Here is a 56,825-nt window from a genome sequence, read left to right on the forward strand (position 1 = left end):
GTCGGTGGCCTGGGGCTGCGTCGGCATCCTGCGGGCTTGTCTGGCCGCGGCGAGCGGGCACGCCGCGTCGCGACGGCAGTTCGGCAAACCGCTGGCGGAGCACCAGCTGGTCGCCCGGCACCTCGCCGAGCTGCTGGTGGCCGAGCAGGTCGCGACGAGGGCGTGCGAACACGCGAGTCGCTGCTGGGATTCCGGTTCTCCGGACGCGGTCGTGTCCACAGTGCTCGCCAAGCACGTGAGCTCCGGCCAGGCCGTTGCGGGCGCCGCGTCGGCGGTGCAGGTCCTGGCCTCGGCGGGCGCGCGCGACGGGCACGTCGTGGCCCGCGCCTACCGCGACGCGAAGCTGATGGAGGTCATCGAAGGCAGCAGCGAGATCTGCCAGCTCATCTTGGCGCAGCACGCGCTGACCGCAGCACGATGAACGTTTCGGGAGTACCGATGGACGACAAGCAGACGCTGGTGAAATGCCTGGTCTGGGACCTGGACGAAACCCTGTGGCGGGGCACCCTGGTCGAGGACGGAAACGTGCGCTTGGCCGACGGGATCACCGCCGTCATCGAGGAGCTCGACTCCCGCGGCGTCCTGCAGGCGGTGGCCAGCAAGAACGATCACGACCTGGCGTGGACGCGGCTGGTGGAGCTGGGCGTGGCCGACTACTTCGTGCTTCCCCAGATCGGTTGGGGGCGCAAGTCGGATTCGGTTCGCCGCATCGCTGAGCGATTGAACTTCGCGCCCGGCACGATCGCCTTCATCGACGACCAGCCGGCCGAACGCGCGGAGGTCGCCTTCCACCTCCCCGAGGTCCGCTGCTACCCGGCCGACCAGGCGCTGGCCCTGCCGGGGCTGCCCGAGTTCAGCCCGCGGGCGGTGACGGTCGATTCCCGGCGGCGCAGGCAGCTGTACCAGGCGAACTTCCAGCGGGAGTCCGAACGGGAGTCCTTCGCCGGGCCCGACGAGGAGTTCCTGCGCACGCTGGGCCTCGAACTGCGCGTCGGCCGGGCGGACGACGAGGAGCTGTCGCGGGTCGAAGAGCTGACGCTGCGCACCAGCCAGATGAACGCCACCGGGGTGCACTACCCGGACGCCGTGCTGCGCGAGCTCTGCGCCGACCCGGCCCACGAGGTCCTGGTGGCCACGCTCACCGACCGCTTCGGCCCGCACGGCGCCATCGGCGTGCTGCTGCTGGAAACCCGCCCCGACCACTGGCACCTCAAGCTGCTGGCCACCTCGTGCCGGGTGGTCTCCTTCGGGGTGGGCACGGTTGTCCTGAACTGGTTGGTGGACCAGGCATTCCGGGCCGGCGTGCACCTCGTCGCCGACTTCCGGGCCACCGACCGGAACCGGATGATGGACATCGCCTACCGCTTCGCGGGCTTCACCGACGAGCGCTGCGAATGCAGCGCCGAACGGCCGGCGGAAGCCGGGGTCCAGCGGCTGCACCTGGTTCCGGAACCGCGAGCCTTGCCCGACACCATGCGCCTCGACGCCCCGGCCATCGGCCGCCCCCGCGTCCCGTAGCGAAGTGCCGCAATTTCCATTGAAATCGAAGGTCCGATTTCAATGGAAATTGCGGAGGACGGAGTCTGGACGGCTTCTGAGGTTCCGCTACTCCGTCACGCAGAACGAGTTCTCGAACAGGTTCTCATCCCAAGGATGACGGAGGTTCCACGATGTCCGGTCAGCAGTCCCGGGCCGACCAGAGCACGTTCGCCGAGCTCGGGCTCCGGGCGAGGCTGTTCGCCCAAGGGGCGCTGGCCTACCTGTTCGCCAAGGGCGGTGATTCCTTCGCCCGCCTGCTGCACTCCCCGTGGCGCGACGACCCGTACCCGATCTACGCGGCGATGCGGGCGCGGGGACCGCTGATCCGCAGCAAGCTCGGGCTGCTGATCTGCACCACCCACGAACTCTGCGAGGAAGTGCTGCGGGACCGGCGATTCGGCGTGCTCCGCAGCGACGGGTCCTACGGCGACCCCACCGCGGCCGCCGTCGACCTCCAGCTCTCGCTGCTCGAACTCGACCCGCCGGACCACACCCGGATCCGGCGCCTGGCCGCGCCGGAGCTGCGGCCGCGCCGCATGGAGAAGTACCGCCAGCGGATCGAGGACATCGCCAACGAACTGCTGGACGAGGCGATCGCGCGCGGCAGCTTCGACCTGGTCCGCGACTACGCCAGTCTGCTGCCGATCCGGGTGATCTGCGACCTGCTCGGGCTGTCCCAAGTGGACGCCGACCGGCTGGGGCACCACGGCCTGGTGGTGTCCGGCTCGTTGGACGGGGTCCGTTCGACCAAGCAGCTCCGGCAGATGCGGGAATCCCTGAACGAGCTGGACGCGATGTTCGCCAGGCTCATCGAGCAGCGCCGCGCGGACCCTGGCGACGACGTCGTGAGCAACCTGGTGACCGCGCTCGACGATGACAAGATCACCAGCACGGAGCTGGTGCAGCTGTGCAACCTGCTGCTGGTCGCCGGTTTCGAGACGACCGTCAGCATGGTCGGCAACGGCGCGAACGCGCTGCTGAACCACCCGGAGCAGTGGGACCTCCTGCGCGCCGACCCGAGCCTGGCACCGGCCGTGGTGGAGGAGGCGCTGCGCTGGGACCCGCCGGTGCAGATGACCGGCCGGATCGCGCACGAGCCGCTCGAGCTCGCCGGCCGCCGGCTGCGCAAGGACACGCCGGTGCTGGTGCTGCTGGCCTCGGCCGGCCGGGACCCGGCGAAGCACGAGGATCCCGACCGCTTCGACATCACCCGGGAGGTCCAGGGCGAGCACCTGGCCTTCTCCTCGGGCAGCCACTACTGCCTCGGCGCCCCGCTGGCGCGGATCGAGGGGGAGGTCGCGTTCCGCTGCCTGGCCACCCGGGTGCCCGATCTGCGCCGCGCCGGACCCGCGGTGCGCCGCCCGACGTCGGTCGTCCGCGGCCTGGCGTCCTTCCCGGCGTTCCCGGGCAAGACCGCTCAGCGCGCCTGAACCGCCCCGCCAGGCATCCGAGCGGTGCCCTCCGAGCTGGTCCAGCGGCTGTGCACATGGCATGCCGTACCCATCGCCGGGACCTCCCCGTTGAACCATGACAGGCTGGCACAGCGCTCAACTCCTCACCGGGCCAGCGCTGCGTCGGGACATGATCCTTCTGGAGAGGTCTCAGGCCCCAGTGCTAAGAGGTCGTTTCAGGATGGCTCCGCCCGGCTGATGCCGAAGGCGCCGGTGCCTGGCGCCGGATGGTGATTTCGCGCGAAATCACCATCCGGCCCTCACGAGGAACGGCGATTTCGCGCGAAATCACCGCCCTGCACCCCAGCCGGCCGCATGCCTACGCACCATGCTGAAACGACCTAAGTGCGTTCTTCTGCAGGCGAGTGGCGAGTTCTTCCCGGCCGAGCGCGGGTCGTGGGTTTCTGCGGCCGGCGAGCTCTGACGGTCGTGGGTCGGGGGCGGGGCGCGGGTGGGCCGCGCCCCGCCTCGGGGCTCAGCGTTGGAAGAAGCGGCGGTACTGGTGGGCTATCGCGTCTGGTTCTGCCGCCGTGTTCAGGAACATCAGCGAGTCCATCCGGCAGTTGCAGGGGTTTCGCTCCGCCGTGTTCTGCGGGAAGCTGCCGCCGATCTTGATCCCTCGCGGGTTCGTCTTCGTCGTTCCCGACCCGTCGAGCTGCCACGGATCGCCCGGGACCGTGTAGAAGCCCGGGAGCGGCTCGCCGTTGCGGTAGAGGGCGATTTCGCCCGTCGTGTAGTCGAACGTCGCCGCCAGGTGCACCCATTCGCCGGGCGGGAGCAGCTCGCGCCAGTCCTGCTCGGCGGCGAACGTCTGGGAGCTGCCGCCGTCGATGCGGCGACCCAGCCCCACCAGCCGCAGTTCACCGTCGACCTGGATCAGCTCCAGCAGCGCCCGGACGTCGTGGCCGTCGGAGTCGCCACTGAGTATCCCAGCGAGACCGACGGCGTTGTACCGGTCGCCCGGGTCCGGTGTGTTCGAGTCGGGGCTGGGGTTCTCGCCGGTCATCTTGAACCAGCCCATCACGGTCGCGCCCTCGACGCCGTTGAACGCGCTGAGCGACGAGACCCCGTTGCCGTCCCAGACACCGGCTTTCCAGTCGTCGTTGCCGGCCACTTCGGGGTTGACCTGCTGCGCTTGGAGGGCGTTGTTGCTGCCGGGGAACGCGCCGTCGGCCACCCGCATGTCCTCGCCGCCGCCCAGCAGGCTCAGCAGGGTGCGGGACGAGCCGCGGTCTAGCTCGCGGGAATCGTCGGCGGCGAAGGGGCGCTCGAAGTCGTAGTAGGCGACCAGGTTCCGCTGCACCTGCTCGGTGACCTCCGAGCCGGGGGCCGCGCGGGTTCCGACCACCTTCCAGATCTTGCCGTTGGCCTTGGCGAGCAGGTACAGGTTGCGCTGCGCGTCCGTGCCGAAGCGCAGGTCCACCCGGCCGTCGCCGACGAAGTCCGTCATCCGCATCTGCTTGCCCGCGGTGTCGAACAGCTGCAACTCGTGCAGGGGCGCGCGTTCCGCGCCGCGCTTCATCCGGTTGACGTCGGTGTAGAAAACGCGTCCGTCCACCAGATCGCCGAAGACGTACTTGCCCCGCAGCAGCGGGAATTGCGTTCCCCGGTACACCTGACCGCCGGAGATCGCGTGGCCGCTGTCGGAGTTGCACGGCCAGCCCTGCGGCGGATCGTGGTCGTAGGCCGCGACCGGGTAGACGTAGCCGTACTTCTCGTCGTCCGCCGGCAGCGGGTACAGGTAGCATTGGTTCTCCGGGCGGAAGGTGAAGTCGCCCTCGCGCTCGCTCCACCCGAAGTTGTCCCCGGCGCGGACCTCGTACACCGCCTCGATCGCGTGCTGGCCGATGTGGCCGAGGTACATCGCGTGCCGCCCCCCGGGATCCCAGCTGAACCGGTGCGGGTCGCGCATGCCGACTGCGTAGATCTCGCCCAGCGCGCCGGGTGTGCCGACGAACGGATTTGACGCCGGAATGCCGTACTGGCCGCTTGGGCCATCGTTGCCCGCCGGGTCGATCCGCAGGATCTTGCCCGCCGGGGTGCTCATGTCCTGCGGCACGTCGGAGTCCAGACCGATGCCGCCGTCACCGACTCCCAGGTACAGCAGGCCGTAGTCGGGGTCGCCCGGCCTGGCGGTGGGGTTGAAGTCGATCTGCTGGATCGCGTGGATCTGGGTGGTGAACCCGAAGCGGAAGATCTCCCGCTGGGAACCCGAGAACACGTCGGCGGCCGGATCGTCGGCGGTCCACTCGGTCACCACGCTCTGCACGGACGCGTTCGGCTGGTTCGGATAGGTCGGCTCCTCGGAGTCGATGGCCGCCTTGTCCTCGCTGTGCACCGTGTAGAACTTGCCGTTGCGCGCGAAGTCGGGGTGGAAGGCGACGAATCCGAAGCCGCTGCCCATCCCGCGCCCGGAGAAGAAGTGCTCGAAGCGCGCCTTGAAGTCCAGGTACACGTGCTGCTGACCGCCGTCCAGCAGGTACAGCGGACCGTTGAGGTCGGGTACGAACATCCGGCCGGAGCCGTCGGGCACCTCGCCGACGTAGTTGATCCGGTTGTGCCGGATCAGCCGCGGGTCGGTCGCCGGTGGCGTCGCCTCGGACGCGGGCAGCTGCGCGACCTCCTGGAGCACCAGGCCGAGCCGGGACTGCTGCGGCTCTTCGGGGATCGGATCGATGATCGGTTCGTCGGCGGCACCGGCCGCCGGTGGTGCTAACAGGGTCGCTGCGGCCACCACTGCGGTGACCGCGGCGCACCAAGATCTGCGCACGCGCATGGTAGGACTCCATCCCTCGCCGTTGTGGGTCGGTCATGGGGCGCAGGCCACCGGCGGAAAGCGGCGGACTGCGGGAGAAATTCCGGAAAGTCAGGAAGCGGGAGTGCCGATGATGGTGACGCCGCGGACGCGCCCGTAGTTGTCGAACGAGCCGAAACCGACCCGGCCACCGGAGAAGGTGGTGTCGGTCGCGGTCATCAGCGGCTCGTCGGCGCCGTCGACGTACACCGCGACCTCACCCCTCTGGGCGCGGTAGTCGAGGCGGACGTCGTGCCAGTCGGTGTCGCCTATGGCGGGCGGTGCGCCTGTGGTGCCGTCCCACTGGTCGTCGATGCGGACCCGGTCAGCGTTGTCGACGACGAAGATCCCGTTGTGCGGGTAGATCGTGTTGTCCTGCGACAGGTGCGCGTAGTAGAAGCGGGTGGGGGACTGGTAGTTGAAGATCAGCACGACATCGCGGTCGTTGCGGGTCACCGGTTCGTCGATGCGGACCTCGCCGGTCAGGCTCAGCGAGCCGAACTCCGGTCCTTTTCGGACGATGGCGTACTCGAACGGGCGGCGCGGGCCTTCCGGCGGCACTCCGCGATCGGTCATGACCACCTGACCGGCGGTGAACTCCCACTTCTCCGGCGTCAGCGGGGCCCAATGCCGGTCCGTGGCAGCGGGTCGGACCACCACGAGCCCCGGGGCGGCGGAGGCGGGCGGGATGGCCGTTGCGCACAGACCGATGACCAACCCGGTGAGCAATGTTCTTCGTCTCATGTGGACTTCCTCCTGGTGGCTAGAGGTGCGGCTCCACGAACTCGACGTATCGGCGGGTCAGGGTGGCGAGGACGTCGGAGCCGGGCGCGGCCCAGACGTCGGCGTTGAAGATCTCGACCTCGACGTCCCCGCGGTACCCGGCAGCTGAGACCGCGCGCGTGAGCGCTGCGAAGTCGATGTGGCCGTCGCCCACCATCCCGCGGCTGAGCAGTGTGTCCGCGGGTAGCGGGGTGATCCAGTCGCAGATCTGGTAGCCGACGATCCGCTGCCCGGCGCGCGCGATCTGCTCCAGCACGCCCGGCTCCCACCACACGTGGAACGTGTCGACCACGACGCCGACCACGTCCGGTGGGTGCTGCTCGGCGATGTCCAGGGCCTGGGCCAGGGTCGAGATCACCCCGCGGTCGGCGGCGAAGATCGGGTGCATCGGTTCGATGCCGAGTCGCACACCGCGTTCGCGGGCGTGCGGGACCAATGCTGCGACGGCATCGGCCACGCGCCGGCGGGCGCCGGCGAGATCGCGGTCGCCCGAGGGCAGCCCGCCGGGCACGAGCACCAGCGCGTCGCAACCGAGCGCTGCGGCCTCGTCGAGGGCGGTGATGTTGTCGCCGATCGGATCGCCGGAGGTGAAGAAACCGCCGCGGCACAGCGAGGACACCCGCAGCCCGGCATCGCGGACCATCCGCGCGGCGACCTCCAGCCCGACCTCCGCAACCGGTTCGCGCCAGACCCCGATGCTGCCGAGCCCGGCGGCCACGCAGCCCGCCACCGCCTCGCGCAGCGACCAGTTGGCGGTGGTGCGCTGGTTCAGCGAGAGCCGGGCCAGCCGCGGGTCACCGGGCTGCGGAGTCGGCACCCTGGCCGGTGCGTTCGTCGGCACGTCGCGCGCGCTCATGCAGCGGCCCCCGCAGCGTCGAGCCACAACCGCATCCGCTGCGCGGCGAACTCCGGATCGACCAGCAACTGCGCGTCGTTGGCCAGCGCGAAGATCCGCGCCAGATGCACGATGCTGCGCGCGGAGTGCAACCCGCCGAGCATCGTGAAGCCCGGCTGGTGGCCGTTGAGCCAGCTCAGGAAGGCGATCCCGGTCTTGTAGTAGAAGGTCGGTGCGCTGAACACGTGCCGCGACAGCGGGAGCGTCGCATCCATTTCCGCGTCGTAGGTCGCGAGGTCGCCATCGTCGAGCGCGGCCAGCGCCGCCGACGCGGCCGGGGCGATCGCGGCGAACGCGCCGAGCAGCGCGTCCGAGTGGTGTTGCGAGTCGCCGCGGATCAGCTCCGGGTAGTTGAAGTCGTCACCGGTGTAGAGGCGCACGCCGGTCGGCAGCGCGGCGCGCAGACCACGCTCGTGCTCGGCCGACAGCAGGGACACCTTCACGCCGTCGACCTTCGCGGCGTGGTCGCGGACGAGGTCGAGGAAGGACTCGGTGGCTGTGGGCAGGTCGGTCGAGCCCCAGTAACCGGCCAGGTGCGGGTCGAAGACCTCGCCGAGCCAGTGCAGGATCACCGGCTCGGCGACCTGCCGCAGCACCGCGTCGTACACCCGCCGGTAGTCGTCGGCGGCGCGGGCGATGGCGGCCAGCTGACGGGAGGCCATCACGATCACCTGCGAACCGGTCGACTCCACGAAGCCGACTTGCTCCTCGTAGGCCGCGACGACCTCGTCGAGGGTAGTGGCCCCGGCCCGGTGGTCGGTGCCCGCCCCGGAGGCGATCCGAGCGCCGGAGGAGCGGGCCTGATCGGCGCTGCGGCGGACGAGTTCCTGCACCGCGGGCCAGTCCAGGCCCATGTTGCGCTGCGCGGTGTCCATCGCTTCCGCCACCCCGAGCCCGTAGCGGAACAGCTCACGGCGGAAGGCCAATGTGGACTCCCAGTCCACTGCCGCCGGCGCCCCCGGGGTGTTGTCGCCGAGCGGGTCGGCGACGACGTGCGCGGCGGCGAACGCGACCCGCGAGCCGTACGGCTGCGGATGTTCCTTCCACCGCCTGGGTTCGCGCAGCACGACTCGCGCCCAGGTGCCCTGGCCGGTGGGCAGTTCGATCGCGGTCATGCCGCGCCGCCGGTGGGCAGCTCGATGCGGCGGCCCTCTGCCGACGAGGTGAGACCGGCGGCGGCGAGCCGGAGGCCGCGCACCCCGGCCGCCAGGTCGTAGGGGTGCGGCCTGCCGTGGTGCACGTCCAGCAGGAACCGCTCCCACTGCGCGCGGAAACCGTTGTGGAACTCCGCGTTGTCGGGGATTTCGTCCCACTGGCCGCGGAAGTCCTCGGTGGTGGGCACGTCGGGGTTCCACGACGGCCGCGGGGTGCGCACCCGCGGCTGGATCCGGCAGCCGAACAGGCCCGCGACCGCCGACCCGTGCGTGCCGTCGACCTGGAACTCCAGCAGTTCCTTGCGTTCCACCCGCACCGCCCACGACGAGTTGATCTGCGCGATGACCCCGCCGTCGAGCTCGAAGATCGCGTAAGCCGCGTCGTCGGCGGTGGCGTCGTAGCGCTGCCCGTCCTCGTCCCAGCGCTCCGGGATGTGCGTGACGGCCTTCGCGGTGACCGCGCGGACCCGGCCGAAAATGTTCTCCAGCACGTAGTTCCAGTGGCAGAACATGTCCAGCACCACGCCGCCGCCATCCTCGGCCCGGTAGTTCCAGCTCGGCCGCTGCGCGGGAAGCAGGTCGCCCTCGAATACCCAGTAGCCGAACTCCCCGCGCACGGAGAGGATCCGGCCGAAGAAGCCCGCGTCCACCAGCCGCTTGAGCTTCTGCAAGCCCGGCAGGAAGATCTTGTCGTGCACGACGCCGTTGACGACCCCGGCGTCTTCGGCCGCCTTCACCAGTTCCTCGCCTTCGGCCACGGTCTCGGCCACAGGCTTCTCGGCGTAGACGTGCTTGCCCGCGGCCACGGCCTTCAGCACGGCCTTGCGGCGCTCGCTGGTGACCTGGGTGTCGAAGTAGATCTCCGCGGCGTCCTCGGCCAGCAGCGCGTCGAGATCGGTGCTCCACTCGGCGATGTCGTGCTGGGCGGCGATGCGGGCCAGCTTCTCGGCGTTGCGGCCGACCAGGACCGGCTCGACCTGGATGCGGCTACCGTCGGCGAGCGGCACGCCGCCGTCGTCGCGGATCGCCAGCACCGAACGCAGCAGGTGCTGGCGGTAGCCCATCCGGCCGGTGACGCCGTTCATCAGGATGCGGTAGGTGCGATCGGTCATCGTCACTGGCTCCCTGTCTTCAACGTCTTCGACGATGTGGTGCTGGAGCGTCGATTGCCGAGGTAGAGCTCGCCGAGTTTCGGGTCGGCGAGCAGGTCGGATGCCGGGCCGGAGATGTGCACCCGGCCGAGGTCGAGTACGCAGCCCAGGTCGGCGACCTCCAATGCGCGGCGGGCGTTCTGCTCCACCAGCAGCACCGCCGTCCCCGCATCGCGCATCCGCGCCACCTGGGCGAACACGGTCTCGGTCGCCTTGGGGTCCAGGCCCATCGACGGCTCGTCGAGCAGCACGACCTTCGGGCTGACCATCAGCGACCGGGCGAACTCCACCTGCTTCTGCTGGCCGCCGGAAAGCGCCCCGGCCAGCGCGTCCCACCGCTCGGCCACGACCGGGAACAGCTCCTTGACGAAGGCCACGCGGTCGGCGATCTTGGACCTGTCCCGCAGCGTGTACGCGCCGAGCAGCACGTTCTCCGCGACCGTCATCTCCTTGAACACGCTGTGCCCCTGGAGCACGTGGGACAGGCCGGCTTCGAGCATCTGCTGCGGGCGGCGGCTCGTGACGTCCTTCCCGCACACCAGAATCCGGCCGGATCGCGGCGTGAGCATGCCGCTGGCGACCTTGAGCACTGTGGACTTCCCGGCGCCGTTGGGCCCCACGAGGCAGACCACGCTGGCCGACGGCACCCGCACTGTCAGCCCGCGCAGCACTAGCGCCGCGCGCCCGTACCCGGCCTCGACGTCGACGAGTTCGAGCAGGTGCTCGCCCGAACCCCGCTGCTCAGATCCCAAGGTAGGCCTCCAGGACTCGTGGGTCGTTGCGGACCTCGTCGGGCGTGCCCGCGGCGATCGGCCGCCCGCGGTCGAAGACGACCACGTGGTCGGACAGGCTCATCACCAGGTCCATGTTGTGCTCCACGATCAGGAAGGTCCGGCCCTCGGCGTTGAGCGCGCGCACCAGCTCCCCGATCCGCTCGATCAGCGCCGGGTTCACCCCGCCCGCGGGCTCGTCGAGCAGGACCGTCTCGGGATCGGCCATCAGCACCCCGGCGAGTTCGAGCAGCTTCTGCTGGCCGTAGGACAGGTCGCGGGCTTGCACGTCGGCCAGGTGCTCGATGCCGACGCGGGTGAGCAGTTCGCGCGCCCGGTCCAGGTCGGCGCGCTGGCGCGCGGAGACCAGCTGGCCGAGCAGGGTTCGGGAGCGGACCGGGACCAGCAGGTTCTCCAGCGCCGTCATCCGCGGGAAGATCCGGCACAGCTGGAAGCTGCGGCCGATGCCCGCGCGGGCGATCCGGTGCGGCGGACGGCCGGTGATGTCCCGGCCGTGGTAGCTCGCGGTGCCCGAATCGGGTTTGATCATCCCGGTGACGCAGTTGAAGAACGTGGTCTTACCCGATCCGTTGGGGCCGATCAGCGCGTTGACCTTGCCGTGCCGGAAGGCGACGGTGGCCCCGTCGACGGCGCGCACTCCGCCGAAGGACTTGGTCAGGCCGGTGGTTTCCAGTCCCGTGCTCACAGGCGCGCCTCCTCGACGGTCCCGGCCCGGCGCTGCTCGGCGAGCTCGGCCTGGCTGACTTCCCGGATCGACGCCGTCCGCGGGCGGAACCGGTGCAGCAGGTCGCGCAGCGCCGGGATGATCCCGTCCGGCATGAACAGCACGACTGCGGCGAGCAGCACGCCCAGCGCGACCAGGTGCAGCTGGGTGTCGCCGTACTGGGCCTTGAAGTACTCCACGGCGTAGCCGACGATCACCGCGCCGAGCACCGGCCCGAACAGGCTGCGCACGCCGCCGAGCAGGCTCATCAGCACCAGGTAGGAACCGGTCAGCACGGAGAACTGGAAGATCGGGTCCAGGAACCCGAACCACAGCGCGTAGAGCCCGCCGCCCAGGGCGGTGAAGAACGCCGAGACGACGAACGCGACGAGCTTGTAGGTGAAGGTCGGCACCCCGAGCGCTTCGGCCTTGTCCTCGTCTTCCCGGATCGCCTTCAGCCCGGAGCCGAACCGGGAGCGGTCGATCGCCCACCAGCACAGCAGGGCGACGGCCAGCAGCGCGGCGTGCAGGTAGAAGAACCGCTCGTGCTGCTCGGGGCGGAGCACGTCCGGGCCGAACGGGCGCGGTACGCGCAAACCGTTCGAGCCGCCGGTGAAGTCTCCCCAGCTCTGGAAGACCAGCAGCGTGATCAGCACCAGCGCGATCGAGACGATGACGAACGACGCACCGCGCACCCGCAGGCTGGCGATGCCGATCGGCACCGCGAGCACCGCGACGACCACGCCGCCGAGGACGAGCGCGAGCCACGGGTTCAGATCCGCGCGCACGACCAGCAGCGCGGTGGCGTAGCCGCCGAGCCCGGAGTACGCCGCGTGGCCCAGCGAGACGTAGCCGGTGAACCCGCCTACGAAGTTCCACGACGTGGCCAGCACGGCATAGCTCATGATCACCACGCCGACCGACAGGATGAACGGATCCGGTGCCAGCGCGGGGAAAGCGACCACCAGCGCGGCCAGCGCGAGAAGGCCGACGAGCTTCGCGGCGCGGGCGGGATCAGAAACGCTGCGCAAGGCGGCCTCCGAAGAATCCCTGGGGGTGCAGCAGCAAGGTGGCGAACAGCGCGACGTAGAAAACCGTTTGCGCCCAAGTCGTTCCGAGCGGCAGCTGGAGCAGGCTCTGGCCGAGCCCCAGCACCATGGCGGCGATCGCCGCCCCCGGGATGCTGCCCAGCCCACCCACCACGATGATCGCCATCAGCGGGCCGATCCAGTGCCAATGCAGCGAGGGGTAGATCGTGGAGTCCAGGGCCAGCGCAGTCCCGCCGATCGCCGCGGTGGCCAGGCCCAACCCGAACCCGTAGCCGGCGATCCGGCCGGTGTTGATGCCGACCAGCTGCGCGGCCTCCCGGTGCTGGATCGTGGCGCGCAGCGCCTGGCCGAACCGGGTCTTCTTCAGCAGCAGGTAGAGCCCGGCCAGCGACGCCGCGGCGAGGCCGAACGCGATCAGCTTCACCACCGGGATGCTGGCGCCGAAGAACTGGATGTCCGCGCCGGAGTAGGGCAGCTGGATGCGCCGGTGGGTGCCGCTGAAGACGAGCCCGAGCGCGCCCTCGATCACCAGCGCGACGGCGAACGTCAGCAGCACCGACATCATGGTCAGCGTCGCCGGGCGGAGCCGCGAGATCAGCAGCCGCTGCATGAGCACGCCCACCGCGAAGAACAGCGGGACGGTCACCAGCAGCGACAGCAGCGGGTCCAAACCGGTCTGGAGGTTGAAGAACCAGGCCAGGTACGCCGCCAGGATCAGGAAGGCCGAGTGCGCCAGCATCACCACGCGCATCACGCCGAAGTACAGCGTCAGGCCCGCGGAGAGGAGGGCGTAGAGCCCGCCGAGCAGCCCCCCGAGCACCAAGCTCTGCAACAGAAGCGATCCGGTCATTTAGAGCCTCTTTCCAGACTCGTTTTGCGTTGGCGGTGCGGGTAGCGGCCCCCCTGCGGGAATTACGGTCGCCTTCTCGCTGTGGGATCCCCGACTCATGAATGCCAATTCACCACGTCGGGGCTGTCCTCGCGAGAAGACCCCTGAGAACCCGCGGCGGTGCCGGTTGGGAGGGTGGGCTAAGCGGCTGCGCCGCTTCAAAGACAAAGACCAGTCTCTTGTGCATCACCACGCCGGCTTGGGGTGGACCAGGTCGGCTTCCTTGGTCTCCGCGGGCAGCACGATGCGGATCCGGCCGCCGACGTACTGCTGGATCAGGTGCGCGCCGCGCGGTTTTCCGGTGGCGTCCCAGCTGAGCTTGCCGACCACGGTGTCGACCTCGTTCTGGTGCAGCCAGTCGATGAGCCTGCGCTGGCAGTCGGGGTCCGGATCGGCGCAGCCGACGGCCTGCACGGCGGCGGCCACGACCTGCCCGGTGGTCCACGCGTTCGCCTCGTCCTCGTTGGGCTGGGAGTTGAACATCCGGGTGTAGTGCTCGACGAACTCCTTGTTGGACGGGAAGTTCGCTTCCGGCGTGTACCCGGTGGGGGAGAGGATTCCCTCGGTCTGCTCGCCGATGGCCTTGGCGAACTCCGGGTTGGTCGGTGCGGTGGAGAAGGCCGCCATCGAGGGCTGGTAGCCGAGTTGGCGCAACGCCAGGATGAGGTTGACCGCGTCCTGGTACTGCGTTCCGCCGACGACGAGGTCCGCCCGTGAATCGGCGATCTTGGCCGCGATGGAACCGAAATCCGTGGTGTTGGGCGGGTAGACCTCATCGACCACCGTGCGGATTCCCGCCGCTTCGAGCTTGCCCTTCAAACCGTAGGCGGTGCCCTGCGCGAACGGGTCGTCCATGGCCGCGTACGCGGCGGTTTTCGGGCGTTGATCGGCGGGCATCGCCAGGATCGCCGCGGCCAAGTGGTTGTAGTGGTCCTCGGCGACCGCGGGCGCGGCGTAGAAGAGGTTGTCGAAGCCCTGGTTGAACACTTCCTCGGCGGCGCCGGCCGGTTCGACGAACAGGAAGCCGTAGTCCTTGGCGACCTGCGCCGCCGGGATCACCAGACGGGTGGAGAAGGGTCCGAAGACCAGGTCGGCGCCGTCCTGGTTGATCAGCTTCTCGTAGTCGGCCGCGACGCGGTCGGCGCTGGACTGGTCGTCGAGGATGGTCAGCTCGACCTTGCGGCCCAGCAACCCGCCGCGGGCGTTGACGTAGTCGGCCCACGCTTCGTAACCGCGGCGGACGCCCTTGCCAGGCTCGGAGAAGTCGCCGGTGAGGGGCAGGGAGATGCCGATCTGGATGCTGTCGTCGTTGCCTCCGGCGCCCGAGCTGAGGCAGCCGGTCAGCGCGAGGCTCGCGCTGGTCACGAGTACACCTAGTCGAAGACGTTGTGAAATTTTCATGGTCCACCCGTCGTTGGGGGCATCCGCAAGCGCTTTCGTAAGCGCTTACGGCAGAATAGGAACCATCGGACGAAGTGGCAAGGTCACGGATCATGATGGTGGGCGCGGACCGCAGGGCGGACCGGAGCGGAAGGGGTCACGGATGCCACAGCAACGCGCGAGGCTCAGGCTCATCGACGTCGCCGAGCGGGCCGGGGTGTCGATCGCTGCGGCGTCGCGGGCGCTGTCCGGGTCCGCGGGCGTCAGCGACGCCATCGCCGAGCGGGTGCGCGAAGTCGCCGCGCAGATGGGCTACGTCGCCAACGTGCACGCCCGCACGCTGGCCGGCGGCGCGAGCACGAGCGTCGGACTGCTCGTGCACGAGATCGGCGACCCCTACTTCACCGAGATCGCCAGCGGGGTGCTGCGCGTCGGCGCGCAGCAGGGCCTGACCGTGCAGATCTGCCACACGGGGCGCGACCCGGAGAACGAGCTCGTCCAGGTCCGCACGCTGATCGCCAACCGGGTCCGGGCGATCATCATTGCCGGCTCGGGTTTCGTGGATGCGCGGAAGCAGGCGCCGGTGAAGCAGGACCTCCAGGCGTTCCAGGAAGCAGGGGGCCGCGTCGCGGTGATCGGGCGCCACCACCTCGGCACCGACGCGGTGCTGCCGGACAACACCGCGGGTGGCCGGTCGATCACCGAGCACGTGCTTTCCCTGGGGCACCGGCGGATCGCCTTCGTCGCCGGCCCCCGGGCCCTGACTACAGTGGCCGATCGCCTCGCGGGCGCCGCGCAGGCATTGGAAGCGGCCGGACTGTCAATTGAGGACATTCCTGTCATCGAGGAAGCGTTCACGCGCGACGGAGGCACGCTGGCCATGCGGCGCGTCCTCGACGAGCACCCCGACGTGACCGCGGTGATCGCGCTCAACGATGACATGGCGATCGGTGTCCTCGCCGCCCTGCGAGCGCGCGGAATGACTGTGCCGAAGGACATTTCGGTGGCGGGCTTCGATGACGTGGCCGTCGCGGAGCACCTGTCGCCGGCGCTGACGACGGTCCGGTTGCCAATGGCGGAAATGGGAGAGCAGGCGTTGCTCCTCGCCTTGAAGGAACCGCCGGCCCGCCCCCGTCGCCGCACCACGGCGCACTCCCTGGTGGTGCGCGAGTCCACCGCCCCGCCCCCGCGCCGCAAGCGGTGACTCCGCACCGCCACCGTGATCACGAGGGCTCAACGGCGCTATCGGTGTCGGACCGGTTTGCCGGGCAGTGCGTCGGTGCACAGCTCTCCGTCGCGCACGACGAACGTTCCCGAGACCAGCACGTGGCGGAATCCGGTGGACGGCCGCGCGGTGTCGGCGTAGGTCGACTCGTCGGTCACCGCTTCCGGGTCGAAGACGACGATGTCGGCGTCGCTGCCCGGTTGGATCCGGCCCTTGCGCCGCATCGCGGGTACCGCGGAGCCGAGCACGTCGGCAGGCACCAGGCTGCAGCGGCGCACTGCCTCCGGCAGGCTCAACTCGCCGGATTCGCGGACCAGGAGTCGCAAGCTGCGGGCGAAAGTGCCGGCGGTGCGGGGGTGGGTGACCACGTCGGGCGCCAGGGGCCACTGCAGCGGATCGCGTGGCGAGGACCGCCAGAGCAGCGGTGCTGCGTCGCTGGCGACCGCCGCGTCGGTGAAGGTGAGCGCACGCTTCAGGTAGGCGAGGTCCGCCGGGTCGTTCTCGTCGAAGAAGTGCACGAACGCCGCGCCGCCCGGGTCCTGCTCGCGCACCTTCCGCAGCGTCGCCTCGTCCGGGATGCGTTCGCCGGTGGCCAGGTAGCCGATGGAGTGGGGCGTCAAACCCCGTCGGTGCAGCAGTTCTGGCGCGAGGAACGCCGCGCCGATGCCGGTCATGCCTGCGCCGTACGGGTAGGCCTCGGTCGTGACCCGGGAGCCTTCCGAACGCACCTTCTGCACCAGCCCCAGCACGCGATCCACCTGCCGCAGCGAGGTGCTGTTGACGTGGCAGTAGTGCATGTGTGCGCCGGTTTCCGCCGCAGCCCGCACGATCTCCTCTGCGCCGTCGATCGGGGTCTGCGGGTCCATCTCGACCAACTCGCGCGCGTGCGTGTACGTCGGGAGCCCGGCTCTGGCGGCGAGCCCGGCGACGGCGAGGTATTCGGACGGGTCGATCCACGGTGCGTAGCCGACGAGGATGCCGATGCCCAGCGCGCCGTCGGCCAGATCGGCCTCCAGCACGCCGAGCACCCGCTGCACATCGGCTGGTGATGCGGGCCGTTGCCAGGGTTCTCGCCCGATGTTGGCGAAGAAGTCGTCGAGCGTGCCGGTGGGTTTGATGCCGAGCACGACGTGCATCCGCGCCACCGCCCACGACGTGGAGAAGCCGTAGTTGATCGGGCGCCCCTCAAGCGCTGCTTGGCGGTAGGCCGGTGCCACCGGGTACACCCCGGCTTCCAGTTCGAGCGCGGTGGTCACGCCGTCCATGGCCTGCAGGCGTTGCGTGGCGATGTCCGGGCTGTGGCTGTGCAGGTCGATGAAACCGGGGCTGACGACGTGCCCGGTGACGTCCACCACGGACCTCCCGGTCAACGGGCCGGACCTGATCTCCCGGACCGCGCCGCCGGAGATCCCGACGTCGCGGACCGCATCCAGTCCGGTTTCGGGGTCGATCACCCGCCCGCCGCGAAGCACCAGGTCGTAGTCCGTCATGCCTTGCTCCTTCCAGCGTGGATGTCAAAATCGGCCGGGCGCTTCGGCACGATCAGGGCGAGCAAGGCGCCGAGCACCGTGCTGCCGATCAGGAAACCGAACGCTGCGGTGTAGGAGAAGTGGTCCACCAGCCAACCCATCGCCACCGGTGCGATCACCCCGGCGAGTTGTCCGCCGGCGTTGACCACCCCCATGCCGGACCCGACCACAGCCGGCGGCAGCGCTCGCACCGGCATGCCGAGGATGCTCATGTAGGCGAATCCGGCGATGCCCATCGCGATCGTCTGGTAGAACGTGAACTCACCAGCGGTGTCGGCGTTGAGCATCAGGGCCAGCATCGCGGCGGCGGCCAGCAGCACCGGGATGACGAACCAGCGCGCCCGCTCGGTGAAGAACCGGTCGAACAGCCAACCGCCGAGGAACGTGCACACGCACATCACCAGCAGCGGGATCGCGGCGAGCACGCCGGTGTTCAGCAGCGAAATGCCGCGTTCCTCCAGCAGGTAGCTCGGAACCCAGGTGATCATCCCGTAGCCGAGCATGTTCGTCGCGCAGAACAAGGCGGCGAACTTCCACACCGCCGCGGACCGCAGGACGTGGCGCATGGACACGGTCGTCCGGTTCGGGAGCGGAACCTCGGTCAGCCGGGTGGGCAGCGGCTTCGGCAGCATCGCCCACAGCAGGATGCCGATCACCACGCCCACCAGCGCGGTGACCCAGAACGTGTGCCGCCAGCCGAGCGCGAACACCACCGGCGCGGCGATCAGCGGGGCCAACCCGGCGCCCAGGTTGTTGGAGGCCAGCATGGCGCCGGCCGCGGTGGCCCGGTGGCTCGGGGGCGTGCGCTCGGCGATCGCCTTGAACGACGCGCCGGGGAACAGCCCTTGGCCCACCCCGAAGAGGGCACGGACCACCAGCAGGGAGACGAAGCCCCACATGGCTCCGGTGAGAGCGGTGAAGGCCGACCACAGCAGCAGCGAGATGATCAGCAGCCGTCGCGCCCCGAACCGGTCGGCGAGGACGCCGCCGGGAATCTGGCAGACCAGGTACACCAACGAGAAGGCGGTGATCAGCCAGCCCTGCGAGGTCTTGCTGAGGTCGAACTCCGCCCCGATGAACGGCAGCGCGACCGCCATCATGACCCGGTCGACGTAGTCGATGACCCAAACGCCCATGAGCAGCGCGATGGTGACGGTGGCGGTGCGGCGAATGTGGGACGGGGTCACGGCCGGTTGCTCGGTCGTGTTGGTCGCGGTGGAATCCATCTTTCCTCCACGGCTGTTCGGCGTTCGCTGATTGTTGTGTCGAGCCGGCCCGGTTGGCTTCGTCGGGTCAGACGAAACTGGGCGGCCCCCGCTCTGGTGATCGCACGAAGCGCCCAGGCCGCGGATCGGTGAGGCTGTGGTCATGTGCCCAGCCGCGGAACCGCTCGTCGACGGGGTCGAGGTGGGCCCGCCGCTGAGGCAGTATCGGCGGATGAACGCTCGGCCGAGGGCCAGCTTGGCCCGCATTCTGGAAGATCTCGGCAGCACCGTGCTCGACGTCGCGGTGTGCCCGGATCCGCCGCCGTCGGAGGTCACCACCGTCGCCGTGCACGACCCCGACGAGCACCTGAAACCACCGGCCGGTGCCCTGGTGCTCGGCGTCGGGGTGGCAGATCCGGGGGATCTGCTGCTGCAACTGGGGCGACATGCCGCGTCGGCCCTGGTGGTCCGCGGGCCGCTGGTCGTCGACGAACCGCTGCGCGAGGCCGTCCGATCCTCCGGAGTGGCGCTGCTGAGCGCGAGCGGCGCTGCGTCCTGGACCCAGATCTTGTTGCTGGTGCGCACTGTTCTGCTGGACGGTGAGCTCGACGAGCGGCAGGCGGAGCTGACCGGCAACCACATCGGCGAACTGTTCGCCCTGGCCAACGCGGTCGGAGCGGCGCTCGACACGCCGGTGACCATCGAGGACCGCTCGGCGCGGGTGGTGGCCTTCTCAGCGGATCAGGCCGCCGCCGACGCACCGAGGGCGGCGACCGTGCTCGCCCGGCAGGTGCCACCGGAATGGCAGAAAAGGCTCGCCGACAACGGGGTTTTCGAGCGGCTCTACCGCACCAGCGAACCGGTGTGGGTCGACTTGGGCGGTGCGGATGTGCTTCCCCGCGTGGCGGTGGCGGTGCGCGCTGGCGAGGAAATCCTGGGCGCGATGTGGGCGGCGGTGCGTCGGCCGTTCACCGCGGACGAGGAGCGTGCGTTCGTCGCTGCCGCGAAGACGGCGGCATTGCACTTGCTGCAACAACGCGCGGCCGAGAACGCGGGGAAGTGGCGTCGATCGGAGCTGGTCCGACGCGTGTTGACCGGCGGCAGCGGCGCGGAGCTCGCGGCGCGGCGGCTGGAGCTGGCGGAGGTCCCGCTGTGCGTCGTGGCCGCCGAGCCGTCCGACCGGCACGAGGACGGCGCCGAGCGCGAGCTGGCAGCAGAGCGCTTATGCGAACTGCTGAGCTTGCACCTCGCGGTGCGGCAATCCAAAGTCGCGACGGCGTCGGCACTGGGGACCGCCTACGCGATCTTGCCGCTGACAACGGCGGATCCGGATGCCGAGTCCAGGAACGCATTGGGCTTGTTGCAAGGTTTCGCGACTCGCCGCGACGCTGCAGCGATCGTCGGGATGGGGCGCGTCGCGTGGTCGCCGGGGGAGGCGCCGCGTTCTCGCGCGGACGCGGATGCGGTGCTGGACGTGCTGCGCAGCGGTGACCGGCGGACTGCGCGGGTGGACGAGGTGTGGGAGCGGCTGTTCCTGGCACGGCTGTGGGATCTGGTGGTCGACGACGAGGAACTGCGCGATGGGCCGGTCCAGGCCCTGACCGCCTACGACGCCGACCACCACAGCCAGCTCGTCGCGACCCTCTCCGCTTACCTCGACGCGTTCGGTGATGTGGCGAGGACCGCGCAAGTGATGCACGTGCACCCCAACACCCTGCGCTACCGGCTGCGACGGATCACCGAGGTCAGCGGCCTGGACCTGAGCAATCCGGATGCCCGTCTCGCGGTGGGCTTGCAACTGCGCGTTCAAGGAGGGTGACAGGTGGTTTCTCATGTACCCGCGCCTCGCCGGGTCGTGGTGGTCGGTGCCGGCGTGGTGGGCCTTTCCACCGCCTGGTTCCTGCAGGAACGCGGCGTGGAGGTCGTGGTGCTGGACCGCAGCGGCGTCGCCGCGGGCGCCTCGTGGGGCAATGCGGGCTGGCTGACCCCGAGCCTCGCCACCCCGCTGGGAGAGCCCAGCGTGCTGGTGTCGGCGCTGCGGTCGCTGGGGGATCCGAACGCCGCGTTGCACATTCCGCTGCGTCCGGACCCGGCGGTGCTGGCGTTCCTCGCCCGTTTCGCCGCCCGCTGCACGCCCCGGGCTTGGCGGCGTTCGATGGCGGCATTGGTGCCGGTGAACCGACTGGCGTTGCAGACCTTCGACGAGCTGACCACCGGTGGTGTGCGGGCCAGCACCCACAGCGGCCCCATCCTGGTCGGGTTCGCGGATCCGGCCCACAGCGCCGCGCTGCGTCACGAGCTCGAACAGGTCAGCCGCGCCGGTTTGGACGTCCGCTGGCAGCCGGCGAATCCGGCGATTCCCCAGCTGTCCGACCAGATCGTCGAGGTCCTGGAACTCGACGGCCAGCGATACCTGGAGCCCGGCCCGTTCGTGCAGGCCCTCGCCGAATCGGTCCGCGAACGCGGCGGACGCATCGTCGCAGGCGCACGAGTGCGAGCGATGCGGCACGGTCCGGGCGGTATCGCGGTGGAAACGTACACCGGCCCGCCGGAACTCGGCGACGCAGTGGTCGTCGCGACCGGCTCGTGGCTCCCGGAATTGGCCAGGAAGCTGGGTGTGCGCACCCAGGTGCAGGCCGGTCGCGGCTACTCTTTCAGCGTCCCGACGGACGAACCGGCCGAGACGCCGGTCTACTTCCCGGCCGCGAAGGTGGCGTGCACCCCGTACCAGGGCCGGCTGCGCATCGCGGGCACGATGGAGTTCCGCGGCCCGGACGACCCGCTGCAGCCCGGCCGCGTCGATGCGATCGTCCGCTCGGTGAAGCCGCTGCTGTCCGGTGTGGACTGGTCGGGTGCCCAGGACATCTGGGTCGGTCCGCGGCCGATGACTCCGGACGGGCTCCCGCTGCTCGGAGCGACCAGGGCACCGGGCATCTTCGTCGCAGGAGGCCACGGGATGTGGGGAGTGACGTTGGGGCCGATCAGCGGCAAGCTGCTCGCCGAACGCATCGTGACCGGCACGACGGCTCCAGAACTCCGCCCGTTCGACCCACTGCGCTGATCGCCCTGCGTTGACGTCCGACCGATGCCTGGCTCACTTGGCGGCCGGGCTGCCGCTGTGAAGCGGATTTTCGCTCACGACGGCCCGGAATCGGCCCGGCGCGGGGTGAAACGAGCGGTGAATCCCTGTGGCTGCAGGAGTTCCTGGAACCTCGGCGGGCAGGAACTTTCCTCTGTGGTCACCTCGTACTCGCGCACCAGCCAGAAGGCCGCCAGCGCCATCTGGATCATGCCGAGCTGGGTGCCGACGCAGACGCGGGGTCCGGCGCCGAACGGGATGTAGGTGTGGCGGTGCGGGGACGCCTGCGCGTCGAGCCACCGCTCCGGCACCAGCTGGTCCGGATCGGACCACCAGCGCGGGTCCCGGTGGATCAGGTACGGGCTGAACATCACCTGGTCGTTCGGCCGCAGCCGCCACTCGCCGAGCGCGGTCTCCCGCCGGGCGGTCCGCCCGATCAGCCAGGTGGGCGGCCACAGCCGCAGGACTTCCTTGATCACCGCCTCGGTCTGCGGCAAGGCGGAGAGCGGCGGTGCCTCCTCGTGCGGCCACGACTCGGCCTCCTCGGACACCCGGCGCCGCAGTTCGGGTTCGGTCGCCAGCACCCGCACCAGCCACGTCAGCGCCGAAGCCGGCACCCCGTACGCGGCCAGCATGATGCCGCGGAGCAACCGCTGGACCTGGAGCTCGCTGAGCTCGGGATCTCGCGCGGCGAGCAGCACGTCGAGCAGGTCCTGCGGCTGCTCGGGCCGTGCCGGCGAACTCGCCTGGCGCTTCCGGATCTTCTCGGTGATGACGACCAGCGTGCTCTCCCGCGCCTTGAGGAAGCGCCGGATGCGCTTGGACGGCCACCAGGCCGGGAACAGCTGCGAGCTGCCGCCGAGCGGCTCGATCGCCTTGACGTTCTCGGTGAGGACCTCCGGCACGCCGCCGGAATCGGCGCCCAGGCAGAAGTCCGCCGTGGCGCGGCCGGCGAACTGCTCCATCACGTGGAGGACTTCGACCTGGCGGCCACCAGTCTCGTCGAGCGTCCGCTGGAACAGCGGGTGCAGCCGGGCGGAATGGGCGTGGGAGACCGCGCGGCTGAGCCCGTGCCAGCCCTTCCGCCTGGCGGTCATCCACACCTGCGCGTCCGTCGCCGCGCGCTCCGGATCGATCCGCGTCGCGATCGGCGTGCTCTCGCTGTGGAAGTCCTCGTTGGTCCGGGCGAGCATGTCGTGCACCAGATCCGGCGCGAGCACCACGATCGTGCGGTCGTCGAAGGAGAAGACGTCGCCGTATTCCTGGTGGCAGCGGCGGAGGAACGCCATCCGGTCGCGGTCGTAGTCGAGCGTGTTCCCGACCAGTAGGCGACCCTTCGGGCCGGGCGGCCGAGCCGTGCTGGTTCTGGTGCTGGTCAACGGTTTCCCTCCGGAATGCGGGGTGGAGGCGAGGAGCGGCCGCCACCCCGCCGCGGTGTTAGTTGGCGATGATCCAGTAGGTGTAGAAGCCGCCCATCCGGGTCTTGCCGACCAGTCGTGCCGCGATGTGCCGGACGTAGCTCGTCATTTCGCCTCCTTGATCAGGGGTTACCTGTTGACGAAGTTTGCGCAATCAAACGTTGAAATCCAACGACTGAACGGGCTAACCTGCGTGCGGCCGAAAGTCCGTGCATAGCAGGGAATCCGGGACGAGCGCACCGCGATCGATCCAGGAGGGAGGTCTGTCCGAAGACGACAGTGCGTCGAATTCCGGGCTCGCACGGGCTGTTGGTGGACCGAGCACTCCGGCCGAACCGGTGCGGCCGCCGTGGACTGTCCGCTGGTGGCACCATGGCTCCATGCCCGAGAAGGAGTTCGATGCGATCCTCTGCGACCTCGACGGAGTCATTCGGTGGTGGGACCCGGAAATCATGTCCGGGCTGGACCGCGCGAACGGCCTGCCGCGGGGGACGCTGGCGAAGACGGCGTTCGCGCCGGACCGGCTGAACCCCGCGATCACCGGTGCCCGGACGGACGAGCAATGGCGCGCGGCGATCGCCGCCGACCTCGCCGAAGCCTGCGGAAGCCCGGAGGCGGCGCGTGCGCTCGTCGCCGAGTGGGCCGCCCACGCGGGCGAAGTCGTCGAAGAAGTCGCGGAACTGCTCGCGGCGGCGCGGGAACACGTCCCGGTGGTCCTGGTGTCGAACGCGACCACCAGGCTGGAATCGGACCTGGCCCGGCTCGGGATAGCGGATCTCCTGGACGAAGTGGTCAACAGCGCCCGGGTGGGAATCGCCAAACCGGACCCGGGCATCTTCCGGTTCGCGGCGACCCGAGCAGGTGTCCCGGAAGCCCGCTGCCTGTTCGTCGACGACACCCTCCAGAACGTCGAAGCGGCCCGGGGTCTGGGCATGAGAGCACTGCACCACCAAAACCCGGCCCAACTGCGCGAAATCCTCGCGCCACTGCTGAGCCGGGCTCGCGAATGAGGGAGGGCCGCGGTTTCCTCGCGGCTAGCGGAAATCCAGCCGTACCGGCGTGTGCGGAGGAAACCGGCGGGAAGATCAATGAAATCGCCTAGAATCGGCGAATGGGAAGGACTGACCACGCCAGCCGGGTGATCGCGGCGTCACCGGCGACCGTTTACGGCGCTCTCCTCGACCGGGAGTCCCTCGAGACCTGGCTGCCGCCGGACGGCATGCGCGGCCGGATCGAGCGGTGGGATCCCAGGCCCGGTGGCGGGTTCCGGATGATCCTCACCTACCTCGATCCCGAGGGTAGCCCCGGCAAGACCTCGGATGCGACGGACGTCGTCGACGTCGGGTTCGCCGACTTGGTGCCGAACGAGCGCGTGGTGCAGCGGGCGGTGTTCGAGGCCGAGGATCCGTCGCTCGCGGGCACCTTGACGATGACCTGGCACCTCGCCGCCGCCGGCGACGGGACCGAGGTGACCGTCACCGCCGCGGACGTGCCGCCCGGTATCGATCAAGCGGCCCACGAGGAGGGGATCGCCTCCTCGCTCGCCAACCTGGCGGCGTACGTCGAAGCGGCCGGCTGACGACCGAAAGCGGTGCGCTAGAGGGGGCCGTCGATCCAGTTCTGCAGCAGCGGCGCCGTGATCGCGATCAGGTCTTCCTTCGGTTCGGCGCTGATCGCCTTGGTCTTCAGGACCAGCCGGGCCGCGCCCAGGCCCATCAGGTGGCTGCAGACCAGCTCCGCCCGGAGGCGGGCCTTCGGGCCGGTCAGACGCTTGGCCAGCCGGCTCACCAGCTGGCGTTCGAAGTTCGCGCGGAACTGGGCCCCGGCCGGTCGCGACGACGTGAAGACCGCCCGCACCAGCGGATCGCCCTGCGTACGGTCGTGGTAGTCCAGCAGCGTCCGGACCAGGTGCTCGCCGAGCCGGGGGAGCTCGCAGTCGAGCAGCCGCTCCGCGTCCTGCTCGAAGCCCGAGGCCTCCGCGAACAGGCTTTCCTTGCTTCCGAAGTACTTCATCACCAGCGCCGCGCTGACCTCGGCATCCGCCGCGATGTCGCGCAGCGTCACGTCGGCGTAGCCGCACGACGAGAAGCGGCGCCGCGCCGCCTTGAGGATCGCTTCACGGGTGGCGTACGCGTCGCGCCGCTGGTCCTCGCCGACCGCTGGGGCCGGAGCCGTGCTGGACATGCCGTTCAGGCTAGCGCGACCGCCCCGCCGCGGTCGCCACCTGCGCGGTAACAGGCGTGTACCGGCGGGTTCCCGGCGTCGCTGCGGCGATCAGCGCGGCCAGCAGCGCCGCCGCGCCCGCCACCAGGAACACCCACGAGTACGAGAGCGTCGACGGGTAGGTCACGCCGGCGATCTGCACCACCGACCCGGTCGTCAGCGCGACGACGATGGCGCTGCAACTGGACGTGCCGATCGAACGGGCCAGGCTGTTCAGACTGTTCGCGGCGGCCGTTTCGGTCTGCGGGACCGCCTGCATGATCAACGTGGGCAGGGCGCCGTAGGACAACGCGCCGCCGATCGCGCCCACGGTCAGGTTGAACACCACCAGCGGCAGCGGCGAGTGCAGGAAGGACCCCGCGAGGTTGCCCACCATCAGCACCGTGCCGCCCAGGATCAGCGTGGTGCGCGGGCCGCGCCGCCGGGAGATCCGAGCGGACACCGGCGAGAACACGCCCATCGCGGCGCCGATGGGCAGCAGCACCAGGCCGGTCAGCACCAGCGACATGCCGAAGCCGTAGCCGGTGTCCTCCGGGGCCTGCAGGATCTGCGAGCCCACCAGGAACCCGGCGAACATCGCCATGCCGACCAGCACCGAGGCGATGTTGGTCAGCAGCACCGCGGGCCGGGCCGACACCCGCAGGTCCACCAGCGGTGAATCGACGCGCAGTTCGTACACGCCCCACACCAGGAACGACACCGCCGCCGCGACGAGCAGGCCGACGACGACCCCGCTGGTCCAGCCCCATTCGTTGCCCTTGGAGATCGCCAGCAGCAGGCACGTCAGCGCCGCTGACAGCCCCACCGCGCCGAGGAAGTCGAACCGGCCGCCGGTGCGCAGCGGTGACTCCGGAACGATCCAGAGGATCAGCGCGATCTCGGCGATCGCGAACACGGCCGCGCCCGCGAACAGCCAGTGCCAGTTGAGGTTCTCGGCGACCACGCCGGTCACCGGCAGCCCCACGGCGCCGCCGATGCCCAGCGTCGCGCTCATGAACGCCACCCCGGAGCCGACCCGGTCCTCCGGTAACTCGTCGCGCATGATGCTGATCCCCAGCGGCACCACGCCGACCGCCGCGCCCTGCAGCACCCGCCCGACGAGCACGGCGGTGAAGTCGTCGCTGACCGCGCCGATCGCGCTGCCCACCGCCATCGTGGCCAGCGAGATCAGCAGCATCCGGCGCTTGCCGTACATGTCGCCGAGCCGGCCGAGGACGGGCGCGCACACCGCGCCCGCCACCAGCGGCGCGGTGACCAGCCAGCCCGCGTTGGACCGCGACGTGTCGAGGAGCCTGGGGAATTCCGGGAGCAGCGGTACGACCAGGGTCTGCATCAACGACACCGCGATACCGCACGAGGCGAGGACTCCGATGACGAGCCTCGAACTGCGTCGTGCGGTGGGCGTGGCCAGGCTCATCGGGCTCCTCGCTATCGGCGTGAACTTGTGTTCACCACGCAAGTAAACTCGTGTTCACCTCGTGCCGCAAGGCGCTGCCGGTGTCGATTCAGCTCGATTCGGGATGTTTCGCCCACGATTTCGTCCATTGTGGATAGACCTGGGTGGGGGATTGCGGCACCGTCGGCGAAATGCGTTCTGGTGCTCGGCGGCCGCAGTAGGCATCATGCGGCTGTCCGGCGCAATGTCGCCCCGGCGATGGGAAGGAGCGCGCATGCGCACCGCGTTGACCGAACTGCTGGGCATCGAAAATCCACTGGTGGGATTCAACCGGTCACCCGGTGTGGTCGCGGCCGTGACCAACGCCGGCGGCATCGGCGTGCTCGCCGCGACCGGCTACACCCCGGAAGAGCTCGACGCGCAGCTCACCTGGATCGAGGAGCAAGTGGACGGCCGCCCCTACGGCGTCGACGTGCTGGTGCCCGCCAGGACGGCCACCGGAGACCCGGCGGACTACCTGGCCAGCCTGCGCGCCCAGATCCCGCAGGAGCACTACGACTTCGTCGACTCGCTGCTGGCGAAGTACGACATCCCGCTGGCCGACACGGCATCGGCGGGCGATCGATTCGCCGCCAGCGTCGGCCCGGAGATCGTGCAGCCGCTGCTCGACGTCGCCTTCTCGCACCGGGTCGCCCTGGTCGCGAACGCGCTCGGCACCCCGCCACCGGCGATGCTGGAGCGCGGCAAGGCCGACGGGGTGCCGATCGTGGCGCTGGTCGGCTCGCCGAAGCACGCGCAGCGACAGCTGGACATGGGCGTCGACCTGCTCGTCGCGCAGGGCACCGAGGCCGGCGGGCACACCGGGACCATCGCGACCATGGTGCTGGTGCCGGAGGTCGTGGACCTCGCGGGCGACGTGCCGGTGCTGGCGGCGGGCGGCATCGCCACCGGGCGGCAGATGGCGGCGTCGCTGGCGCTGGGCGCGGCCGGCGTGTGGTGCGGCTCGGTGTGGCTGTCCAGCCACGAGGACATCACCTCGCCCGCGGTGAAGGCCAAGTTCCTGGCCGCGACCAGCGGCGACACGCTGCGCTCGCCGACCCGGACCGGGAAACCGGCCCGCCAGCTGCGCAGCGCGTGGCACGAGGAGTGGGCGAACCCGGGCAGCCCGTCGCCGCTGCCGATGCCGCTGCAACCGATGCTGGTCGACGAGGCGTGGCGGCGCATCAACCAGGCGGCCGAGGCGGGCAACGACGGAGCGAAGGCCCTGGCGTCGTTCTTCATCGGCCAAGTCGTCGGCACGTTCCGGGAACTCCGGCCGGCGGCGGACATCACCCGGGAGATCATCGAAGACTGCAACAAGGCCCTGACCCGCCTAGCCAACCTCACCTGACCTCGTCCCTCCGCAATTTCAATGGAAATCAAACCTCCAATTTCCATTGAAATTGCGGGAGTTGTCCACAGGTGTCGGTGTGTCGTGGGGCGACGCGCCGGTGGTCCGCAATTTCCATTGAAATTGCGGGAAGTTGTCCACACCTATCTGTGCGTTGGGTGGCGATGTCCGGAGGGGCGGGCGATCACGGGAGGCGTTCGGCCCGGAGGCGGGAGCGGCGGATCTTGCCCGCCTCGTCCCGCAGCGGGTCCGCGACGAACTCGAAGCTCCGGGGCAGGCGGTAGGGCGCGACCCGGGTGCGGAGGTGTTCCAGCAGCGACTCCTCGGTCACCGGGCGGCGCGGGTGGACGATCGCGTGCGGGACGTTGCCGAGATCGTCGTCGGGCAGGCCGATCACGCAGCTGTCCACCACCGCGTCGTGCAGCGCCAGCGCCGCTTCCAGCTCCGCCGGGTACACGTTCGCGCCGCCCACCAGGATCATGTCCGTCTCCCGGTCGCCGAGGTAGAGGTACCCGTCCTCGTCGAACCAGCCGATGTCGCCGAGGGATTCCCAGCCTTCCCCGTCGACCTGCGCCCGGCCGCCCAGCAGCCGGTACGTCGGATCGACCTCCGCCGCCGTGCGCATCCACACCTTGCCCTCCCGGCCCGGCGGCAGGACCCGGCCTTCGGCGTCGCGCACCTCCATCTCGCCGCGCAGCACCCGGCCCACCGAGCCAGGGTGCGCCAGCCATTCCTCGCTGGTGATGAACGTGGCTGCCTGCGCCTCGGTGCCCGCGTACAGCTCGCGCAGGATCGGCCCGACCCAGTCGATCCACTGCCGCTTCAGCCACACCGGCACCGGCGCCGCCGTGTGGAAGACGGCGCGCAGGCTCGACATGTCGGCGGCGTCGCGCACCTCCGCGGGCAGCTTCGAGATCCGGGCCAGGATCGTCGACACCACGTACAGCCAGGTCACCTTGTGCTCGCCGATCAGCCGCAGCGTCTCGGCGGCGTCGAAGCGGCGCATCAGGATCACGTGGTTGCCGCGCAGCAGCCCCATGGCCACCGACATGTTCGGCGCGTTGTGCGACACCGGGGACGGCACCAGCGCGACTCCGCCGGGTTCGATGCCGAAGCTGTCCGCGGACGGTTCCACGTCCTCCACCAGCGCGGGCCGCCCCGCGACGATCACCTTGGGCCGCCCGGTGCTGCCGCCGGAGGTCGGCGCCTTCCACGCGGGGGAGACCGCCACCGGCAGCGGTCCGTCGTCCTGCTGGGCGGAGCGGAACCGCGCGGGCAGCACCGGGCGCCCGCCGGTCAGCGCGGGTTCGACGTCGCCGATCACCAGCGCCGGCTCGGTCAGCGCGATGATCTCCGCCAGTTCGCCGGCCGGGAGCTTGGGGCTCAGCGGCTGGGGCACCGCGCCGACCTTCCAGGCCGCGATCTCGGCGAGCACGAACGGCACCCCGTTGGGCAGCACGATGCTGACGAAGTCGCCCTGCCGCACCCCGCGCGCCAGCAGGTCGCGGGCCAGCCGGTTCGACTCGGATTCCAGCTCGGCCCGGGTGAGCGTGGTGTCCTCGCAGGTCAGCGCGGCGCGGTCGGGTTCGGCGGCGGCGAGTTCGGCCAGCCGGACGGGGAACGGGGTACCGGCGGCGGGCCGGTCGGCTGCGGGCACTCTCGAGCTCCTTGTCGTCCACTTCGGACCGGCGGACAGCGGAAAACCGGCGTTGTGCACCGAATGAATCACCGACCGGTGGGTACGACAAGTACGGCACGCCTAACGAACCGATAGGCGCAGGCTATTCCGGCCGGTCCGGTCGGGCGATTGCAGACCGCAGGCGACTTTAGTGCACTGGGGAAGGCATCCCGGGCTACCCAGGAGGTAGGCGTGAGCAAGCTGCGTTTCGGCGTTTTCCTGGCCCCCTTCCACACCGCGGGCCAGAACCCCACCCTGGCACTGCACCGCGACCTCGAACTCATCCGGCACCTCGACGCGCTCGGCTACGACGAGGCGTGGATCGGCGAACACCACTCGGCGGGCAGCGAGCTGATCGCCTCGCCGGAGATCTTCATCGCCACGGCGGCCGAACGGACGCGGCACATCAGGCTCGGCACCGGCGTGATCTCGCTGGCGTACCACAACCCGCTGTGGGTGGCGGACCGGATGGTGCTGCTGGACCACCTCACGCGCGGCCGGGTCATGCTCGGCGTCGGGCCCGGCTCGCTGCCCACGGATTCGGCGATGATCGGCCTCAACCCGACCGAGACCCGCGAGCTGCTCGACGAGAACCTCGACATCGTGCTGCGCCTGCTGCGCGGCGAAGCGGTCACCGCGCAGACCCGGACGCACAACCTCGTCGACGCGCGCCTGCAGCTGCGGCCCTACTCGGACCCGCTGTTCGACGTGGCGGTGGCCGCGGTGGCGTCTCCGACCGGTCCCCGGCTGGCCGGGCGGCACGGCATCGGGCTGCTGTCGATCGGCGCGACGCTCACCGCCGAGAGCTTCGACGCCCTGGGCCACCACTGGGGCATCGTGACCGAGCGCGCCGAGGCCTTCGGCACCGAGGTGGATCGCGAGGCGTGGCGGCTGGTCGGCCTGATGCACGTCGCCGAGACGCGGGAGCAGGCGTACCGCGACGTCGAGCACGGGATCGAGGACTGGTTCGAGTACTTCCAGAAGATCGCGGCCTTCCCGCAGATGCACGTGTCGGGCGGCGATGTGGGGGAGATGATCGCGTTCATCCGCGATTCGGGCGTCGGCGTGATCGGCACCCCGGAGGACGCGGCGGAGCAGGTGCAGCGGCTGGTGGCCCAGTCCGGCGGGTTCGGCGCGATGCTGCTGATGGCGCACGAGTGGGCGAACCCGGCGGCGACGAAGCGCTCCTACGAACTGATCGCCCAGCACGTGGTGCCGGCCTTCCAGGGGCAGCGCCAGTCCACATTGGACGCCAAGGCGCGGGCGAGCGCGACGCGGGAAGGGCATGCTCAGGCCCAGCACGATGCGGTGGCCCACATGGCCAGGAAGTACGAAGCCGAACGTGCCTAGCCGAGGTCCTTCCTGCGGAGCGGTGTCCCGGCAGGTCCGTGAGCACTTTGTGCTGCTCTAGCGGCACAAAGTACTCACGGCAGGAGTGACCAGCGGAAACAGGCGCGAGGCCGGTCAAGACAGGTGGTGCACCTCCTGCAGGCCGTAGACCGGCGTCGGGATGCCCTCGTACCTGGCCTTGAGCTGCAGGGCGAGGTAGAGGGAGTAGTGCCGGGACTGGTGCAGGTTCCCGCCGTGGAACCACAGGCCCGGCTGCTGCGTGGGTTTCCACATGTTGCGCTGCTCGCCCTCCCACGGCCCGGGGTCCTTCGTCGTGCCCGAACCCAGGCCCCAGCACTTGCCGACCTTGTCCGCCATCTCCTGGCCGGCCAGGTCCGCCACCCAGCCGTTCATCGAGCCGTACCCGGTCGCGTAGACGACCACGTCGGCCGGCAGCTCGGTGCCGTCGGCGAGCACGACGCCGTCGGCGGTGAGGTGGTCGACCTTGCCGTGGGCGAGGGCGATCTCGCCGTCGGCGACCAGTTCGGAGGCGCCGACGTCGATGTAGTAGCCGGAGCCGCGGCGGAGGTACTTCATGAACAGCCCGGATTCGTCGTCGCCCCAGTCGAGCAGGAATCCGGCCTTCTCCAGCCGGTCGTAGAAGTCCGCGTCGCGCTCCCGGATCTGCTTGTACACCGGGATCTGGAACTCGTGCATGATCCGGTACGGCAGCGACGCGAAGACCATGTCGGCCTTGTCGGTGGTCATCCCGGAGCTCACGGCGCGCTCGGAGTAGAGGTCGCCCATGGCGATGTCCATCAGCGATTCGGACCTGACGATGTGCGTGGAGGAGCGCTGCACCATGGTGACCGCGGCGCCGTGCTCCCACAGCGCGGCGCAGATGTCGTGGGCGGAGTTGTTGGAGCCGATCACGACCGCCCGCTTGCCCGCGTAGGAGTCGGGGCCGGGGTGCTGCGAGGAATGGTGCTGATCGCCCTGGAAGAGCTCCATCCCCGGGAACGACGGGATGTTCGGCTTGCCGGACATGCCGGTGGCGAAGACGAGCTGCCGGGGCGTGAGGGTGATCGCCTCGCCGTCGCGGTCGACCACGACCGTCCACTGCTCGGTGGCGTCGTCCCAGCTGGCGGAGGTGACCTCGGAACCCGTCCAGTACGGGACCTCCATCACCTGCGTGTACATCTCCAGCCAGTCGGCGATCTTGTCCTTGGGCGCGAAGACCGGCCAGTTGTCGGGGAAGGGCAGGTATGGCAGGTGGTCGTACCAGACCGGGTCGTGCAGGCACAGGCTCTTGTAGCGCTTGCGCCACGAATCCCCGGCGCGGGCGTTGCGTTCGAGGACGAGGGCGGGCACGCCGAGCTGGCGGAGCCGCGCGCCAAGCGCGATGCCGCCCTGCCCGCCGCCGATGACGACGACGTAGGGCTGCTGCTCGTGCCCGAGCTCGGTCGTCTCGCGGTCGCGTTCTTCGGCCCAGGAACGACGTCCCCTGATCGTCCCGTGGTGGGCGCCCTTCGGGCGTCGTTCGCGTTGCGGTTCCTCGAATCCCTTGAGCTCGCGCAGGCTGGTGAGCAGCGTCCAGCCGCCCTCGTCGGTCAGCCGGAGATGGCCCTTCCCGCGGCCGCCGGCCGTCTCGAACTCGATCCACGCCTCGATGACGCCCGCCGACTCGACCGGGGCCTCCGTGGTGCGGAAGCCGGCGGGGGCGGTGTGGGCCAGGCAGGACTCCAGCATGTGCGCGATGCCCTCGCGCCCCTCGACGGTCTTGATGTTCCAGGTCAACGACACCAGGTCCCGCCAGTAGCTGTCGGCGGCGAACATCTCGGCGGCCTGCCGGGCGTCGCCGGCCGCGAGCGCGGACTCGAAACGATTCAGCCAGGCATCGACGCGCTCCTGCGGGGAGCCGGGCCGTGCCACCGGGTCGATCGTCTGCGTCATCGCAACTCCCTGTCATCCCAGTTGTCGAGTAACGCAGATCACACCCCTGGTTCGGAGTGGTCGGCAAGGGTTGCAGCGAATTGCATTCGGCCCCGGCTATCGCGTGCGGTGACCGGTGCCACATATCATCGCCGCGAGAGCGATGGCGCGGGAGGTGGTCCGGTGAGCGTTCCGCACGCTGTCCCGCCGGGTCGGCACCTGCCCGACTACGCCCGCGACCTGGTGCGGATGCACGACGCCGTCATCTCCGGAAGCCGGCCGCAACTGCGGCCCCGTGCTCTCGTCTCCCGTTCCTGGTCGCGCGTGCTCGGGCTCGGCCTCACCGCCGATGGGCACAACGTCCGCGCCGCCCTCGCCGAGGAGGAACTCGCGCGGCGGCGGCATGATTCGCCGCTGCGGAACGTCATCGCCGAACTCAGGCAGGTGATCGGGGCGGTGTCCGACGCCTCGCCGTTGCTGCTGGTGGTCACCGACGCCGATGGCGTCATCCTCTGGCAGGAGGGCGCGTCGCAGGTCCGTCGCCGGGCCGAGGACCTCGGTTTCCGCCCGGGCGCCGAGTGGACCGAGGCGAACGTGGGCACCAACGCGATCGGCACCGCGCTGGCCGAGGCCGCGCCGGTCGAGCTGCTGGCGGGCGAGCACTTCGAGCAGGGCCAGCATCCGTGGTACTGCACCGCCGCGCCGATCCACGACCCGCGCACCGGTTCGCTGCTGGGCGTCGTCGACGTCAGCGGGCCCGCCCTGACGCTGCACCCGGCGATCGGCGCCCTGGTTGAGACGGCGCGGCGGCTCGCCGAGTCCCAGCTCTGGCGCGGCCATCGGCAGGGCCTGGAACGGCTGCGGCGGTCGGCCGAGCCGCTGCTGGCCGCGGCTGCCGGGCCGGCCCTGCTGGTCGATGACGACGGCTGGGTCGCGCACAGCTCGGGCATCGCGGTGGGGGACCGGATCGCCGCACCGGCCGCCGGGCAGGTCATCGCGGTTCCCGGCGTCGGTGCCTGCCTGCCCGAGCGGCTGGCGGACGGCTGGCTGATCCGGCCGTCGAATCGCGGGCGGGCGGTGCTGCTCGACCTCGACCTGTCCGGCTCGCCGATGCTGCGCCTGCGCTCCGGCGACGCCGAATGGCGCCGCCCGCTGACCAGGCGGCACGCCGAGATCTTCGCGCTCCTGCACTCCGCCGGCCCCGCCGGCCTCACCGCGCAGGCGCTCAGCCGGGCCCTGTTCGGCGACTCCGAGCACCTCGTCACCGTCCGCGCGGAGGTGTCGCGGCTGCGCCGCCTGCACGGAACCCTCGTGGAGACCAGGCCCTACCGGTTGGCCGACGGAGTCGAGCTGGCCGTCCACCGCGCGCCGTGATCCCGGGGCGCGGTGGACAGCCGGGCGCTCACCCCAGCGGCCAACCCTTGAGGGGCTTGGGCTGCGGCGTGGGGTAGGCGCGCTTGGAAGTGGTGAGGTTCTGGTTCACCAGGGCCTCCGCCAGGCTCACCGCCGCGGCGACCCCGTCGACGACCGGGACGCCGACCTCCGCCTCGACCCGCTCCGCGAGGCCCGCCATTCCGGCGCAGCCGAGCAGGATCACGTCGGCGCCGTCGTCCTCCACGGCCAGCCGCGCCTCCTCGACGATGCGCGTGGCGGCCCGGTCCTCGTCGGCCTCCAGCTCCAGCACCGGGATCTCGGCGGCGCGCAGCGCCGCGCACCGGCCCGTCAGGCCGATCAGCTGGAGGCGGTCGTGGATCTGGCCGAGCGTGCGGCGCAGCGAGGTGACTACCGCGTAGCGGCGGCCGATCAGGCACGCCGTGTGCGCGGCGGCCTCGGTGATGTCGACGACCGGCACGTCGAACAGCTCCGCGAGCCCTTCCTTGCCGTGCTCGCCGAAGCCCGCCAGCACCACCGCGTCGAAGGGTTCTTCGAGCCGGCTGACGCGGTCCATCACCGCCACCGCCGCCAGGTAGCTCTCGAAGTTGCCCTCCACCGAGCCGGCCCCGAAATCCGGCGTCACCGCGACGATCTCGGTGGTGTCGGAGGCGACTTTCACGGCCTGCTGCCGGATTGCCTCGGTGACCGCCTCGGTCGTGTTGACGTTGGCGACGACGATCCTCATGTTTCCCCTCACGGACTGGCTGTTCACTCGGCGGCCACGGCGATGGCTTCGCCGTCGACGTCGTGGAATTCGGGCTTGCGATCGCCGATGACGGCGTAGATGGCCGCGCCGAGGATCGCCCCGACGAACCAGGAGAACCCGGCGACGACCGCGAAGACGGGCACCAGCGCCACGATGACCGAGATCGCGGCGGCGGGCACGAACGCCCAGACCGCCCTGGGGTTGTAGCCCTTGCGGTAGTGGTACTCGCCGTCCGGGTTCTCGGTGTAGAGGTCCGGGACGTTGACGCGGGCCTTCCGCAGCAGCCAGTAGTCCGCCATGATCACGCCGAAGATCGGGCCGAGCAGCGCGCCGAGGCCGCCGAGGAAGTAGTTCACCACGACGGGGTTGTCGTAGAGGTTCCACGGCAGGATGACGAGGCCGATGACGGCGCTGACCAACCCCGCCCGGCGGAAGTTCAGCTTCTGCGGGAAGAGGTTCACGAGCACGTAGATCGGCGCCACGAAGTTCGCCATCAGGTTCACCGCGATCGTCAGGATGATCAGCGCGACCGAGGCGCTCGCGAGCAGGATCAGGTTGGGGATCGTCTGCACGATGTCGGTCGGGCTGGTGATCACCCGGCCGTCCAGCTTGAACTGCGCGCCGCTGAGGACGACGACGATGCCGGCGAAGAAGAGCATGTTCACCGGGATCCCGATCAGGTTCCCGCCGATGATCGACTTCCGGCTCTTGGCCGAGCGCGTGAAATCGCAGAAGTTCAGCACGAAGGTCCCGTAGATCACGACCCAGAGCGCGGCGCCCTGCAGGATCTGCAGCCACATCGCCCCGCCGGTCAGCGGCTGCGAGGTGGAGATCGAGATGGAACCGCCGGCGCGGACGAACATCCAGATCGCCAGCGCGCACATCGTGATGAGGGTGGTCGGCGCGGCGATCGCCATGTACTTGCGGATCACGTGCATGCCGTAGCTGACGATGAGGACCTGGACGGCCCACAGCGCGAGGAAGGTGATCCAGCCGAGCGTCGAAAGCCCCAGCGCGGACGTCGTCTCCAGCACCTGCAGCCTGGGGAACATGGCCACCAGGAGGGCGTTGAGCACGGCGGCCGCGAGGTAGGTCTGGATGCCGAACCAGGCGATCGCGACGATGCCGCGGACGGCGGCCGGGATCCGCGCGCCCTTGGTGCCGAACGCGATGCGGCTCATGACGGGGAAGGGCACGCCGGTCTTGTGGCCCATGTAGCCGGACAGCGTCAGGAGCAGGAACAACAGCACCGAGGCCAGCACGAATGCCAGTAGAATGCCCCATACGCTCAGCCCCAGCGCGAACAGGCCGATGGCGAAGGCGTAGTTGCCGAGGCTGTGCACGTCATTGGCCCAGAGCGTGAAGACGTTGTAGGCGCCCCAGCGGCGCCCCTCCTTCTTCGTCGGGGCGAGGTCGTAGCTGTACAGAGTGGTGCTGGCGGAGCCGGGCGGATCCGTGGCAGTTCGGTCGTCCGTCGCGGTCATAAGGCTGCTCCCGGGTTTCCACATTGAAACATTCGGCTACCTTGAATTTCCTATTATTCCACGATGTGGAAGTATAAGAATATGTATACGTAAGGTAGGCCTCACCGAACCACTGGTCAAGAGTTGGCCGGGGTCGTTCGTATACCGAAATCTTCGCCGGGCGCGGTTTTCCCGGCAACCGCCCCGGATCCCCCGTGCCGTTGTGGCACAAGGGGATCCGGTGTGCGGGAATCTCCAACGCGCGCCGCGCGGGGTCAGCGGCTCGCGGGGCGAAGGCCGTCGAGGAGCGTTCCGACGAGCCTGTCGATGAACTCCGGCGGCACCTCGAGCGGCTCGTCCGCCGACTGCAGCAGGCGGGGTAGCACGAACTGGTAGCAGGCGCCGACGATCAAGGTCGCCGCTGCGTCGGCGTCCGCGGCGGAATCGATCCGGCCGAGTTCCCGCTCGGCGCGGATGTGGGCGGCCAGGGTCTGCTGGAGGTTGTTCCCCTTCTTCGATCGCGGCCAGGTGTTGAACCGGGCGAGCGCCTTGGGCTGGCTCAGCAGTCCGGCGAACGCGGGCAGGATTCGTTCGTGCAGATCGAGAATGTGCCGCAGGTGCGCGGCGAGGTTCGCTTCGATCGGGCCGTCGCCCGGTGTCGGCGGGGCGGCCAGGGACCGTTCGGCCGTTTCGATGTGCGCCAGCAACGCGTGCGCGAGGAGTTCTTCCTTGTCGTCGAAGTAGTTGTAGAGGACGCCGTCGGCGACCCGCGCCTCGCGCGCGATGGCGCGGACGGTCAGCCCTTCGGTGCGGCGTTGTGCGATCAGGCCTTCGGCAACGCGGATCAGGTGTTCGCGGATCCCCGCTCCGCCGGCTGCGGCCGGGGTTCTCGGCATCTCGGTCTCCTCACCGGGTTCAGGAGCGGATCCTGGTGTTCTGGAACGTCTGGAACAGCCACTGGCCGTCCTGCTTGACCGCGACCTTCGTCTGGATGGAGAGGTCCTCGGCCCGGCATTCGGTCGCGCCGGGCTGCAGGACGCAGTTGCCGCTGTTGATGACGACGGCCAGCCCGGGTGACACGAACTCCACGTGCCGTTCCCGCGATGCCGACATCCGGGTGCCCGCCATGAACGTGTCGAACCCGTCCTGGAGGCTCTTCGCGATGGCGTCGCGGCCGTGCAGGTGCCCGCCCATCACGTCGACGAAGTCGGCGCTCTCCGTGAAGGTCGCGGCGAAGGCGGCGCCGTCGTGCCCCCACGAGTCGGCCTGCTGTTGTTCGAGCCGCTCCAGTGCCGCCATGTCCGCGTCGTTCGTCATCCGGGTCCCCTTCGAGATCGTCATGAACACATGTTCATGAACACTCGTTCACGATATTCGTGCGGCTACCCAGCGTCAAGCGGGTTCGGAAAGCTCGGCAGCACGGCGCGAGCCCGGAACGCTCGCCGGGAAGTTGCCGAGTGGGGGTGAATGCGGCGCGGAGCCGGTTAGAAGAGCATGCGTTCCAGGACCATCTGGCGGCTGGACAGGACGTGCTGCTTCGCCACCTCCGCGGCGCGGTCCGCGTCGCCGGCGGCGATCGCGGCCTGGAGCGCCTCGTGCTCGGTGCAGACCCGCTCGGGTTCGAGGTTCATCCGGAACAGCCAGGCCAGCCGGCTGTGCAGCGGCTCCAGCATCGACGCCAGCAGGTCGTTGCCCGCGAGCCCGACGAGCGCGTCGTGGAAGGTGGCGTTGGCGTCGGACATCGCGTTGACGTCACCGGCCTCGTGCGCCTCGCGCGCCTTGCGGGCCAGGTCGGCCAGCTGTGCCACTTCCTCGGTCTCGGCGCGCTCGGAGGCCAGCCGGGCGGCGTAGACCTCCAGCGCCTCGCGGACCTCGAACAGCTCCTTGACCTGCTGGCGGTCCAGGCCGCGGACGAACACGCCCCGGCGGCGCGGCAGCACGTCGACGAACCCTTCGCTCTGCAGCATCCGGATCGCCTCGCGCACCGGAACCCGGGAGATCCCGAGCTCGGCGGCGAGTTCCTGCTCGAAGATCCGGTCACCGGGGCGCAGCCGGCCATCGGCGATGCGGTCCTGCAGTTCCCTGCGCACCTGATCGCGCAGGGGGACGCGGGTATCCGCGGTTTGCTCACCGGTAACCGACACGGCTCCTCCTCCTGGGTCGCGCTGCCCCCAGCCTAGGCGAGGCGGGTTCAGATGCCGCGCTTCATGGCGCGCGTTCCCAGCCACAGGCCCGCGGCGGCGATGACGCCCGCCGCGATGATCCCGTACGGCACCGACGGGTCCGCGAGCTGCCCGGAGAACAGCGCCCGCTCGGCGTCGGCGATGTGCGAGACCGGGTTGAACCGCGCGACGACCTGCAGCCACGCCGGGCCGAAGTCCATCGGCAGCAGCACCCCGGACAGCAGCAGCAACGGGAACAGCACGAGCTGCGTGATCGCGTAGAACAGCTCGCCGCCCGGGTGCGAGGCGATCGCCAGCACGAACGACAGCGCGCCGAGTCCGACGCCGAACACCAGCAGCAGGGCCAGCCCGGCGAGCACGCCGGTGGGGTGCAGCTGGAAGCCCAGCGGCACGGACAGGGCGATGAGCAGCACCGCCTGCACCAGCAGCAGGGCGAACTCCTTCAGCGTTCGGCCCACGAGCATCGCCGAGCGGTTCAGCGGCGTCACCAGCATCCGCTCCAGCGAGCCGCCGCCGAGCTCGACCAGGAGGTTGTAGCCGGCCATCATCGGGCCGAACAGGCACATCATCACCAGGATGCCCGGCACGAACCACTGCCACGGCGCGGCGTCGAACCCGGAGGTGCCGGCCAGCAGCGGCCCGAAGAGGAACAGGAACAGCACCGGCTGCGCCATGCTGAACAGGATCACCATCGGCTCGCGCAGCGCCGGGGTGAACTCCCGGGCGAAAACCGTTGCGGTGTCGCGGAAGAATTGCATCGATCGGTCCTTTCTGCGGTTCAGGTGTCGTGAGTGCGCAAGCCGGTAAGAACCGGAACCGGCACTCACGACTCGTCTTCGCCTTCGCGGAGGCTTCGGCCGGTGAGCGCGAGGAAGACGTCGTCCAAGGTGGGGCGCGCGGTTTCGGCGGCGATCGCCTTGATCCCGGCCTCTTCGAAGGCGCGCAGGTATTCCGGCAGCGCGGTGTCGGCGCGGGGCACCCGGACCTGGACCGACTGGCCGTCGACGGTGACGGAGTCGGGGGAGGAGAGCCGGGCCGCGGTCTCGGCCGCCGGTGCCGCGTCCGCGTGGGCGACGGTGATGGTGATGCGGTCGCCGGCGAGGTCGGCCTTGAGCTGTTCGGCCGTGCCGTCGGCGATGACCCGGCCGTGGTCGACGATCACCACCCGCTCGGCCATGCTGTCGGCCTCGTCGAGGTAGTGCGTGGTGAACAGCAGCGTCGTGCGGTGCTCTTCGCGCAGCCGCAGCACGTGCTCCCAGATGTTGGCCCGGCTGTGCGGGTCGAGGCCGGTGGACGGCTCGTCCAGGAACAGCAGCGCCGGCCGGTTGACCAGGCCCATCGCGATGTCGAGGCGGCGGCGTTGCCCGCCGGAGAGCGTGCCCGGCTTGCGGGCCGCCAGCGGGGTCAGGTCGAGCAGGTCGAGGACCTCGTCGGCGCGGCGCCGGGCGTCGTGGCGGGTCAGGCCGTAGCTGCGGCCCTGGGTGATCAGCTCGTCGCGGGCGCGGAAGTTCTCGCCGGCGCTGCTCCGCTGGCCGACGTAACCGATGCGGGCGCGCACCGCGGCGGGGGAGGCGATGATGTCGTGCCCCGCGACGGTGGCCGTTCCGGACGTGGGCGGCAGCAGCGTGGTGAGCATCCGCAGGCTGGTCGACTTGCCGGCGCCGTTCGGCCCGAGGAAGGCGACCAGCTGGCCGGGCTCGACGTCGAGGTCCAGGCCGCGCACGGCGTCGACCGGCCGGCGTTTGACGGTGAACCGGCGGGTCAGGCCGCGGGCGTGGATCATCAATGGCTCCTTCTGCACGGTTGCCCTGGAAATGGGCATGACGAAGAAACCCCGGTTCGGGGGTTTCGGGCGAGATGACCGATCCTGGCGCGCGGCGGGTCGGCGGTCAAACGTGAACGGCACTTTCATGTTTGCTCTGACCTGCGAAAACGTCGCGGTCGGCGTGCTCGGTCGGGTCGATGCGTGCGGCCGATTTCGCTGGTCGGCGGCCATTTCCGGAATTTCCCGAAGTAATTCAGCTGTGAACCCGAGGTTCACGGCTCTGTCCGGGTTTGCGAATCGGGTCCCGTCGCCCGGTTGTAAACCTTGGGTTCACACTGGTACTGTGAACCCAAGGTTTACAAGGAGGTCGGACATGTCGGCGGAAGAGGCCGAGCGGTTGGTGCGGCAGATGGCGGACGCGGTGCCGGTCGAGGCGATGGATCCGGGCCCGAAGGGCAGCGACTTCGGCGACGAGCAGGAGCGCCGGGTGGTCGCGCTGGGCAGGCTCCGCGCGGCGCTGGAGGCGGAGGAGCTGATGGCCGAAGCGGCGGGGCGCAACACTGCCGCCGCGGCGGCGGAAACGGTGTGGCTCGGCGCGAGCCTCGCGGACCTGAGCACGGTCACCGGCCGGTCCCGGCAGGCGGCCCGCAAGCGGTGGCCGGAGCTGGGCGGCATCTACCGGCGCCGCAAGTGGCTCGGCGACCACGTCGAGGACATCGCCTACATGGCGGGCCTGCTGGCGTCCCGCGCCGACGACCTGGTGCCAGGGCGCGGCCACGGCACGTTCATGAAGCTGATCCGGCAACTGCGCGAGGGATTGCGCCGCAGCGAGGAGGACTTCGCCCAGGAAAGCCGGGAGAGTGCGGACCCGGCGGCGCGCTGGCGAGCGCTCGACGACCTGGTGAACGTGACGCTGCGCGAAATCATCGAAACGGCGGGAAAACCGGCGACGCCGGAAGCGGACTTCGCCCTCCACGGAGCCCGCGGAGTCCTCGGCTACTACGACCACGCCACGGCCGAATCTCCGGAGGCCTGACCCACGAGGCGCGGTAGGAATCTCCCAATTTTAGGCAAAATCGGAGGTTCCTGCCGCGCTCCGGCGGGCCGCGATCGGGCGGGTCACCGGCGCCACGGTGCGATCGGGTTCACGGGGTGCGCGGCCGGACGTGGACGCGTTCGCCTTGCAGTCCGAAGAGGATGAGCAATTCGACCGCGCGCCCGTCGGCCGACCCCAGCCAGTGCGGCAGCGTGGTGTCGAACTCCGCGGCCTCGCCCGGCGGAAGGATCAGATCCCGCTCGCCCACCACCAGCCGCAACCGTCCATTGAGGACGTAGAGCCACTCGTACCCGCTGTGGGTCTGCGGGGTGGGTTCGGCCGGCTCGGCGCGGCTCGGGATGAGCATCTTGTACGCGTGCACCCCGCCGGGCCTGCGGGTGAGCGGGATGAAGGTCATGCCGTGGCGGTGGATCGGCTGCAGATGGATCCGCGGGTCGCCGGTACGGGGAGCCCCGACGAGGTCGTCGAGCGGGACGTCGTAGGCGTGGGCCAGCGGCAGCAGCAGCTCCAGGTTCGCCCGCCGCCGCCCGCTTTCCAGGCGGGACAGGGTGCTTTCCGAGATCCCGGTCTTCGCCGCGAGTTCAGCCAAGGTGCTGCCGCGTAGCCGACGCAGTGCGCGCAGCCGCGGCCCGACCGCGTCCAGCACGCCCTCTATTTCCTCACTCATGCCCCCAGTCTTGCCGGTTCGGCAAGGTTCCGTGCAATCGGTGTCGGTTGCGCGTGAAGGTGGTTGCCGTACCCAATGACCGGCACGAGGGAGAAACCGACAATGGGCCAGGATTCCACCGGCACGACGACGGGCGTCGATGCCGCCCGCTTCTGGGACGAGCTCTACCGCGATCCCCGGCCTGCCCAGACCGGCCGGGCGAATCCCGTGCTGGCCGAGATCGCGCGGGGCCTCACCCCGGGCACTGCCCTGGACCTGGGCTGCGGGGCCGGCGGTGACGCGCTCTGGCTGGCCGGTCGCGGGTGGCGGGTGACCGCGGTCGACATTTCCGCCAACGCCGTGCGTCGCCTCGCCGAGAACGCCCAGGCACGCGGCCTGCACGCAATGGTGTCCGTGGAATGCGTCGACCTGGCGGAGGACTTCCCCGCGGGCAGCTTCGACCTGGTGTCCGCCCAGTACTTCCAGACGCCGTTCGCGTTGCCCCGAGCCCTAGTTCTGCGCACCGCCGCGCACGCGCTGCGCCCCGGCGGGCGGCTCGTGGTCGTCGACCATGGTTCCGCGGCGCCCTGGACCTGGAACCAGGACCCCGGGACCCACTACCCGACGCCGGACGAGGTGTCCGCCGAGCTGGCCCTCGACCCGGCCCGGTGGCGCGTCGAGCGCGCGGACATGCCCCGGCGGCGCGCGACGGGACCGGGCGGCCAGACCGCGACCGTCGTCGACAACGTGCTGGTCATCCGCCGGGCGGCGGCCTGATCTCGCGCCCTGCCCCGATCTGAGAGGACGACCATGCCGCAGATATACCGCCCCGCCAAGCCCCGTCGCGACGCCGGCCCCCCGAAGACCGGGCCCGGGGAGAAGGACGTGCTGCTGGGCTTCCTGGACTACCTGCGCGACTCGGTGATCGCCAAGACGCACGGCGTCCCGGAACCGCAGGTCCGCACGCCGGGCGTGGCGTCGGGAACGAACCTGCTCGGCCTCGTCAAGCACCTCACCCACGTCGAACGCCACTGGTTGCTCGGCGATCCGGTCACCGACTGGGCAGCGACCTTCCGCCCGGAACCGGACGAAAGCGCCGACGACATCCTCCTCGCCTACCGGGAAACCACAGCCCGCGCGAACGAGGCGATCGCCGCCTGCCCCGACCTCGCCGCGGCCGGACCGCGCCCGGGCGGGCGGCCCGGCCCGGCACCGTCCCTGCGCTGGACCCTCGCCCACCTGATCGAGGAAACCGGGCGCCACGCCGGGCACGCCGACATCCTGCGCGAACTCATCGACGGCGCCACCGGACGCTGACCCACCCGAGTCGATCGGTGGATGGTCAGAGGTCGGCGAGGGCTGTGATCGGGTTTTCGGCGCAGTCCGCGATGTAGCGGAGGAAGCCTCCTGCCGTTGCTCCGTCGCAGACCCGGTGGTCGAACGTCAGGGACAGCTGGGTCACCTTCCGGAGGGCCAGTTCTCCCTGGTGGGCCCAGGGTTTGTCGATGATCCTGCCGATGCCCAGGATCGCCGCCTCCGGGTGGTTGATGATCGGGGTGGAGCCGTCCACGCCGAACACGCCGTAGTTGTTGAGCGTGAACGTGCCGCCCGTGAGGTGCTTGGGTTCGAGGTCTCCCGCGCGGGCCAGGACGGTGCGGTGCGCGATCGCTTCGGAGAGCTGCGCCGTGCTCATCTCGTGGGCGTCGCGGACCACCGGGACCATCAGGCCGCGCGGTGTTTGCGCGGCGAAGCCGAGGTTGATGTGACCGAACTGGACGATCTCGCCGCGTTCGGTGTCCACCGAGGCGTTGAGCTCCGGAAACCGCCGCAGTCCCGCCACGCAGAAGCGGGCGATCAGCGACAGCAGGCTGATGTCCGCGCGCTCCTTGAGCAGCGCACGGGCCTCCAGCAGGCGGGTCGCGTCGACGTCCACCCACGTGCTGGCGTCCGGGATCTCCCGGCGGCTGCGGGCCAGCTTGTCGGCGACGGCGCCTCGGAGACCGCGCAGCGGCGTGCGGATCTCGCCGTCCCGCCGGGGCGGTTCGGGGCGCGCCGCGGAATCCACGTCACGGCGCAGGATGACACCGCTCGGCCCGGTGCCGACCACATTGGACAGATCCACGCCGTGCTGCTTGGCGAGCCGGCGCACGATCGGCGAGAGCACGCGCGGAGCGCCGTTCGGGCTCGGCGCGGCCGACGCGATCTGAGGCTCCGCGCTTCGCAGCGTGCGCGACGTGGTGTGCGCCCGGCGGCGTCGGCGGGTGGCCGTTCCGCCGGTTCCGTAGCCGACGAGCACGTTGCCCGAACCGGCCCGCTCCTCGGTGCGGTGCTGTTCGTGCGGCGAGTCATCGCACGCGATGGTCGTCAGCGGCGCGCCCACGGCGAGCACGTCGCCGGCGGCGCCGTGCAACGTCTCGACCACGCCCGCGTGCGGGCAGGGCACGTCGACGACCGCCTTGGCGGTCTCCACCTCGACGACGACCTGGTCCGCCTCGACCCGGTCGCCGACCTCGACGTGCCAGCGGACGATCTCCGCCTCGGTCAGGCCCTCCCCGAGGTCGGGCAGCGCGAACTCAGCGGAGCGCGTCATGCGGCGTCCTCCTGGCTCCGGGCTCCGCCGAGCCACTTCGCGTCCGGTTGGTCGTCCCACTGCAGCCGGTCCAGTGCGTCGAGCACCCGGTCGACGCCAGGCAGGTGCACGTGCTCCAGCTTCGGCGGCGGGTACGGCACGTCGAAGCCCGCGACGCGCAGCACCGGCGCGGCCAGCGAGTGGAAGCAGCGCTCCTGCACTCGCGCGGCGATTTCCGCTGCCACACCGGCGAATCCGGGAGCCTCCTGGAGCACCACGCAACGCCCGGTGCTGCGGACGGCTTCGGTGATCGTCTCGTCGTCGAAGGGCACCAGGCTGCGCGCGTCCACGACCTGGACGTCCCAGCCCTCCTCCTCGGCCGCCGCGGCGGCTTCCATGGCCAGCGGCACGCCGGGGCCGTAGGCGATCAGCGTCGCGTCGCGGCCCGGCCGGCGGATCGCCGCGCGCCCGATCGGCTCCGCCTTCGCCGGCAGCTCGATGTCCTGTTTGGACCAGTAGAGCTTCTTCGCTTCCAGGAACACCACCGGATCGGGATCGTCGATGGCCTCGCGCAGCATCGAGTAGGCGTCCGCGGCGGTCGCCGGCGCGACGACCTTGAGGCCCGGGGTGTGCGCGTAGTAGGCCTCGCTGGAGTCGCAGTGGTGTTCCACGCCGCCGATGCCGCCCGCGAACGGCACCCGGATGACGATCGGCATGCCGACCGCGCCGCGCGTCCGGTTGCGCATCTTCGCGATGTGCGAGACGACCTGCTCGAACGCGGGGAAGGCGAAGGCGTCGAACTGCATCTCCACCACCGGGCGGAAGCCGGCCATCGCCATGCCCACCGCGAACCCGGCGATGCCCGATTCGGCCAGCGGCGTGTCGAAGCAGCGGTCCTCGCCGAACTCGGCCTGCAGGCCGTCGGTGATCCGGAAGACGCCGCCGAGCCGCCCGACGTCCTCGCCGAAGACCACCACGCGCTCGTCCTCGGCGATGGCGTCGCGGAGCGCGGCGTTGAGCGCCTGCGCCATGCTGGTCGGTGCCATTTAGAGGTCCTTTCAGAATGCGGCGTCAGCCGCATGCGGTGAGGGACTCAGCTCGCACCGCCGCGGGTTCTCAGGCTGTGCCCACCCCGTCGGGGTTCTTGGCGAGGACAGCCCCAGCGCCGTGTATTGGTCATACATAAGTCGGGGATCCCGGAGTCCAGGCGGCGTCTGTAACTCCCGCAGGGGGCCGCTACCTGCACCGCCGGGCAAGCCCATTTGGAATCACTGCTTACAGCGTCTCCTGTTCGGCCCGGAGTTGGGCGAGCTGCTCGGTCAACTGCGGGGTCGGTTCGGCGTAGACGTGCCGGAAGAGGTCCTCGGGATCGACCGCGGGCTCCTGCTGCATGCGGGTGCGCACCTGGGAGGCGAACTCCTCGGCCTCCGCGGCGATCCGCTCCACCGCCGCGTCGTCGAGGTGGCCGCCGGCGCGCAGGTGGCGCTCCAGGAGGCTGATCGGGTCCCGCTGCTGCCAGTGCTCGACCTCCCCGGGCGGCCGGTACCGCGACGCGTCGTCGGCATTGGTGTGCGCTTCCATCCGGTAGGTGTGCGCCTCGACGAGGAACGGGCCGTTCCCGGCGCGGGCGTGCGCCACCGCACTGTCCAAAACGGACAGTACCGCCGCAGCGTCGTTGCCGTCGACCTGCTCGCTGCGCACCCCGTAGCCGATTCCCTTGTGCGCCAACGAAGGCGCGACCGACTGCTTGGCGAGCGGGACGCTGATGGCGTACCCGTTGTTCTGCACGAAGAAGACCACCGGCGCGCGGAAGACGGCGGCGAAGTTGAGCGCCTCGTGGAAGTCGCCCTCGCTCGTGGCGCCGTCGCCGAGCAGCGCCATCGCCACGGTGTCGTTGCCCTTGCGGGCCTCGCCGTGGGCCAGCCCGACCGCGTGGAGCGTCTGGGTGGCCAGCGGCGTGCACTGCGCCGCGGTGCGGGTCGCCGGGACGTCGTACCCGCAGTGCCAATCCCCGCGCAGCAGCGTCAGCACCTCGACCGGGTCGATGCCGCGCGCCACCAGCGAGACCGAATCGCGGTAGGTCGGGAACAGCCAGTCGTCGGCGCCGATGCTCAGCACCGCGCCGACCTGGCAGGCCTCCTGGCCGCGCGAGGACGGGTACACTGCCAGCCGCCCCTGCTTGGTGAGCGTGGTGGCCTGCGCGTCGAACCGGCGGCCGAGCACCATCGCCCGGTACGCGGCCAGCAGCCGGGCGGGCTCCGGCATCGGGTACTTCGGATCGGGCTGCTCCAGCAACCGCACCGGGCTGCTCGACGGAAGCCATTCCACGGCCGTAACCTCCTCAGGACGACTGGCTTGAGATGGTCGGCCAGATCGGTCACGTGATACAAGTCATGGCTGGATAATCGGAACGAACGGCATCGAGGAAGCAACATGGCCGACCAAACGTCCATCGGGATCGATTCGCGGGGCGGCCGGTCCGGACGATCGGCACCGGCGCTCGACGAGATCGACGCGCGGATCGTCGAGGAGCTGGGCCGGGACGGACGGATGTCCGTCCGCACGCTGGCGGAGCGCGTGAGCATCTCCCGCACCAACGCGCACAGCCGCGTGGAGCGGCTGATCTCCAGCGGGGTGATCACGGGTTTCCACGCGCGGGTCGACCCGGTCAAGGTGGGCCGGGGCACGGCGGCCCTCATCGGCCTGTCCATCGAGCAGGGCACCTGGCCCGAGGTCTCCCGGCGGCTGGCCGCGACCAGCGGCGTCGAGCACGTGGCGCTGGTGGCCGGGGACTTCGACTTCGTGGTGCGGGTCCGGACCGAGGACAACCGGTCGCTGCGGAACCTGGTCTTCGACCACATCCAGTCGCTGCCCGGGGTCCGGAACTGCCACACCTGGCTGATCTTCGACGAGTTCGAACCCGAGCGGTGAAACTGCGCGTCCGCCTGGTGGCGGCGCGCGTCAGAGGTCGAGGTCGACGACCACCGGGGTGTGGTCCGAGGTGCCCTTGCCCTTGCGGGCCTCGCGGTCGACGTAGGAGTCGCCGACCGCCCCGGTGAAGCGCTCGTTGCCGTAGACCAGGTCGATGCGCATGCCCTGGTTGTTCGGGAAGCGCAGCTGGCGGTAGTCCCAGTAGGTGAACGGCACGTCGTACTTCAGCGCCCGCGGGTAGACCTCGGCGAGGCCGGTCTCGGCGATCGCGGCGAGCGCTTTGCGCTCGTCCTCGGTGACGTGGGTGCTGCCCTCGAAGGCCGCGATGTCCCAGACGTCGGCGTCGGTCGGGGCGATGTTGAAGTCGCCGAGCACGGCGAACGGCCGGTCGGCGGCCAGCTCCTCGATGGCGGTGGTGCGCAGCGCGTCGAGCCACCGCAGCTTGTAGGCGTAGTGCGGGTGCCCGACCTCGCGGCCGTTCGGGACGTACACCGACCACACCCGCACGCCGCCGCACGTCGCGCCGATCGCCCTGGGCTCCTGGGTCTCGAACATCGCGCCGTCGGCCTGGAAGCCTGGCTCGTCGAGCAGCCCGCGGCGCACCTCGTCGATGCCGACCCGGGACAGCACCGCCACACCGTTCCAGCGTCCGGTGCCGTGCGCGGCGACCTCGTAGCCGAGCTCGCCGACCTCGTCGAGGGGGAAGGCGTCGGCGGCGCACTTGAGCTCCTGGACGCACAGGACGTCCGGTTCGGCCTTGCCCAGCCAGTCGAGCAGCTTGGGCAACCGGGCGCCGACGGAGTTGACGTTCCAGGTAGCGATCCGCATACCCGGAACCCTGTCACACCACCCCGTCACCGGCGGCGAGGGGCATTCGTCGCGGGTGGAGTGGAGCGAACGGCCTGTTCACCTCGTTCACCGGAGCGAACAGGCCGTTCGCTCCGCCGCGCGGATCAGCGGGGGAGCCACTCCGGACGGCTCGCGCCGCGGGGGAGGAGGACGTGCCGGTAGGCGCCCGGGGTTTCCGGCATGCGGACCTGGTCGGTGACGCCCTGGTAGCGGCCGAGGGGTGTGTCGGCGGTGAAGGTCTCCGGGGCCAGGTAGGCGTGCTCCTCGCCGGTGCCCGCGACGGCGTGGGCGTAGTCGCGGTCGAAGATGCCCATGCTCAGGATCCACAGGGCGGCCCGGGTCAGGGAGACGTGCACGCGGTAGCTGCCGCCCTCGGTGGCGCGGCGGATGAGCGCCTGGCCGACGCCGAGCGCGAGCAGCCACGACACGATGTAGTCGTTGACCACCAGGATCGGCGGCAGCGCCGGCGTCTCGCCGTCGCCTTCGAGGTTCATCATCCCCACCAGGCTGCCCGCGGACTGGTCGAAGCCGACCCGCTGCGCCCACGGCCCGGCGTTGCCGTTGAGCATCGCGGTGGCGTGGATGATGCCCGGGCGGGTGGCGGCCGCCTCCTCCGGCGACAGCCCGATCGACTCCAGGTAGCCGGGCCGCCGGTTGGCGTAGAACACGTCGGCGCCGGCGAGCAGCCGCCGGATCAGCGCGGCGCCCTCCGCCCGGTACGGGTCCACTGTGGCCGATCGGACGCCGACGTTGGCGGTGATGTACGTGGTGTCGTGCTCGAGTTCGCCGGGGCGCCAGATGTTGAGCGCGTCCGCGCCGTGCAGCGCCAGCGCACGTCCGACGCCGGCCCCGGCGATCACGTGCCCCATGCCCAGCGCGCGGACGCCGTCCAGCGGCGCGCTGCCGGGGCGGAACGGTTCGGGGTCGCTCTCGCCGATCTTGGTGACCTCGATCAGCGGCATGTCGGCGAAGAAGTCGCGGTACTGGACCTCGGCGAGCAGCTCCGCCGGGCTGCGCAGCATCGGCATGACCACGCCCGCGGCCTCGCCCGCCTCCTCCAGGTCGCGGGCCCGCCAGTCGGCGATGGCGCGGCCCACCGCCGCCGCGTCGTCCGGCACGCCCAGCAGCTTCTGCGCCCCCACCTTGAGCTTCGGGTACGGGTTGAGCGGCATGACCCACCGGTCGTCGGCGGTGTGGTAGAAGGCGAAGCCCAGCGCGTTGCTTGGGTTCGCCGGGCTCGCGCCGGGATAACCGTTGAGCAGCTCCCATCGGCGGTCGTAGAACGGGCACAGCCGGTGCGGGGCCGTGCGCAGGTCCACCGAGATGTCCTGGCCGCGCCCGCCGCGCAGCTGCCAGATCTTGGCCATCACGACCGACTTGGCGGCCAGCGCGATGCCCGCGGCCCCGCCCAGCCGCAGCGGGCTCGGCACCACCGGGTCCGCGCCGCGGAAGGAGACGCGCCCACCGGCGTCCGCCGGGTCCAGCCCGACGCCGGCCAGCAGGTCGGCGAGCTCGACGTTCGGATCGAAGGCATCGTCGGTGGCGGGGGCGGCGATCGCCTTGCTGATTCGCTCGGTGAGGGACACGGTTCCTCCTGGACTGGTGCCGCGCGGAATTCCTTATGCAGGCTAACTATTCACCGCACGCCCGGCTGGACCGATTCGCGAACGCGGCGTGACCGCGGCGGTCACGCGACGTGACCGGGGGAGGATCCACTGAGGACTGGGGCGCGACGTCAGCGGAGCATGTTGTGCTCGCCCGCGTACTGGTAGCGCCACACGCCGTCCGCGCGCCGGTCGTGCCGGTCGTAGCGGGCGCAGGGCGCTTCGCCCTCGCGCGGGGACGGGAAGGTGAACTGGCCGAGGGGTAAATCCGTGTCCGGCGCGGGGATGATGAACGAGCGGCCGTCTTCGGGGCCGCCGATCAGTTCGGCGTGCACGTGCTGCTGCATAGGTCTTCTCCCGGGCTCGGCCCCAGTCGGTTCTCGCCCCATAGGACCAAATGCGGCGGCCCGGAGTTCCACACTTCACCCGATCGTCTCAATGAGAGGACGCTGCCCGGTCAACGGACATCGCGCGAACGGCCGTACCCGCCATCCGATTGATCGGGCCGCCCGCCGGGTACGCGGATGACATGGCTGAGAACGACCTGGCGACCTACCGCCGCAAACGCGATCTCGCGCGGTCCGGGGAGCCCGCCGGCGGCGAGCCGGGGGAGCGGCCCCGGTTCGTGGTGCAGAAGCACGACGCGTCGAGCCTGCACTACGACTTCCGGCTGGAGGTGGACGGCGTGCTCAAGTCGTGGGCCGTGCCGAAGGGCCCGTCGCCGGACCCGCGCGAGAAGCGGCTGGCCACGCCGACCGAAGACCATCCGCTCGACTACGCCGAGTTCGAGGGCGCGATCCCGGAGGGCTACGGCGCGGGCACGGTCGTCGTGTGGGACACCGGGACCTACCGCAACGACACCGAAAGCGACGGCGAGCCGGTTGCGATGGCCGATGGGCTTTCCGCCGGGCACGTCAAGGTGTGGTTGGAGGGCGAGAAGCTCCGCGGGGCGTTCGCCCTGACCCGAACGGAGTTCCGGGGCCGCGAGCAGTGGCTGCTGGTGAAGGTGGCCGACGAGGGCGCCGACCGGCGGCGCAACCCGGTCAGTACGCAGCCGGAGTCGGTGCTCACCGGCCGGACCAACGACGAGCTGCGGTGACGGCCGGTGACCGCGCTGGTGGAAGTCGACGGGCGGCGGATCGAACTGTCCAACCCGGACAAGGTCCTCTACCCCGACGATGGATATCGGAAACGGGATGTAATCGAATACTTCCGCTCCGTAGCTGACGTGATGATCGAGCACGCCCGCGGCAAGCCGATGACGCTGCGCCGGTTCCCGGACGGCATCGGCTCCGGCGGGTTCTTCCAGAAGGAGGCTTCGAGCCACTTCCCGGACTGGGTGCGGGTGGCGGCCGTGCCGCAGCGGGGTGAGCCGGGCACGGTGCACCACGTCGTCGTCGACGACGCGCCGACCCTGCTCTACCTGGCCGGTCAGGCGTGCCTGGAGTTCCACATCGGACTGTCCATGGTGGATGATCTGGACCGGCCTGTCCTCGCCGTGCTGGATCTCGATCCGCCCGAGGGCGCCGCTCTGCCGGAGCTCCGCGCGGTGGTGCGGCGGATGTGCGAGCGGTTCCGGGACGCCGGCCTGTCGCCGCACGTGCAGGCCACCGGCGGCAAGGGGTTCCACGTCGCCGCCGCGCTGCGCGGCGAGCGGGGCTTCGACGAGGTCCGGGCGGCCATCCGGGAGCTCGCCGAGCAGGCCGCGCGCGACGAGCCGGACCGGCTCACCGTCGAACAGCGGAAGGACAAGCGGGGGGATCGGATCTTCTTGGACACCAACCGCAACGCCTACGGCCAGACGATGATCGCGCCCTACTCGCTGCGCGCCCACCCGGGCGCCCCGGCCGCCACCCCGCTGGATCTCGACGAGCTCGGCCGGGCGGCGCCCCAGTCCTACGGCCTGGCGAACATGGCGCGGCGGCTGGCGCAGAAGACCGACCCATGGGCCGGCCTGGAGGACGCGCGATCCGCCGGCGACTTTCCGCATCCCGGCAACCAGGACCGGCCGGAGAAGGAGTGACGAGCATGTCCGAACCGCGAAGCGGAGCCGAGGAGCAGGAACCGACGACGTTGCCGGGCGCCGAGAGCCTGGACGCGGACGAACTCGGTGGCGACCCCGTGGAACAGGGCGTCGAGCTGCCCGAGCACTGGTCCGCGGAGACCCGCGATCGCCCGACGCCGCGGAGTGAACGGGAAGGCGAGTCGCTCGACGAACACCTGGCCGAGGAGGTGCCCGACAACGAGCCCGGACAGCCGCGAAGCGACATCGACGAGAGCATCGACGACCGAGCCGCGGAGGAAGAAGGCCTCTGACGGGGCGTGAGTGACTCGGCGGCCTCCCGGGTACGCCTGTCGCACAGTTTCGAGGGGAGGGACCTGTGGAAGCCGAGATCACCCTCGTCGTGGACGGGACCGAGCACCGGTTCACCGTCGACACGCGCATGACCGTGCTCGACGCACTGCGGGAAGCGCTGGGGATCACCAGCGCGAAGAAGGGCTGCGACCACGGCCAGTGCGGTGCGTGCACGCTGCTGATGGGCGACCGCCGGGTCAACAGCTGCCTGATGCTCGCGGTGGCCTTCGACGGCGCCGAGTTCCGCACCGCCGACGGCCTCGTCGGCGCCGACCTGCACCCGGTGCAGCGGGCGTTCATCGAGCACGACGCGTTCCAGTGCGGGTACTGCACGCCCGGCCAGGTGTGCTCCGCCGTCGGCGTGCTGTGCGAGATGCGCGACGGGGAGCCGAGCGCGGTCACCGCGGACGGCGCCGGGCTGGCCGACGAGATCCGCGAGCGGATGAGCGGGAACCTGTGCCGCTGCGGCGCGTACGCCAACATCGTCCCGGCCATCGCGGAGGTGGCGCAGCGATGAAGCCGTTCCGCTACCAGCGCGCCGCCGACGTCGCCACCGCGGTGGACACCCTCTCCGCGACGCCCACCGCCGCGTTTCTGGCCGGCGGCACCAACCTGGTGGACCTCATGAAGCTGGAGGTCGAGCAGCCGGACGTGCTGGTGGACGTCCGGCGGCTGACCTCCGGCCGGATCGAGCAGCACCCCGAGTTCGTGCGCATCGGCGCCGCGGTCACCAACACCGCCCTGGCGGCCGATCCGGTGATCCGCGAGCGCTTCCCGATGCTTTCGCAGGCGGTGCTCGCGGGCGCCTCCGGCCAGCTGCGCAACCTCGCGACAACGGGCGGGAACCTGCTGCAGCGCACCAGATGCGTCTACTTCCAGGACCTGACGACGCCGTGCAACAAGCGGGAGCCCGGGACGGGTTGCTCGGCGCGGGAGGGCTTCCAGCGCGAGCACGCGATCCTCGGCACGTCCGAAGCGTGCGTCGCCACGCACCCGTCCGACATGGCGGTGGCGATGGTCGCGCTCGACGCGGTGGTGAACACCCAGGGGCCGCACGGGCAGCGGGCGATCCCGCTGGTCGGGCTGCACCGGCTGCCCGGCGACGAGCCCGAACGGGACACCGTCCTGGAGCACGGCGAACTGATCACCTCGATCGACATCCCGTCGCTGGGCTTCGCGGTGAACTCCCGGTACCGCAAGGCCCGCGACCGCGCGTCGTACGCGTTCGCGCTGGTGTCGGTGGCCGCCGCCGCGGACGTCGCCGACGGCGAGCTGCGCGACGTCCGGCTGGCGTTGGGCGGCGTCGCCCACAAGCCGTGGCGGGCGACGCGGGCCGAGATGGTGCTGCGCGGAGCCGCTGCGACCGAGGAGAAGTTCCGGGAGGCCGCCGATGCGGAGCTCGCCGACGCGCGGCCGCTGCCCGGCAACGAGTTCAAGATCCCGTTGACGCGCAACATGATCGTCGACGTCCTCGCCGAGCTCGCGGAGGTGCGGCGATGACCGCCACGACCAGCCTGATCGGCGCGCCCGTCGACCGCATCGAAGGCGACGAGAAGGTCCGGGGCGCCGCGCTGTACGCGGCGGAGCACCCGGTCCAGCGGCCGGTGCACGTTTTCCCGCTGCAGTCGGACATCGCGCTGGGGCGGATCACCGGCATCGACACCGCGGCGGCGATGCGCGAACCCGGCGTGCTGGGCGTGCTGACCCACGAGAACGCGCCGCGGCTGGCCTCGACCAAGGACGCCGAACTGGCGATCCTGCAGTCGCCCGAGGTCGCCTTCCGAGGGCAGTTCATCGGCGCGGTGCTCGCCGAGACGGCGGAGGCCGCCAGGCGGGCGGCGAACCTGGTGCGGCCGAGCTACGAGACGCGCACCCACGACGTCTCCCTCCACCCCGCCCGCCCCGACCTGGTCAAGCCCGGCGAGGTCAACGGCGGCTTCCCGACCGACACCGACGACGGCGACGTGGACGGCGCGCTGGCCACCGCGGCGGTGGTCGTCGACGCGACCTACACCACGCCGCAGGAGCACAACAACCCGCTGGAACCGCACGCCACCATCGCGATGTGGACCGACGACGAGCTCACCCTCTACGACTCCACGCAGGGCGTGCACTGGGTGCGCGACACGATCGCGGCGCTGTTCGGCATGGAACCGCACCGGATCCACGTGGTCTGCCCGCACACCGGCGGCGGCTTCGGCTCCAAGGGGCTGCCGCACGCGCACGTGGTGCTGGCCGCGATGGCCGCGCAGCTCGTCGCCCCGCGACCAGCGAAGCTCGTCCTGACCCGCCAGCAGATGTTCTCGGTGGTCGGCTATCGCACCGGCACCATCCAGCGGATCCGGCTCGGCTGCGAGGCCTCCGGCGTGCTGACCGCGATCAGCCACGACGTGGTCGAGCAGACCTCCCGGATCAAGGAGTTCGCCGAGCAGACCGCCGTGCCCACGCGCGTCATGTACGCCGCGCCGAACCGCCGCACCACGCACCGGCTGGCCGAGCTCGACGTGCCGGTGCCGTCGTGGATGCGCGCGCCCGGCGAGGCGCCGGGCATGTTCGGCCTGGAGGTCGCCATGGACGAGATGGCGATCGCCTGCGGCCTGGATCCCGTCGAGTTCCGCATCCGCAACGAGCCGGACACCGATCCCGAGACCGGCCGGCCGTTCTCCAGCCGGAACCTGGTTGCCTGCCTGCGCGAGGGCGCGCGGCGGTTCGGCTGGGACGGGCGCGATCCGGCGCCGCGCGCGCACCACGACGGGTCGTGGCTGGTCGGCACCGGGGTGGCCGCCTCGACGTACCCGGTGTTCAGCATGCCGGGCTCGCGGGCCATCATCCAGGCGCGGCCGGACGGCCGCTACCGGGTGCTCATCGGCGCCGCCGACATCGGCACCGGGGCGTGGACCGCGCTCACCCAGATCGCGGCCGACGCGCTGGGCGTCGGGATGTCCGAGGTGGCGCTGAGCATCGGCGACACCGACCTGCCCTACGCCACCGGTGCGGGCGGGTCGACCGGCATCCTGTGCTGGGGTTCGGCCATCGTGGACGCGGCCCGCCGGCTGCGCACCGAGCTGCCGGCCGGGGAGCCGGTCCCGGACGAGGGCGTGGAGGTCACCGGGGCGCTGCCGGACAACCCGTACGCCGGGCAGCTGTCCATGCACAGCTTCGGTGCGCAGTTCGCGGAGGTCCGGGTGCACACCGCGACCGGGGAGCTCCGGGTGCCGCGGCTGCTCGGGATCTTCGCGGTCGGCCGGATGATCAACGCCAAGACCGGACGCTCGCAGCTGCTGGGCGGGATGACCATGGGGCTGTCCATGGCGCTGCACGAGCACAGCGTGGTCGACCCCCGGTTCGGGCACGTGGTCAACCACGACTTCGCGGAGTACCACATCCCGGTCAACGCCGACATCGGCGACATCGAGGCGGACTGGATCGACGAGCACGACCCGTACGTGAACCCGATGGGCGCCAAGGGGATCGGCGAGCTCGGCATCGTGGGAACGGCGGCGGCGATCGCCAACGCAGCCCACCACGCCACCGGCATCCGCGTCCGGGACCTGCCGATCACCCTGGACAGGTTCCTGTCCTGAAGCTCAGGCCTCGTGAGTACTTTGGATCGCTATAGCAGCCCAAAATGCTCACGAGGCCTGAGCCGTGCGAACGCCTGTACTGATCCACAATGGACCTTTGTTGTTCATGTCCGTGAACGGCTGCGCCGTGCGCAGCAGTGGCGCTGCGCGGAATTGCCGAATCTGGCGGTGTTTTCCGCTCTCCGAGTCGATCGCGTCGCCCGATGGGCGTCTTGTCCACGTGTTCGGGCGTTTGTTTGACTGCTCGCGGATCACCGGATCACCGGATCACCGGATCGCCTCGACGGGGAGGGCTTCATGCCGGGAACATCCGCGCGTTCCGCCAGAACGGCCGCGATCGGCCTGCTCGCCGCGATCCTGCTCGCCGGGTCGGCCGTGCCGGGAAACGCCGAACAGGTTCCGGCGAATCCGGGCACGAACTACGCGATCGACGATCCCTTCACGTCGGAGCGGACCCAGTGGTGGCGCGACAGCCGGTTCGGGATGTTCATCCACTTCGGCGGCTACTCGCAGCTGGAGGGCGAGTACCGGCGGCCCGACGGCAGCGTGTGCCGGAACGCGGAGTGGATCCAGCGCGAATGCGCGATCCCGCGGGAGGAGTACGAGGATCTGGTCGCCGGGTTCGACCCGGCCGGGTTCGACGCCGACGCGATCGCCCGCACCGCCGCCGAGGCCGGGCAGCGCTACCTGGTCAT

At 70.5% G+C, this 56,825-nt stretch carries 53 protein-coding genes (2 of these 53 cut by a window edge); 22 read left to right on the plus strand and 31 right to left on the minus strand.

The window, feature by feature from the left end; genetic code table 11:
• From E1288_RS15695 to E1288_RS15705, 3 genes are all read left to right on the plus strand, one after another.
• Positions 1–421, plus strand: partial view of an acyl-CoA dehydrogenase family protein gene (locus E1288_RS15695; RefSeq protein ID WP_132485695.1) — the final stretch only. It extends 692 nt beyond the left edge of the window; 421 of the gene's 1,113 nt are visible here — the last part of the coding sequence; its start codon lies beyond the left edge, outside the window; it ends in the stop codon at positions 419–421.
• A 17-nt stretch (positions 422–438) separates the two neighbouring features.
• On the plus strand, positions 439–1,518 hold the full coding sequence (locus tag E1288_RS15700; protein WP_132485697.1) for an HAD-IIIC family phosphatase: 1,080 nt from the start codon (positions 439–441) through the stop codon (positions 1,516–1,518).
• Between the two features lie 152 nt (positions 1,519–1,670).
• Positions 1,671–2,969 (plus strand): cytochrome P450, encoded by a 1,299-nt coding sequence (locus E1288_RS15705; protein WP_132485699.1) that lies wholly within the window; start codon positions 1,671–1,673, stop codon positions 2,967–2,969.
• A gap of 496 nt (positions 2,970–3,465) precedes the next feature.
• On the opposite strand, the gene E1288_RS15710 is transcribed toward E1288_RS15705, so the two are convergent.
• The 10 genes from E1288_RS15710 to E1288_RS15755 form a co-directional block, all read right to left on the minus strand.
• Entirely contained in the window at positions 3,466–5,766 is a 2,301-nt protein-coding gene (locus E1288_RS15710) for a PQQ-dependent sugar dehydrogenase (RefSeq protein WP_132485701.1), read from the minus strand.
• A 90-nt stretch (positions 5,767–5,856) separates the two neighbouring features.
• The gene (locus E1288_RS15715; RefSeq protein ID WP_132485703.1) at positions 5,857–6,528 is read right to left on the minus strand and encodes a hypothetical protein; all 672 of its coding nucleotides are present in this window, start codon (positions 6,526–6,528) and stop codon (positions 5,857–5,859) included.
• A 19-nt stretch (positions 6,529–6,547) separates the two neighbouring features.
• Positions 6,548–7,423 carry a sugar phosphate isomerase/epimerase family protein gene (locus E1288_RS15720; RefSeq protein WP_132485705.1) on the minus strand — a complete coding sequence of 292 codons (876 nt, stop codon included), beginning with the start codon at positions 7,421–7,423 and terminating at the stop codon, positions 6,548–6,550.
• Complete coding sequence (locus tag E1288_RS15725) at positions 7,420–8,577, minus strand: dihydrodipicolinate synthase family protein (protein ID WP_132485707.1); 1,158 nt, start codon at positions 8,575–8,577, stop codon at positions 7,420–7,422. Before E1288_RS15725 ends, E1288_RS15720 begins: the two co-directional genes overlap by 4 nt.
• Complete coding sequence (locus E1288_RS15730) at positions 8,574–9,728, minus strand: Gfo/Idh/MocA family protein (protein WP_207954369.1); 1,155 nt, start codon at positions 9,726–9,728, stop codon at positions 8,574–8,576. The genes E1288_RS15725 and E1288_RS15730 overlap by 4 nt, the downstream gene beginning before the upstream one ends.
• 2 nt (positions 9,729–9,730) lie before the next feature.
• Positions 9,731–10,519: an ABC transporter ATP-binding protein gene (locus E1288_RS15735; protein WP_132485709.1), complete on the minus strand. Its 789-nt coding sequence runs from the start codon at positions 10,517–10,519 to the stop codon at positions 9,731–9,733.
• Positions 10,509–11,243: an ABC transporter ATP-binding protein gene (locus E1288_RS15740; protein ID WP_132485711.1), complete on the minus strand. Its 735-nt coding sequence runs from the start codon at positions 11,241–11,243 to the stop codon at positions 10,509–10,511. The genes E1288_RS15735 and E1288_RS15740 overlap by 11 nt, the downstream gene beginning before the upstream one ends.
• Positions 11,240–12,292 (minus strand): branched-chain amino acid ABC transporter permease, encoded by a 1,053-nt coding sequence (locus E1288_RS15745; protein WP_132485713.1) that lies wholly within the window; start codon positions 12,290–12,292, stop codon positions 11,240–11,242. The genes E1288_RS15740 and E1288_RS15745 overlap by 4 nt, the downstream gene beginning before the upstream one ends.
• Positions 12,276–13,160, minus strand: coding sequence for a branched-chain amino acid ABC transporter permease (locus E1288_RS15750; protein WP_132485715.1), 885 nt, complete (start codon positions 13,158–13,160; stop codon positions 12,276–12,278). Before E1288_RS15750 ends, E1288_RS15745 begins: the two co-directional genes overlap by 17 nt.
• Positions 13,161–13,385: 225 nt before the next feature.
• A complete protein-coding gene (locus E1288_RS15755) occupies positions 13,386–14,564 on the minus strand; it encodes an amino acid ABC transporter substrate-binding protein (protein ID WP_132485717.1) in 1,179 nt (392 codons plus the stop codon).
• A gap of 178 nt (positions 14,565–14,742) precedes the next feature.
• Here E1288_RS15755 and E1288_RS15760 point away from each other — a divergent pair, with 178 nt between their 5' ends.
• Positions 14,743–15,783 carry a LacI family DNA-binding transcriptional regulator gene (locus tag E1288_RS15760; RefSeq protein ID WP_132485719.1) on the plus strand — a complete coding sequence of 347 codons (1,041 nt, stop codon included), beginning with the start codon at positions 14,743–14,745 and terminating at the stop codon, positions 15,781–15,783.
• Positions 15,784–15,821: 38 nt separating this feature from the next.
• Here E1288_RS15760 and E1288_RS15765 read toward each other — a convergent pair whose 3' ends face one another.
• Together E1288_RS15765 and E1288_RS15770 are read right to left on the minus strand one after the other, a co-directional pair.
• Positions 15,822–17,294 (minus strand): amidohydrolase family protein, encoded by a 1,473-nt coding sequence (locus E1288_RS15765; RefSeq protein ID WP_132485721.1) that lies wholly within the window; start codon positions 17,292–17,294, stop codon positions 15,822–15,824.
• Positions 17,291–18,559 (minus strand): MFS transporter, encoded by a 1,269-nt coding sequence (locus E1288_RS15770; RefSeq protein WP_132485723.1) that lies wholly within the window; start codon positions 18,557–18,559, stop codon positions 17,291–17,293. Before E1288_RS15770 ends, E1288_RS15765 begins: the two co-directional genes overlap by 4 nt.
• A gap of 211 nt (positions 18,560–18,770) precedes the next feature.
• On the opposite strand from E1288_RS15770, the gene E1288_RS15775 reads away from it, so the two are divergent.
• Positions 18,771–20,357: a PucR family transcriptional regulator gene (locus E1288_RS15775; protein WP_132485725.1), complete on the plus strand. Its 1,587-nt coding sequence runs from the start codon at positions 18,771–18,773 to the stop codon at positions 20,355–20,357.
• A gap of 3 nt (positions 20,358–20,360) precedes the next feature.
• Positions 20,361–21,599, plus strand: coding sequence for an NAD(P)/FAD-dependent oxidoreductase (locus E1288_RS15780; protein ID WP_132485727.1), 1,239 nt, complete (start codon positions 20,361–20,363; stop codon positions 21,597–21,599).
• A 74-nt stretch (positions 21,600–21,673) separates the two neighbouring features.
• Here E1288_RS15780 and E1288_RS15785 read toward each other — a convergent pair whose 3' ends face one another.
• Complete coding sequence (locus tag E1288_RS15785; RefSeq protein ID WP_132485729.1) at positions 21,674–22,996, minus strand: cytochrome P450; 1,323 nt, start codon at positions 22,994–22,996, stop codon at positions 21,674–21,676.
• A 419-nt stretch (positions 22,997–23,415) separates the two neighbouring features.
• Here E1288_RS15785 and E1288_RS15790 point away from each other — a divergent pair, with 419 nt between their 5' ends.
• Positions 23,416–24,045 carry an HAD family hydrolase gene (locus E1288_RS15790; RefSeq protein ID WP_132485731.1) on the plus strand — a complete coding sequence of 210 codons (630 nt, stop codon included), beginning with the start codon at positions 23,416–23,418 and terminating at the stop codon, positions 24,043–24,045.
• Between the two features lie 101 nt (positions 24,046–24,146).
• Positions 24,147–24,614 (plus strand): SRPBCC family protein, encoded by a 468-nt coding sequence (locus E1288_RS15795; protein ID WP_132485733.1) that lies wholly within the window; start codon positions 24,147–24,149, stop codon positions 24,612–24,614.
• 17 nt (positions 24,615–24,631) lie between these two features.
• Here the strand turns inward: E1288_RS15795 and E1288_RS15800 are convergent, their stop codons facing one another.
• Entirely contained in the window at positions 24,632–25,219 is a 588-nt protein-coding gene (locus E1288_RS15800) for a TetR/AcrR family transcriptional regulator (protein WP_132485735.1), read from the minus strand.
• A gap of 10 nt (positions 25,220–25,229) precedes the next feature.
• Entirely contained in the window at positions 25,230–26,675 is a 1,446-nt protein-coding gene (locus E1288_RS15805; protein ID WP_132485737.1) for an MFS transporter, read from the minus strand.
• A gap of 253 nt (positions 26,676–26,928) precedes the next feature.
• On the opposite strand from E1288_RS15805, the gene E1288_RS15810 reads away from it, so the two are divergent.
• Entirely contained in the window at positions 26,929–28,044 is a 1,116-nt protein-coding gene (locus tag E1288_RS15810) for an NAD(P)H-dependent flavin oxidoreductase (protein ID WP_132485739.1), read from the plus strand.
• Positions 28,045–28,228: 184 nt separating this feature from the next.
• On the opposite strand, the gene E1288_RS15815 is transcribed toward E1288_RS15810, so the two are convergent.
• Complete coding sequence (locus tag E1288_RS15815) at positions 28,229–29,701, minus strand: AMP-binding protein (protein WP_235883579.1); 1,473 nt, start codon at positions 29,699–29,701, stop codon at positions 28,229–28,231.
• A gap of 213 nt (positions 29,702–29,914) precedes the next feature.
• Between E1288_RS15815 and E1288_RS15820 the strand changes: the two genes are divergently transcribed.
• On the plus strand, positions 29,915–31,072 hold the full coding sequence (locus E1288_RS15820) for an LLM class flavin-dependent oxidoreductase (protein WP_132485741.1): 1,158 nt from the start codon (positions 29,915–29,917) through the stop codon (positions 31,070–31,072).
• 114 nt (positions 31,073–31,186) lie between these two features.
• Here E1288_RS15820 and E1288_RS15825 read toward each other — a convergent pair whose 3' ends face one another.
• Positions 31,187–33,004 carry an NAD(P)-binding domain-containing protein gene (locus E1288_RS15825; RefSeq protein WP_132485743.1) on the minus strand — a complete coding sequence of 606 codons (1,818 nt, stop codon included), beginning with the start codon at positions 33,002–33,004 and terminating at the stop codon, positions 31,187–31,189.
• Between the two features lie 162 nt (positions 33,005–33,166).
• Here E1288_RS15825 and E1288_RS15830 point away from each other — a divergent pair, with 162 nt between their 5' ends.
• Positions 33,167–34,357, plus strand: a complete 1,191-nt coding sequence (locus tag E1288_RS15830) for a sigma-54-dependent transcriptional regulator family protein (RefSeq protein WP_132485745.1) — start codon at positions 33,167–33,169, stop codon at positions 34,355–34,357.
• 28 nt (positions 34,358–34,385) lie between these two features.
• Here the strand turns inward: E1288_RS15830 and E1288_RS15835 are convergent, their stop codons facing one another.
• From E1288_RS15835 to E1288_RS15865, 7 genes are all read right to left on the minus strand, one after another.
• Positions 34,386–35,102, minus strand: coding sequence for an aspartate/glutamate racemase family protein (locus E1288_RS15835; RefSeq protein ID WP_132485747.1), 717 nt, complete (start codon positions 35,100–35,102; stop codon positions 34,386–34,388).
• A gap of 23 nt (positions 35,103–35,125) precedes the next feature.
• A complete protein-coding gene (locus E1288_RS15840) occupies positions 35,126–36,607 on the minus strand; it encodes an NCS1 family nucleobase:cation symporter-1 (protein ID WP_132485749.1) in 1,482 nt (493 codons plus the stop codon).
• A gap of 254 nt (positions 36,608–36,861) precedes the next feature.
• On the minus strand, positions 36,862–37,482 hold the full coding sequence (locus E1288_RS15845; RefSeq protein WP_132485751.1) for a TetR/AcrR family transcriptional regulator: 621 nt from the start codon (positions 37,480–37,482) through the stop codon (positions 36,862–36,864).
• 19 nt (positions 37,483–37,501) lie between these two features.
• The gene (locus E1288_RS15850; protein WP_207954370.1) at positions 37,502–37,927 is read right to left on the minus strand and encodes an SgcJ/EcaC family oxidoreductase; all 426 of its coding nucleotides are present in this window, start codon (positions 37,925–37,927) and stop codon (positions 37,502–37,504) included.
• Positions 37,928–38,070: 143 nt separating this feature from the next.
• Positions 38,071–38,730, minus strand: coding sequence for a GntR family transcriptional regulator (locus tag E1288_RS15855; RefSeq protein ID WP_132485753.1), 660 nt, complete (start codon positions 38,728–38,730; stop codon positions 38,071–38,073).
• A gap of 47 nt (positions 38,731–38,777) precedes the next feature.
• Positions 38,778–39,527, minus strand: coding sequence for an ABC transporter permease (locus E1288_RS15860; protein WP_132485755.1), 750 nt, complete (start codon positions 39,525–39,527; stop codon positions 38,778–38,780).
• A 65-nt stretch (positions 39,528–39,592) separates the two neighbouring features.
• Positions 39,593–40,552, minus strand: coding sequence for an ATP-binding cassette domain-containing protein (locus E1288_RS15865; protein WP_132485757.1), 960 nt, complete (start codon positions 40,550–40,552; stop codon positions 39,593–39,595).
• 355 nt (positions 40,553–40,907) lie between these two features.
• Between E1288_RS15865 and E1288_RS15870 the strand changes: the two genes are divergently transcribed.
• On the plus strand, positions 40,908–41,570 hold the full coding sequence (locus tag E1288_RS15870; protein ID WP_132485759.1) for a hypothetical protein: 663 nt from the start codon (positions 40,908–40,910) through the stop codon (positions 41,568–41,570).
• Between the two features lie 109 nt (positions 41,571–41,679).
• Here the strand turns inward: E1288_RS15870 and E1288_RS15875 are convergent, their stop codons facing one another.
• Positions 41,680–42,258 carry a helix-turn-helix domain-containing protein gene (locus tag E1288_RS15875; protein ID WP_132485761.1) on the minus strand — a complete coding sequence of 193 codons (579 nt, stop codon included), beginning with the start codon at positions 42,256–42,258 and terminating at the stop codon, positions 41,680–41,682.
• 102 nt (positions 42,259–42,360) lie between these two features.
• On the opposite strand from E1288_RS15875, the gene E1288_RS15880 reads away from it, so the two are divergent.
• On the plus strand, positions 42,361–43,014 hold the full coding sequence (locus E1288_RS15880; RefSeq protein ID WP_132485763.1) for an SAM-dependent methyltransferase: 654 nt from the start codon (positions 42,361–42,363) through the stop codon (positions 43,012–43,014).
• Positions 43,015–43,047: 33 nt separating this feature from the next.
• On the plus strand, positions 43,048–43,554 hold the full coding sequence (locus tag E1288_RS15885) for a DinB family protein (RefSeq protein WP_132485765.1): 507 nt from the start codon (positions 43,048–43,050) through the stop codon (positions 43,552–43,554).
• A 25-nt stretch (positions 43,555–43,579) separates the two neighbouring features.
• On the opposite strand, the gene E1288_RS15890 is transcribed toward E1288_RS15885, so the two are convergent.
• The 3 genes from E1288_RS15890 to E1288_RS15900 all read right to left on the minus strand — a co-directional run bounded on the left by E1288_RS15890 (position 43,580) and on the right by E1288_RS15900 (position 47,134).
• Positions 43,580–44,827 carry a dihydrolipoamide acetyltransferase family protein gene (locus E1288_RS15890; RefSeq protein ID WP_132485767.1) on the minus strand — a complete coding sequence of 416 codons (1,248 nt, stop codon included), beginning with the start codon at positions 44,825–44,827 and terminating at the stop codon, positions 43,580–43,582.
• The gene (locus E1288_RS15895; protein WP_132485769.1) at positions 44,824–45,852 is read right to left on the minus strand and encodes an alpha-ketoacid dehydrogenase subunit beta; all 1,029 of its coding nucleotides are present in this window, start codon (positions 45,850–45,852) and stop codon (positions 44,824–44,826) included. The genes E1288_RS15890 and E1288_RS15895 overlap by 4 nt, the downstream gene beginning before the upstream one ends.
• 229 nt (positions 45,853–46,081) lie before the next feature.
• Positions 46,082–47,134: a thiamine pyrophosphate-dependent dehydrogenase E1 component subunit alpha gene (locus E1288_RS15900; protein WP_132485771.1), complete on the minus strand. Its 1,053-nt coding sequence runs from the start codon at positions 47,132–47,134 to the stop codon at positions 46,082–46,084.
• A 105-nt stretch (positions 47,135–47,239) separates the two neighbouring features.
• Between E1288_RS15900 and E1288_RS15905 the strand changes: the two genes are divergently transcribed.
• On the plus strand, positions 47,240–47,737 hold the full coding sequence (locus E1288_RS15905) for an Lrp/AsnC family transcriptional regulator (RefSeq protein WP_132485773.1): 498 nt from the start codon (positions 47,240–47,242) through the stop codon (positions 47,735–47,737).
• Between the two features lie 30 nt (positions 47,738–47,767).
• Here the strand turns inward: E1288_RS15905 and E1288_RS15910 are convergent, their stop codons facing one another.
• The 3 genes from E1288_RS15910 to E1288_RS15920 form a co-directional block, all read right to left on the minus strand.
• Positions 47,768–48,565 carry an exodeoxyribonuclease III gene (locus E1288_RS15910; RefSeq protein WP_132485775.1) on the minus strand — a complete coding sequence of 266 codons (798 nt, stop codon included), beginning with the start codon at positions 48,563–48,565 and terminating at the stop codon, positions 47,768–47,770.
• 125 nt (positions 48,566–48,690) lie between these two features.
• Positions 48,691–50,172: a CoA transferase gene (locus E1288_RS15915; RefSeq protein ID WP_132485777.1), complete on the minus strand. Its 1,482-nt coding sequence runs from the start codon at positions 50,170–50,172 to the stop codon at positions 48,691–48,693.
• Between the two features lie 149 nt (positions 50,173–50,321).
• Entirely contained in the window at positions 50,322–50,537 is a 216-nt protein-coding gene (locus E1288_RS15920) for a hypothetical protein (RefSeq protein WP_132485779.1), read from the minus strand.
• A 182-nt stretch (positions 50,538–50,719) separates the two neighbouring features.
• Between E1288_RS15920 and E1288_RS15925 the strand changes: the two genes are divergently transcribed.
• From E1288_RS15925 to E1288_RS15955, 7 genes are all read left to right on the plus strand, one after another.
• Complete coding sequence (locus E1288_RS15925) at positions 50,720–51,289, plus strand: DNA polymerase ligase N-terminal domain-containing protein (protein ID WP_132485781.1); 570 nt, start codon at positions 50,720–50,722, stop codon at positions 51,287–51,289.
• A 6-nt stretch (positions 51,290–51,295) separates the two neighbouring features.
• Positions 51,296–52,213 carry a non-homologous end-joining DNA ligase gene (gene ligD / locus E1288_RS15930; protein WP_235883580.1) on the plus strand — a complete coding sequence of 306 codons (918 nt, stop codon included), beginning with the start codon at positions 51,296–51,298 and terminating at the stop codon, positions 52,211–52,213.
• A 5-nt stretch (positions 52,214–52,218) separates the two neighbouring features.
• The gene (locus E1288_RS15935; protein WP_132485783.1) at positions 52,219–52,506 is read left to right on the plus strand and encodes a hypothetical protein; all 288 of its coding nucleotides are present in this window, start codon (positions 52,219–52,221) and stop codon (positions 52,504–52,506) included.
• A 65-nt stretch (positions 52,507–52,571) separates the two neighbouring features.
• Complete coding sequence (locus E1288_RS15940; RefSeq protein ID WP_132485785.1) at positions 52,572–53,063, plus strand: 2Fe-2S iron-sulfur cluster-binding protein; 492 nt, start codon at positions 52,572–52,574, stop codon at positions 53,061–53,063.
• The gene (locus tag E1288_RS15945; protein ID WP_132485787.1) at positions 53,060–54,046 is read left to right on the plus strand and encodes an FAD binding domain-containing protein; all 987 of its coding nucleotides are present in this window, start codon (positions 53,060–53,062) and stop codon (positions 54,044–54,046) included. Before E1288_RS15940 ends, E1288_RS15945 begins: the two co-directional genes overlap by 4 nt.
• Entirely contained in the window at positions 54,043–56,130 is a 2,088-nt protein-coding gene (locus tag E1288_RS15950; RefSeq protein ID WP_132485789.1) for a xanthine dehydrogenase family protein molybdopterin-binding subunit, read from the plus strand. Before E1288_RS15945 ends, E1288_RS15950 begins: the two co-directional genes overlap by 4 nt.
• Before the next feature lie 297 nt (positions 56,131–56,427).
• Positions 56,428–56,825, plus strand: partial view of an alpha-L-fucosidase gene (locus tag E1288_RS15955; RefSeq protein WP_132485791.1) — the 5' portion only. Its footprint extends 1,423 nt past the window's final position; 398 of the gene's 1,821 nt are visible here — the first part of the coding sequence; its start codon is at positions 56,428–56,430; its stop codon lies off the right edge, out of view.

This window comes from Saccharopolyspora elongata, assembly GCF_004348985.1.
GTDB classification, from domain to species: Bacteria; Actinomycetota; Actinomycetes; order Mycobacteriales; family Pseudonocardiaceae; genus Saccharopolyspora; species Saccharopolyspora elongata.

Coding starts and splice junctions, on each gene's coding strand:
- E1288_RS15825 (WP_132485743.1), bottom strand. CDS start 33,004: ATGACGCAGACGATCGACCCGGTGGCACGGCCCGGCTCCCCGCAGGAG.
- E1288_RS15770 (WP_132485723.1), bottom strand. CDS start 18,559: ATGGATTCCACCGCGACCAACACGACCGAGCAACCGGCCGTGACCCCG.
- E1288_RS15720 (WP_132485705.1), bottom strand. CDS start 7,423: ATGAGCGCGCGCGACGTGCCGACGAACGCACCGGCCAGGGTGCCGACT.
- E1288_RS15700 (WP_132485697.1), top strand. CDS start 439: ATGGACGACAAGCAGACGCTGGTGAAATGCCTGGTCTGGGACCTGGAC.
- E1288_RS15905 (WP_132485773.1), top strand. CDS start 47,240: ATGGCCGACCAAACGTCCATCGGGATCGATTCGCGGGGCGGCCGGTCC.
- E1288_RS15950 (WP_132485789.1), top strand. CDS start 54,043: ATGACCGCCACGACCAGCCTGATCGGCGCGCCCGTCGACCGCATCGAA.
- E1288_RS15805 (WP_132485737.1), bottom strand. CDS start 26,675: ATGAGCCTGGCCACGCCCACCGCACGACGCAGTTCGAGGCTCGTCATC.
- E1288_RS15730 (WP_207954369.1), bottom strand. CDS start 9,728: ATGACCGATCGCACCTACCGCATCCTGATGAACGGCGTCACCGGCCGG.
- E1288_RS15920 (WP_132485779.1), bottom strand. CDS start 50,537: ATGCAGCAGCACGTGCACGCCGAACTGATCGGCGGCCCCGAAGACGGC.
- E1288_RS15875 (WP_132485761.1), bottom strand. CDS start 42,258: ATGAGTGAGGAAATAGAGGGCGTGCTGGACGCGGTCGGGCCGCGGCTG.
- E1288_RS15760 (WP_132485719.1), top strand. CDS start 14,743: ATGCCACAGCAACGCGCGAGGCTCAGGCTCATCGACGTCGCCGAGCGG.
- E1288_RS15890 (WP_132485767.1), bottom strand. CDS start 44,827: ATGACGCGCTCCGCTGAGTTCGCGCTGCCCGACCTCGGGGAGGGCCTG.
- E1288_RS15935 (WP_132485783.1), top strand. CDS start 52,219: ATGTCCGAACCGCGAAGCGGAGCCGAGGAGCAGGAACCGACGACGTTG.
- E1288_RS15765 (WP_132485721.1), bottom strand. CDS start 17,294: ATGACGGACTACGACCTGGTGCTTCGCGGCGGGCGGGTGATCGACCCC.
- E1288_RS15840 (WP_132485749.1), bottom strand. CDS start 36,607: ATGACCGCGACGGACGACCGAACTGCCACGGATCCGCCCGGCTCCGCC.
- E1288_RS15710 (WP_132485701.1), bottom strand. CDS start 5,766: ATGCGCGTGCGCAGATCTTGGTGCGCCGCGGTCACCGCAGTGGTGGCC.
- E1288_RS15860 (WP_132485755.1), bottom strand. CDS start 39,527: ATGCAATTCTTCCGCGACACCGCAACGGTTTTCGCCCGGGAGTTCACC.
- E1288_RS15725 (WP_132485707.1), bottom strand. CDS start 8,577: ATGACCGCGATCGAACTGCCCACCGGCCAGGGCACCTGGGCGCGAGTC.
- E1288_RS15865 (WP_132485757.1), bottom strand. CDS start 40,552: ATGATCCACGCCCGCGGCCTGACCCGCCGGTTCACCGTCAAACGCCGG.
- E1288_RS15870 (WP_132485759.1), top strand. CDS start 40,908: ATGTCGGCGGAAGAGGCCGAGCGGTTGGTGCGGCAGATGGCGGACGCG.
- E1288_RS15775 (WP_132485725.1), top strand. CDS start 18,771: ATGAACGCTCGGCCGAGGGCCAGCTTGGCCCGCATTCTGGAAGATCTC.
- E1288_RS15790 (WP_132485731.1), top strand. CDS start 23,416: ATGCCCGAGAAGGAGTTCGATGCGATCCTCTGCGACCTCGACGGAGTC.
- E1288_RS15850 (WP_207954370.1), bottom strand. CDS start 37,927: ATGACGATCTCGAAGGGGACCCGGATGACGAACGACGCGGACATGGCG.
- E1288_RS15880 (WP_132485763.1), top strand. CDS start 42,361: ATGGGCCAGGATTCCACCGGCACGACGACGGGCGTCGATGCCGCCCGC.
- E1288_RS15810 (WP_132485739.1), top strand. CDS start 26,929: ATGCGCACCGCGTTGACCGAACTGCTGGGCATCGAAAATCCACTGGTG.
- E1288_RS15750 (WP_132485715.1), bottom strand. CDS start 13,160: ATGACCGGATCGCTTCTGTTGCAGAGCTTGGTGCTCGGGGGGCTGCTC.
- E1288_RS15800 (WP_132485735.1), bottom strand. CDS start 25,219: ATGTCCAGCACGGCTCCGGCCCCAGCGGTCGGCGAGGACCAGCGGCGC.
- E1288_RS15835 (WP_132485747.1), bottom strand. CDS start 35,102: ATGAGGATCGTCGTCGCCAACGTCAACACGACCGAGGCGGTCACCGAG.
- E1288_RS15910 (WP_132485775.1), bottom strand. CDS start 48,565: ATGCGGATCGCTACCTGGAACGTCAACTCCGTCGGCGCCCGGTTGCCC.
- E1288_RS15925 (WP_132485781.1), top strand. CDS start 50,720: ATGGCTGAGAACGACCTGGCGACCTACCGCCGCAAACGCGATCTCGCG.
- E1288_RS15895 (WP_132485769.1), bottom strand. CDS start 45,852: ATGGCACCGACCAGCATGGCGCAGGCGCTCAACGCCGCGCTCCGCGAC.
- E1288_RS15795 (WP_132485733.1), top strand. CDS start 24,147: ATGGGAAGGACTGACCACGCCAGCCGGGTGATCGCGGCGTCACCGGCG.
- E1288_RS15885 (WP_132485765.1), top strand. CDS start 43,048: ATGCCGCAGATATACCGCCCCGCCAAGCCCCGTCGCGACGCCGGCCCC.
- E1288_RS15705 (WP_132485699.1), top strand. CDS start 1,671: ATGTCCGGTCAGCAGTCCCGGGCCGACCAGAGCACGTTCGCCGAGCTC.
- E1288_RS15845 (WP_132485751.1), bottom strand. CDS start 37,482: ATGCCGAGAACCCCGGCCGCAGCCGGCGGAGCGGGGATCCGCGAACAC.
- E1288_RS15715 (WP_132485703.1), bottom strand. CDS start 6,528: ATGAGACGAAGAACATTGCTCACCGGGTTGGTCATCGGTCTGTGCGCA.
- E1288_RS15945 (WP_132485787.1), top strand. CDS start 53,060: ATGAAGCCGTTCCGCTACCAGCGCGCCGCCGACGTCGCCACCGCGGTG.